Origin of the sequence: Sphingobacterium corticibacterium (genome assembly GCF_004208525.1) — a bacterium.
Classification (GTDB): Bacteria; Bacteroidota; Bacteroidia; order Sphingobacteriales; family Sphingobacteriaceae; genus Sphingobacterium; species Sphingobacterium corticibacterium.
The window spans coordinates 1-57,205 of sequence record NZ_SGIT01000006.1; the positions used below are offsets into that span (position 1 = coordinate 1).

63 protein-coding genes and 1 tRNA gene (1 of these 64 cut by a window edge) are annotated in these 57,205 nt (G+C 39.9%); 48 read left to right on the plus strand and 16 right to left on the minus strand.

Translation table 11 applies throughout. The features are described from left to right. Nucleotides 1–181 precede the first annotated feature (181 nt). The gene (locus EWE74_RS19570) at nt 182–727 is read left to right on the plus strand and encodes a hypothetical protein (RefSeq protein WP_130143358.1); all 546 of its coding nucleotides are present in this window, start codon (nt 182–184) and stop codon (nt 725–727) included. Nucleotides 728–823: 96 nt separating this feature from the next. Here the strand turns inward: EWE74_RS19570 and EWE74_RS21140 are convergent, their stop codons facing one another. After that, the gene (locus EWE74_RS21140) at nt 824–985 is read right to left on the minus strand and encodes a hypothetical protein (protein ID WP_165384774.1); all 162 of its coding nucleotides are present in this window, start codon (nt 983–985) and stop codon (nt 824–826) included. 291 nt (nt 986–1,276) lie between these two features. On the opposite strand from EWE74_RS21140, the gene EWE74_RS19575 reads away from it, so the two are divergent. From EWE74_RS19575 to EWE74_RS19595, 5 genes are all read left to right on the plus strand, one after another. Next, a complete protein-coding gene (locus EWE74_RS19575) occupies nt 1,277–1,561 on the plus strand; it encodes a hypothetical protein (RefSeq protein ID WP_130143359.1) in 285 nt (94 codons plus the stop codon). A gap of 75 nt (nt 1,562–1,636) precedes the next feature. After that, nucleotides 1,637–2,233, plus strand: coding sequence for a hypothetical protein (locus tag EWE74_RS19580; protein ID WP_130143360.1), 597 nt, complete (start codon nt 1,637–1,639; stop codon nt 2,231–2,233). A gap of 37 nt (nt 2,234–2,270) precedes the next feature. Further along, nucleotides 2,271–2,873 carry a hypothetical protein gene (locus EWE74_RS19585; RefSeq protein WP_130143361.1) on the plus strand — a complete coding sequence of 201 codons (603 nt, stop codon included), beginning with the start codon at nt 2,271–2,273 and terminating at the stop codon, nt 2,871–2,873. Nucleotides 2,874–3,058: 185 nt separating this feature from the next. After that, nucleotides 3,059–3,388 carry a hypothetical protein gene (locus tag EWE74_RS19590; protein ID WP_130143362.1) on the plus strand — a complete coding sequence of 110 codons (330 nt, stop codon included), beginning with the start codon at nt 3,059–3,061 and terminating at the stop codon, nt 3,386–3,388. 123 nt (nt 3,389–3,511) lie between these two features. Beyond that, nucleotides 3,512–4,462 carry an RpnC/YadD family protein gene (locus tag EWE74_RS19595; protein WP_130143363.1) on the plus strand — a complete coding sequence of 317 codons (951 nt, stop codon included), beginning with the start codon at nt 3,512–3,514 and terminating at the stop codon, nt 4,460–4,462. 153 nt (nt 4,463–4,615) lie between these two features. Here the strand turns inward: EWE74_RS19595 and EWE74_RS19600 are convergent, their stop codons facing one another. From EWE74_RS19600 to EWE74_RS19615, 4 genes are all read right to left on the minus strand, one after another. After that, nucleotides 4,616–5,830, minus strand: coding sequence for an AAA family ATPase (locus EWE74_RS19600; protein WP_206365309.1), 1,215 nt, complete (start codon nt 5,828–5,830; stop codon nt 4,616–4,618). A 16-nt stretch (nt 5,831–5,846) separates the two neighbouring features. Next, nucleotides 5,847–6,128: a transposase gene (locus EWE74_RS19605; RefSeq protein ID WP_165384775.1), complete on the minus strand. Its 282-nt coding sequence runs from the start codon at nt 6,126–6,128 to the stop codon at nt 5,847–5,849. Between the two features lie 428 nt (nt 6,129–6,556). After that, a complete protein-coding gene (locus EWE74_RS19610; RefSeq protein WP_130143365.1) occupies nt 6,557–8,611 on the minus strand; it encodes a hypothetical protein in 2,055 nt (684 codons plus the stop codon). Continuing rightward, the gene (locus tag EWE74_RS19615; RefSeq protein WP_130143366.1) at nt 8,608–12,624 is read right to left on the minus strand and encodes an AAA domain-containing protein; all 4,017 of its coding nucleotides are present in this window, start codon (nt 12,622–12,624) and stop codon (nt 8,608–8,610) included. The genes EWE74_RS19610 and EWE74_RS19615 overlap by 4 nt, the downstream gene beginning before the upstream one ends. A gap of 571 nt (nt 12,625–13,195) precedes the next feature. Between EWE74_RS19615 and EWE74_RS19620 the strand changes: the two genes are divergently transcribed. The 3 genes from EWE74_RS19620 to EWE74_RS19630 all read left to right on the plus strand — a co-directional run bounded on the left by EWE74_RS19620 (nt 13,196) and on the right by EWE74_RS19630 (nt 17,640). After that, nucleotides 13,196–13,840, plus strand: a complete 645-nt coding sequence (locus EWE74_RS19620; protein ID WP_206365310.1) for a hypothetical protein — start codon at nt 13,196–13,198, stop codon at nt 13,838–13,840. A 101-nt stretch (nt 13,841–13,941) separates the two neighbouring features. After that, nucleotides 13,942–17,343: an HD domain-containing protein gene (locus EWE74_RS19625; protein ID WP_130143368.1), complete on the plus strand. Its 3,402-nt coding sequence runs from the start codon at nt 13,942–13,944 to the stop codon at nt 17,341–17,343. 90 nt (nt 17,344–17,433) lie between these two features. Continuing rightward, nucleotides 17,434–17,640 carry a hypothetical protein gene (locus EWE74_RS19630; RefSeq protein ID WP_130143369.1) on the plus strand — a complete coding sequence of 69 codons (207 nt, stop codon included), beginning with the start codon at nt 17,434–17,436 and terminating at the stop codon, nt 17,638–17,640. Between the two features lie 847 nt (nt 17,641–18,487). Here EWE74_RS19630 and EWE74_RS19635 read toward each other — a convergent pair. The 3 genes from EWE74_RS19635 to EWE74_RS19645 all read right to left on the minus strand — a co-directional run bounded on the left by EWE74_RS19635 (nt 18,488) and on the right by EWE74_RS19645 (nt 20,599). Beyond that, the gene (locus EWE74_RS19635; RefSeq protein WP_165384776.1) at nt 18,488–19,096 is read right to left on the minus strand and encodes an FMN-binding negative transcriptional regulator; all 609 of its coding nucleotides are present in this window, start codon (nt 19,094–19,096) and stop codon (nt 18,488–18,490) included. Nucleotides 19,097–19,442: 346 nt separating this feature from the next. Then, on the minus strand, nt 19,443–19,742 hold the full coding sequence (locus tag EWE74_RS19640) for a hypothetical protein (protein WP_130143371.1): 300 nt from the start codon (nt 19,740–19,742) through the stop codon (nt 19,443–19,445). 329 nt (nt 19,743–20,071) lie between these two features. Further along, nucleotides 20,072–20,599, minus strand: coding sequence for a hypothetical protein (locus EWE74_RS19645; protein ID WP_165384777.1), 528 nt, complete (start codon nt 20,597–20,599; stop codon nt 20,072–20,074). Nucleotides 20,600–21,198: 599 nt separating this feature from the next. On the opposite strand from EWE74_RS19645, the gene EWE74_RS21465 reads away from it, so the two are divergent. From EWE74_RS21465 to EWE74_RS19665, 5 genes are read left to right on the plus strand one after another with little or no spacing between them, the layout of a single operon-like run. After that, nucleotides 21,199–21,330: a hypothetical protein gene (locus tag EWE74_RS21465; RefSeq protein WP_262708795.1), complete on the plus strand. Its 132-nt coding sequence runs from the start codon at nt 21,199–21,201 to the stop codon at nt 21,328–21,330. Beyond that, a complete protein-coding gene (locus EWE74_RS19650; protein WP_130143373.1) occupies nt 21,320–21,703 on the plus strand; it encodes a hypothetical protein in 384 nt (127 codons plus the stop codon). Before EWE74_RS21465 ends, EWE74_RS19650 begins: the two co-directional genes overlap by 11 nt. Nucleotides 21,704–21,706: 3 nt before the next feature. After that, complete coding sequence (locus EWE74_RS19655) at nt 21,707–23,206, plus strand: TlpA family protein disulfide reductase (RefSeq protein WP_130143374.1); 1,500 nt, start codon at nt 21,707–21,709, stop codon at nt 23,204–23,206. Nucleotides 23,207–23,246: 40 nt separating this feature from the next. Beyond that, nucleotides 23,247–26,474, plus strand: coding sequence for a SusC/RagA family TonB-linked outer membrane protein (locus EWE74_RS19660; RefSeq protein ID WP_130143375.1), 3,228 nt, complete (start codon nt 23,247–23,249; stop codon nt 26,472–26,474). 10 nt (nt 26,475–26,484) lie between these two features. Then, on the plus strand, nt 26,485–27,876 hold the full coding sequence (locus tag EWE74_RS19665) for a RagB/SusD family nutrient uptake outer membrane protein (protein ID WP_130143376.1): 1,392 nt from the start codon (nt 26,485–26,487) through the stop codon (nt 27,874–27,876). A 53-nt stretch (nt 27,877–27,929) separates the two neighbouring features. Here the strand turns inward: EWE74_RS19665 and EWE74_RS19670 are convergent, their stop codons facing one another. Together EWE74_RS19670 and EWE74_RS19675 are read right to left on the minus strand one after the other, a co-directional pair. Continuing rightward, entirely contained in the window at nt 27,930–28,226 is a 297-nt protein-coding gene (locus EWE74_RS19670; RefSeq protein WP_130143377.1) for a hypothetical protein, read from the minus strand. After that, nucleotides 28,223–28,732, minus strand: coding sequence for a MauE/DoxX family redox-associated membrane protein (locus EWE74_RS19675; RefSeq protein ID WP_206365311.1), 510 nt, complete (start codon nt 28,730–28,732; stop codon nt 28,223–28,225). The genes EWE74_RS19670 and EWE74_RS19675 overlap by 4 nt, the downstream gene beginning before the upstream one ends. 176 nt (nt 28,733–28,908) lie before the next feature. Here EWE74_RS19675 and EWE74_RS19680 point away from each other — a divergent pair, with 176 nt between their 5' ends. Continuing rightward, the gene (locus EWE74_RS19680; protein ID WP_130143378.1) at nt 28,909–29,268 is read left to right on the plus strand and encodes a VOC family protein; all 360 of its coding nucleotides are present in this window, start codon (nt 28,909–28,911) and stop codon (nt 29,266–29,268) included. A 10-nt stretch (nt 29,269–29,278) separates the two neighbouring features. Further along, entirely contained in the window at nt 29,279–29,743 is a 465-nt protein-coding gene (locus EWE74_RS19685; protein ID WP_130143379.1) for a MarR family winged helix-turn-helix transcriptional regulator, read from the plus strand. An 8-nt stretch (nt 29,744–29,751) separates the two neighbouring features. Here the strand turns inward: EWE74_RS19685 and EWE74_RS19690 are convergent, their stop codons facing one another. From EWE74_RS19690 to EWE74_RS19700, 3 genes are read right to left on the minus strand one after another with little or no spacing between them, the layout of a single operon-like run. Continuing rightward, nucleotides 29,752–30,750 carry an AraC family transcriptional regulator gene (locus EWE74_RS19690; RefSeq protein ID WP_130143380.1) on the minus strand — a complete coding sequence of 333 codons (999 nt, stop codon included), beginning with the start codon at nt 30,748–30,750 and terminating at the stop codon, nt 29,752–29,754. Nucleotides 30,751–30,809: 59 nt separating this feature from the next. After that, nucleotides 30,810–31,538, minus strand: coding sequence for an ATP/GTP-binding protein (locus EWE74_RS19695; protein ID WP_130143381.1), 729 nt, complete (start codon nt 31,536–31,538; stop codon nt 30,810–30,812). Between the two features lie 2 nt (nt 31,539–31,540). Then, a complete protein-coding gene (locus EWE74_RS19700; protein WP_130143382.1) occupies nt 31,541–32,488 on the minus strand; it encodes an AvrD family protein in 948 nt (315 codons plus the stop codon). A 352-nt stretch (nt 32,489–32,840) separates the two neighbouring features. Here EWE74_RS19700 and EWE74_RS19705 point away from each other — a divergent pair, with 352 nt between their 5' ends. The 3 genes from EWE74_RS19705 to EWE74_RS19715 all read left to right on the plus strand — a co-directional run bounded on the left by EWE74_RS19705 (nt 32,841) and on the right by EWE74_RS19715 (nt 36,140). Then, nucleotides 32,841–33,809 carry a hypothetical protein gene (locus tag EWE74_RS19705; RefSeq protein WP_130143383.1) on the plus strand — a complete coding sequence of 323 codons (969 nt, stop codon included), beginning with the start codon at nt 32,841–32,843 and terminating at the stop codon, nt 33,807–33,809. A 26-nt stretch (nt 33,810–33,835) separates the two neighbouring features. After that, complete coding sequence (locus EWE74_RS19710) at nt 33,836–34,222, plus strand: hypothetical protein (protein WP_130143384.1); 387 nt, start codon at nt 33,836–33,838, stop codon at nt 34,220–34,222. A 598-nt stretch (nt 34,223–34,820) separates the two neighbouring features. After that, nucleotides 34,821–36,140 (plus strand): site-specific integrase, encoded by a 1,320-nt coding sequence (locus tag EWE74_RS19715; RefSeq protein ID WP_239018727.1) that lies wholly within the window; start codon nt 34,821–34,823, stop codon nt 36,138–36,140. Between the two features lie 69 nt (nt 36,141–36,209). Here the strand turns inward: EWE74_RS19715 and pdxR are convergent, their stop codons facing one another. Next, nucleotides 36,210–37,673 carry a MocR-like pyridoxine biosynthesis transcription factor PdxR gene (gene pdxR, locus EWE74_RS19720; protein ID WP_130143385.1) on the minus strand — a complete coding sequence of 488 codons (1,464 nt, stop codon included), beginning with the start codon at nt 37,671–37,673 and terminating at the stop codon, nt 36,210–36,212. An 89-nt stretch (nt 37,674–37,762) separates the two neighbouring features. On the opposite strand from pdxR, the gene EWE74_RS19725 reads away from it, so the two are divergent. The 16 genes from EWE74_RS19725 to EWE74_RS19795 all read left to right on the plus strand — a co-directional run bounded on the left by EWE74_RS19725 (nt 37,763) and on the right by EWE74_RS19795 (nt 47,685). Further along, nucleotides 37,763–38,209, plus strand: a complete 447-nt coding sequence (locus EWE74_RS19725) for a GNAT family N-acetyltransferase (RefSeq protein ID WP_130143386.1) — start codon at nt 37,763–37,765, stop codon at nt 38,207–38,209. A gap of 42 nt (nt 38,210–38,251) precedes the next feature. Further along, nucleotides 38,252–38,322 (plus strand) — tRNA-Cys (locus EWE74_RS21145). A gap of 20 nt (nt 38,323–38,342) precedes the next feature. Continuing rightward, a complete protein-coding gene (locus EWE74_RS19730; protein WP_130143387.1) occupies nt 38,343–39,065 on the plus strand; it encodes an AAA family ATPase in 723 nt (240 codons plus the stop codon). Next, nucleotides 39,062–39,796 carry a YggS family pyridoxal phosphate-dependent enzyme gene (locus EWE74_RS19735; protein ID WP_130143388.1) on the plus strand — a complete coding sequence of 245 codons (735 nt, stop codon included), beginning with the start codon at nt 39,062–39,064 and terminating at the stop codon, nt 39,794–39,796. The genes EWE74_RS19730 and EWE74_RS19735 overlap by 4 nt, the downstream gene beginning before the upstream one ends. A 529-nt stretch (nt 39,797–40,325) precedes the next feature. Further along, entirely contained in the window at nt 40,326–40,718 is a 393-nt protein-coding gene (locus tag EWE74_RS19740; protein ID WP_130143389.1) for a single-stranded DNA-binding protein, read from the plus strand. Nucleotides 40,719–40,761: 43 nt separating this feature from the next. Beyond that, nucleotides 40,762–41,835 carry a DUF932 domain-containing protein gene (locus EWE74_RS19745; RefSeq protein ID WP_130143390.1) on the plus strand — a complete coding sequence of 358 codons (1,074 nt, stop codon included), beginning with the start codon at nt 40,762–40,764 and terminating at the stop codon, nt 41,833–41,835. Between the two features lie 52 nt (nt 41,836–41,887). After that, complete coding sequence (locus EWE74_RS21365) at nt 41,888–42,271, plus strand: hypothetical protein (RefSeq protein WP_239018728.1); 384 nt, start codon at nt 41,888–41,890, stop codon at nt 42,269–42,271. 20 nt (nt 42,272–42,291) lie between these two features. Next, the gene (locus EWE74_RS19755; protein WP_130143391.1) at nt 42,292–42,774 is read left to right on the plus strand and encodes a DUF1281 family ferredoxin-like fold protein; all 483 of its coding nucleotides are present in this window, start codon (nt 42,292–42,294) and stop codon (nt 42,772–42,774) included. A gap of 11 nt (nt 42,775–42,785) precedes the next feature. Continuing rightward, the gene (locus EWE74_RS19760) at nt 42,786–43,124 is read left to right on the plus strand and encodes a molybdenum ABC transporter ATP-binding protein (RefSeq protein WP_130143392.1); all 339 of its coding nucleotides are present in this window, start codon (nt 42,786–42,788) and stop codon (nt 43,122–43,124) included. Between the two features lie 14 nt (nt 43,125–43,138). Further along, nucleotides 43,139–43,333, plus strand: coding sequence for a hypothetical protein (locus EWE74_RS19765; RefSeq protein WP_130143393.1), 195 nt, complete (start codon nt 43,139–43,141; stop codon nt 43,331–43,333). Between the two features lie 12 nt (nt 43,334–43,345). After that, on the plus strand, nt 43,346–43,957 hold the full coding sequence (locus EWE74_RS19770; RefSeq protein ID WP_130143394.1) for a PRTRC system protein E: 612 nt from the start codon (nt 43,346–43,348) through the stop codon (nt 43,955–43,957). Between the two features lie 18 nt (nt 43,958–43,975). Beyond that, the gene (locus EWE74_RS19775; RefSeq protein ID WP_002978317.1) at nt 43,976–44,194 is read left to right on the plus strand and encodes a PRTRC system protein C; all 219 of its coding nucleotides are present in this window, start codon (nt 43,976–43,978) and stop codon (nt 44,192–44,194) included. A 17-nt stretch (nt 44,195–44,211) separates the two neighbouring features. Beyond that, a complete protein-coding gene (locus tag EWE74_RS19780; RefSeq protein WP_130143395.1) occupies nt 44,212–45,366 on the plus strand; it encodes a hypothetical protein in 1,155 nt (384 codons plus the stop codon). 11 nt (nt 45,367–45,377) lie between these two features. Beyond that, nucleotides 45,378–46,103, plus strand: coding sequence for a PRTRC system protein B (locus EWE74_RS19785; protein WP_206365312.1), 726 nt, complete (start codon nt 45,378–45,380; stop codon nt 46,101–46,103). After that, the gene (locus EWE74_RS19790; RefSeq protein WP_130143396.1) at nt 46,103–46,909 is read left to right on the plus strand and encodes a PRTRC system ThiF family protein; all 807 of its coding nucleotides are present in this window, start codon (nt 46,103–46,105) and stop codon (nt 46,907–46,909) included. Before EWE74_RS19785 ends, EWE74_RS19790 begins: the two co-directional genes overlap by 1 nt. Nucleotides 46,910–47,223: 314 nt before the next feature. Then, a complete protein-coding gene (locus EWE74_RS19795) occupies nt 47,224–47,685 on the plus strand; it encodes a GNAT family N-acetyltransferase (RefSeq protein ID WP_130143397.1) in 462 nt (153 codons plus the stop codon). 286 nt (nt 47,686–47,971) lie between these two features. Here the strand turns inward: EWE74_RS19795 and EWE74_RS19800 are convergent, their stop codons facing one another. Both EWE74_RS19800 and EWE74_RS19805 read right to left on the minus strand, forming a co-directional pair. After that, nucleotides 47,972–48,913: a beta-1,6-N-acetylglucosaminyltransferase gene (locus EWE74_RS19800; RefSeq protein ID WP_130143398.1), complete on the minus strand. Its 942-nt coding sequence runs from the start codon at nt 48,911–48,913 to the stop codon at nt 47,972–47,974. 204 nt (nt 48,914–49,117) lie between these two features. Then, nucleotides 49,118–49,567 (minus strand): response regulator, encoded by a 450-nt coding sequence (locus EWE74_RS19805; protein ID WP_130143399.1) that lies wholly within the window; start codon nt 49,565–49,567, stop codon nt 49,118–49,120. 338 nt (nt 49,568–49,905) lie between these two features. On the opposite strand from EWE74_RS19805, the gene EWE74_RS19810 reads away from it, so the two are divergent. The 13 genes from EWE74_RS19810 to EWE74_RS19870 form a co-directional block, all read left to right on the plus strand. Continuing rightward, nucleotides 49,906–50,529, plus strand: a complete 624-nt coding sequence (locus tag EWE74_RS19810; protein ID WP_130143400.1) for a Crp/Fnr family transcriptional regulator — start codon at nt 49,906–49,908, stop codon at nt 50,527–50,529. 61 nt (nt 50,530–50,590) lie between these two features. Then, nucleotides 50,591–51,388 carry a sulfite exporter TauE/SafE family protein gene (locus tag EWE74_RS19815; RefSeq protein ID WP_130143401.1) on the plus strand — a complete coding sequence of 266 codons (798 nt, stop codon included), beginning with the start codon at nt 50,591–50,593 and terminating at the stop codon, nt 51,386–51,388. 16 nt (nt 51,389–51,404) lie between these two features. Beyond that, nucleotides 51,405–51,839, plus strand: a complete 435-nt coding sequence (locus tag EWE74_RS19820; RefSeq protein ID WP_130143402.1) for an OsmC family protein — start codon at nt 51,405–51,407, stop codon at nt 51,837–51,839. Between the two features lie 86 nt (nt 51,840–51,925). After that, nucleotides 51,926–53,344, plus strand: a complete 1,419-nt coding sequence (locus tag EWE74_RS19825; protein ID WP_130143403.1) for an MBL fold metallo-hydrolase — start codon at nt 51,926–51,928, stop codon at nt 53,342–53,344. A gap of 11 nt (nt 53,345–53,355) precedes the next feature. Then, nucleotides 53,356–53,670 (plus strand): rhodanese-like domain-containing protein, encoded by a 315-nt coding sequence (locus EWE74_RS19830; RefSeq protein ID WP_130143404.1) that lies wholly within the window; start codon nt 53,356–53,358, stop codon nt 53,668–53,670. Nucleotides 53,671–53,673: 3 nt separating this feature from the next. Beyond that, nucleotides 53,674–54,285 (plus strand): class I SAM-dependent methyltransferase, encoded by a 612-nt coding sequence (locus tag EWE74_RS19835; RefSeq protein ID WP_130143405.1) that lies wholly within the window; start codon nt 53,674–53,676, stop codon nt 54,283–54,285. 5 nt (nt 54,286–54,290) lie between these two features. Further along, nucleotides 54,291–54,500, plus strand: coding sequence for a YgaP family membrane protein (locus EWE74_RS19840; RefSeq protein WP_130143406.1), 210 nt, complete (start codon nt 54,291–54,293; stop codon nt 54,498–54,500). Further along, on the plus strand, nt 54,497–54,730 hold the full coding sequence (locus EWE74_RS19845; RefSeq protein ID WP_130143407.1) for a hypothetical protein: 234 nt from the start codon (nt 54,497–54,499) through the stop codon (nt 54,728–54,730). The genes EWE74_RS19840 and EWE74_RS19845 overlap by 4 nt, the downstream gene beginning before the upstream one ends. Beyond that, nucleotides 54,714–54,947: a DUF6132 family protein gene (locus tag EWE74_RS19850; protein WP_130143408.1), complete on the plus strand. Its 234-nt coding sequence runs from the start codon at nt 54,714–54,716 to the stop codon at nt 54,945–54,947. The genes EWE74_RS19845 and EWE74_RS19850 overlap by 17 nt, the downstream gene beginning before the upstream one ends. Further along, nucleotides 54,941–55,504 (plus strand): YeeE/YedE family protein, encoded by a 564-nt coding sequence (locus EWE74_RS19855; RefSeq protein WP_130143409.1) that lies wholly within the window; start codon nt 54,941–54,943, stop codon nt 55,502–55,504. The genes EWE74_RS19850 and EWE74_RS19855 overlap by 7 nt, the downstream gene beginning before the upstream one ends. A gap of 11 nt (nt 55,505–55,515) precedes the next feature. Beyond that, nucleotides 55,516–56,016: a DUF6691 family protein gene (locus EWE74_RS19860; protein WP_130143410.1), complete on the plus strand. Its 501-nt coding sequence runs from the start codon at nt 55,516–55,518 to the stop codon at nt 56,014–56,016. Between the two features lie 10 nt (nt 56,017–56,026). Further along, complete coding sequence (locus EWE74_RS19865) at nt 56,027–56,761, plus strand: DUF2490 domain-containing protein (protein WP_130143411.1); 735 nt, start codon at nt 56,027–56,029, stop codon at nt 56,759–56,761. 137 nt (nt 56,762–56,898) lie between these two features. Next, nucleotides 56,899–57,205: the beginning of a YoaK family protein gene (locus EWE74_RS19870; RefSeq protein WP_130143412.1), read on the plus strand. It continues 431 nt past the right edge of the window; the window shows 307 of its 738 coding nt (coding positions 1–307); its start codon is at nt 56,899–56,901; its stop codon lies off the right edge, out of view.

The window sequence follows — 57,205 nt, forward strand, 5'->3', positions numbered from 1 at the left end:
ATTGGACGATGATTAAACTTCAAGATGCTGAAACGGAAGTAAACAAATATAATATATACAAATATCCATCATCATATTTGCTAAACAGCGAGCGGTTCATTCAGCGGGTAGATATGAGATCAGCGCAATTAGAGGAGTTTATAATAGAGAATATACTTTAAATGTTAGTTGGTAGGCGAAAATGGAAGCAAATACTAAAACTATTCGTATTTCAAAGAAAGAAAAAAATGCGCTGGTATTACGAATAATACTTATATGGTTCTTCATGTATTTTCCATTTATAAACTTTGTTGAAGATTACCTTTTGCTTTCAAAACCGATTGGAGTGGCATTTTTTATTTTGTTACTGATTATTATATATGCAATCGTATCGTTATTTCTGCTTATTTCGAGATTATTTTCTAGTTGGGTAATTAAAATTTTGCCGGAAGGAGTTAGGTTAAAGTTTTTTTGGGGGACACATTTCTTCCGCTATCTAGATATTAAGAGTGTAACTCTGTCCTATCCGAACGCGAGACGTCGAGCGTTGCAATTTACTCTATCAAAAGAAGCCGATTTATCAGGAGTCTTTAAGCCGATAAGAAAGCTGTATATTAAAAAAGACGGCAACGGGAATCCCTATATACTGGTAGGTTTGACTGGCCTTGATGTAGATGCCGAATCTTTGATGAATTTAATAGTTTCTTCGTTACATGATAGTGAGTCATCGACTAATAATAGTGTCTGAAAAAATCGATCCGTCCAATTAATGTATGTCAGTTTGAGCTAAAAATATTGTTAAGGTTGACCTTAGTAGTTTTACTTTTCGTTGTTTCTTTTTATACTACCGTTCTTCGGACGCTATATAAATAGGTTCATCAAATTGCTGTTTATTACGATCCGCTCCCTTATAAAATTGAACTAATTTCCGCCCAAACCCCCCACTTTTCTTCCGTTCAGCCTTTTTTTGTCGGGACGAAACTGCTGTTTTTCTACTGTTCAACATTTTTTTTGGAATTCTCCATTCACATGCAGCATATTTGCTGCGTGATCACACAGCAATCTATCCAGGATCGATAGGCGCTTTTTATAAACCAAAATACATAAATTGAAGATGGAACAATTTATTCATGAAATCCAGCACGTAGTTCAAATAGCCACAAACATACTAGATGCGAGAAAAGGTCTGGATCTACTGATCGGCAGCGATCGAAAATGTAATTTTTACTACATTTAAGTCAAGTTAATCCCAAATCAAGGGTGATCCGGACACCCTTTTTACTAACTGAAATCAAATATGAACAGTACATCAAATACTTTACCGGCAACACCTGCGGCAAAAGATGACCATATCTTCTGGAACCAGAGTGTCAAACTAGCTTCCATGCTGTACTACTGGAAATTAGTCGATAGCTACGAATCCATACTACGGCTGGTACACATTCACCAACGCTATCTTCGACAAGAACCATTCAAACACGACAATACCTTCCTACCACAATTGGAAGAACAGCTACCCAAGGTGGATGGTCCCCGGATATGGGCATGCTTCCATATCGGCCCTTATGCGATCATGGCGTGAGCACTTATTCGGCTAGGATATGGTATTGCGATCTTGCTTAAAGACGACGTGTTCGAAGAGCAATATCCCATGTATATGCAGCAGTTCAAAAGAAGTTTCGGGAGGGAACCGAATGCAAGCGAACTACAGTTTGTAAAGTCCAGCGGCTCAAAATCCCTTATACAGCTAAAGCAACTGTTGAAAAAAGGATACCACGTTATCTGCTATGTCGATGGGGAGGAGGGAGGAAGTGGAGAGAGAGGATGGACACAGGTCCATGTACATAACAAACCTTTGGATGTACGCATGGGAATGGCCATACTAAGTCAATTGAGCGGCGTCCCCATCCGTCCGGTTGTTCTTACAACGGAAGGCGAGAAACTGACGGTACGGAGCAGGGGAGACCTATACGTAAACAACCGGGAGCAATATTCCGCCGCTATGCAATACTGTTACCAAATGCTGGAAGAACTCTCTGCGGAGGAAATCCTGCAGTGGGAATGTATTCCCAGATTATTCGATAAAATTGTTCCCGATAAGCAACACACTGCTGAAAAACCCATATGGCTGCCCATCTACGCAAAAGAGAAAAATATGCTGCTGGATATCGTCTCCGGGAAATTTGCAGAAGTTTCCACTAGTCAGTTTAACAAAATGGAAACGCTGAGACGAGAATTCCTTAAGCAGATATAATAACCGTAAATTTATAACACAATAAAAACCCTATACTATGAGCCATAATGATTTAAAACTAAAATTATCAGAAAAAGTGCAGGCCTTCACCGCCAAATGTGAAGAACAGCAACATGCAATCGAACAGAAGAAAGAACAGGAGCGAAAGAAAGAAGAAGAACAAGCCAAACGAAAGGAAGATGTAGCCAAAAAATTTGATGATACGATATTAAAAGATCTTCGGCACCTTTTCACGGAAATCAAACCGGCATTTTCTTCGCCCTATCTGGAAATCATACTAGATACACATGATCAACATGAGCACTTTTATATTCTCGACGATGATGAAATTCCAGCTTTTGCCTCCCTTGCGGTAGATGCCAAAGCGAAGGTTGACGGCAATATCTTCGACTACCCACGCTACCTGTTTTTTGTCACATCCATATCGAGTAATTCATTCGCACTATCACTTAATAATGAGTGTCGCGAGGTCTTGCGTTTCGGTGCACACGAAGATGACGAGAGCACCCTGCTACAAACGTATTCTTTCGATGACTATGATTTCAATGAGATTCGGGGACATATCGAGAAATACTTGACCGATGAACTGACCTATCTGCAGAAAAATTTTAAGATACGTAGGGCGGAGTGGGAAGATTAAAAATAAACAAAACAATGATGTTCAATTTTTTCAGAAACAACAAAAATAGTCAAGATACCTCTAGGAAGGAGCAGCTAAACAGATAAGCCATCCAAAAGCGGGGACTGGAACTAGCAGAGATTACCAAGAAGCGGCATGCGGCCGGCTTTCCACAGCAAGCGAAGTCGCAGGAAGATTTAACGGCCGTGATCTACGCCTTTACCGATCGATGGGATTATGCGATAATGAAGATAGGTATCGACGTTCCTGTTTTGGATGATGGCAGCCTGCGGCCCAGTTTAAGAAAGAAAGGATTTCTTCCATTGAATGAAAGTGTCTATATACATGTTTCGCAGATGCGATCTGTCGATCTAGAAGCACTACAGATAGAGATTGATCCAGAGCTGGATCGGAACATGCGGAGAAACCTTAGGGGAGATGATGTTATGGAGAAGCTTCAGCGCTGCCGGAAGGATGATTCCAATATTTTCGATATTGATAGAGCTTTCGTGGATGAGATAAAGGCCGTTATTTAGCACTAGAATAACAGCTGCATGGTGACGTTTTGCACTTACTTTGCTTACGAAAATGTTCGCTTTTTTGATTGTAAAACGTTATATTTGAATCAATAACAATTATAACATGCTACCCTATCTATTATGACTGTTAAAAAGCGTTCGATACCACCGAAGCAAAACGATGAATTGCTCAAAGGAGCGTTCGAAGAGAACTTTGCTGATTTCCTGCGGTTTCTCTATCCGGATGCCGACGATATATTTGACTTTTCCAAAAGCATACAGTTCATGGACAAAGAGCTGCTGGCGATAGTGCCGGACAGAGAGCGGAAGAAAGGCAAGCGAGTAGCCGACCTCTTGGCAAAGGTGTTTCTAAAAGACGGTACAGAAAAATATATCCTGCTCAATGCGGAGATCGAGGGTGGCGATGATGCTAAATTTGCAGAGCGTATTTACCAATATAATTATAGAATCAGAGATCGATATCGTATTTCCGTGGCCACTATCGCAGTGTATACGGGAAGTCATAACCAACCCAAACCTTCCGAATACATCGATGTGGTATTGGATACCTCCGTCCATTTCAGGTATCGTACCTACCATATCTTCGACCACAGCGAGAAAGAATTGTTAGCTATGGACAATATCTTTGCTTTTATTGCGGTGGCATGCCAAAAAGCATTACTCGAGGGAAAGATACCGGATGAAGAATTAGGTGAAAATAGGCTAACTATCGCCAAGACATTGTTGCGTCATGACTACGACCATGACCGTATCAAGAATTTTCTTATTTTTCTCAAAAATTTTTTGTATATTAATGATGCAGAAATTAATCGTATATTTGATGAACAGATTATACAATTGTCAGGAGGTACAATCGATATGGGTGTTATAGAAGTAGTAAAAAAACAGGCAATAGAACAAGGACGTTTGGAAGAACGTGCCAAAACGGCAAAGCTATTACGTGAAGAGCGTGCCAAAGCCGAGGCTGATAAACTGGAATCTGCATTAAATTTTAAAAAGATGGGCGTTCCGGTGGAAGATATAGCTAAAGGTTTGGGACTCACCGTTGAACAGGTCGAAAAACTGAAATAGTTTTTTAGCCATAAAATAATATATAGAACAGGCGCTTTCTGATAAAGGAAGCGCCTGTTTTAATTTACAATCTAGATTATAAAAGATAACCAATAATATGTTCATCAAGAACCAGCTACTTCACTAACCAAGCATAATGAAAGAAACCTTGGCTTATTCAATCGCTAAGGCTTCTTTTTCCTGTATCAACAGATCTTGCCATACTTGTGTATTGATCTTGGGCTTCAGCGCCCGTGTATCTTTCATCGCAAAGAGGCTGCGCTTTACAGCGTTGATCAGTGTCTTCTGTATACTGTAGTAGGAGAGGCCCTGCGCATGCTCAATTAACTTTTTCATGGATACTTTGCGGTCAAACGTAAATTTTCCCTCTTTCAGTACCAACTGGATCAATTCCTGTATCTGTTGTTGGTCGGGCAACTCCAAGGAGATGGCTAAATCAAATCGACGTAGCAATGCGTCGTCCAACATATCCTTTTGATTCGTTGCGCAGATCACCATGCTGCTTTGCGGTAGATAGTCGAAGAGTTGCAGGATGGTATTTACTACCCGCTTCATCTCGCCATGATCTTGGCTGTAGTCACGCACTTTGCCCAGTGAGTCAAACTCGTCGATAAAAATAATGCAGTCCTCCTGCGCCGCTTTGCGGAAAATCTTCGCAAGGTTCTTACTGGTCTCACCCAATTTAGATGAAACGATAGCGCCTAAATTAACCACAATCATCATCTTTTGCAGTTCTCCCGCAATTACGTATGATGCTAAGGTCTTGCCACAACCCGATGGACCATGAAGCAGAAGCTTGTTGGATATCGGTAGTTGATATTTCGATAAGAGATCACTATGACGATGTTCTTCCAAAAAGTTAATTAGTTGATCTTTTGCTGAATCGGTACAAACGAGATTGCTAAGATTATAGTCCGATGTAAGTTTTTCGAGTATCAGTTCATCCGTATCGCGGTCTTGCAGCGTTTGATAGTGTGATGGCGAGCCTACCTTTTGCAAAGGGCTGTATTGCTGCTTGCGTAAACTATCTTTAAGCAGGGCGCCACCATATCCACGGGATTTTAAGCCATCCCATTGTGTGGTCAGGAGTATATCAGGCTCTTCCTCCATGCGCTTTTTGATATAGGGAGAAAATCTTTCCAGTGGATTGATGCGGCTCTGTGATCTCCGCGCCATCGCACGCATGGAATATCCTTTTCCCTGCAGTTCTTTAACTTGTTTGAACCGTTTCAAGCGGATTCCGTCCTGAGTTGCGCTTTTAGCTGGAATATCCTGCCCGCAGACCGGTTTCTTGGGTTCGGCCTGAAATCGCTTTTCAGCTATTATGGCGTTGACTTTATTATATTGTCTAACCAGTACTTTCTGCACTGCTTCACTTAGGTTTTTAAGTAGATGCCAGCGGTGCACCGCTGGTAATGGCCTTCTGATAATTACTGTATCTATCCCGGCTCATCACTTCAATTTTCGGACGCTTTTCAAGCCATTTACGCAACGTTTCTTCCTCACGGTCGGGTAGCAGATCGATAGCTTTCCCTGTATTAAGATTGACAAGTATACTGCCGTAGCTATCCCGTTTTTTATAGGCCCAGTCGTCCACCCCAACTGCGGTGACACCCTCCGAAGTTAAAAAAGCTTCGTTTTTAACCAACCATAGTATTAGTGTCACTGGCAGGCATCGACACTATTTGGCAGATCCGTTCAGCAGGTCGGCCGCCGGCAATCAGCCCTAGTTGTTGGATGTTGCTCTCCAACCGCATGGATGGGAGTACTTTTGAACTTTTATTGGCGTTTTTGAGGGTTTTGAGAAAGATAATGAATCGTTAGTTTGTTAATAAATCAGTAAGCCTGCTCGCAAAAGCAGGCTTTGTACCTTAGTCTAAATTTTAAAGTGTATCTAAAAACCCAATTTTACAACGAGCGATTATGGAATTTTGTTCAATGTATATACACTAATTTAGTATCCATTTTTATAACAAGTCATAAGGGCTTATCATTACGGTCTAAGTGATAAGATTTTTAATTTGAACTCATCTGTAAAAGCTCAAGATTTGAAATTAAGAATCGGCCGAGATCTAGTCAAGTCCACCTTTTATTCTAACGCTTTGCTACTCTCGGGGTATGATTAACCTTTTGTACAAATGTTTTAATACTATTTATTTCATTAGTTAACTGATTGGCAGCTCCCATTTGGATGTCAAGAAAATCTATAAATTCGTCTCTTAAGTTTGAAAACTCTTTTTGCAACGATTTCTTTTTTTCTGGATCAACAGATTTTTTTACTAGCTGTTTGACTTCGGATCTATATCTTTGTATTTCGGACTCAAAAAAAACTTTGCGATAGTAGGTAAGATTATCGGATTTGGTTTGGTCTAGTTCTTTAAGAACTCTGTTAAACTCTGGTTCACCGATATCTCTGAACGGGATTAGTTTGGTGTTTTCCACTTGGCGGAGCTTTTGAAGATATTCTCTGGTGATTACTTCGGGAGGATTAGTGCAGAGTAAATTGAAGTCGTCAATTGCTGCATTGATATACTTTAGGCCAAATTTCTTAAATACATCGGAATATTGTTTTTCCAACTCGCTGTCCCATTCCATTCTTGTCATTTTTTCCTGTCTGATTTTTTTCATATTTTGACTTACAAAAAATGAAAGGATATTGTAGCTTCCTGAATAATAGATGTTTTTTTTGTCCTCACGTACTAGCCAGACATTTTTGTAATGAAATGCTGGTAGCTCGCAATAATAAAAATTGAGATTTTTGTCTAGGTCAAGTAGAAGTTTCATAGATTCATCCTGAACCATTTTATCCCCATTAAAACTTTCATTGGCAGAATAGGAAATATAAACTCGGCCACCCTTTTTTAAGTATTCTCTGATAAACGGTATTCTTTTTTTGAAAGCGAAGTCGCGAACCCATGGACTCTGTATCATTATGCTGTCAGACGTAGTATCGAAAAGCCTTTTCAGTTCTATCTCGAATTCCAGGGAATAGAAGTGACTTCTGATGGATTCGATTTCCTTTGCTATCTCTTTGAGTTTAGCAGCATCATGGTTATCTGTCGCTAGGTCAATCTCCACCTGCTTATGTATCAACTTCTCTTCAGCATCTATCTGTTCTTGTTGTTTAGTTTCTTGTGTAAACTCAGCATATTCACCTAAATCAACAATCTTTTCTAAAAGTTCCGCTTTTATTTTTTCATTGCGATCCAATACTTCGGAGAGGGTATCGATAATCTTGTCCTGTTTCTCATCATAAACGATTGCACGCATAGTATTATCTCGAAAATTTTCAAGAAGTACTATCCAGACTTTTGCCTTAAATCCCTGTGCGCCGGTCAAACGGGAGGACTGAAGTAAGAAGCTTTTTTGAGGGAAATGGATTTCAGGTGCCTGAACTTCCGCTAGAGGCTTGACTTCTTCAATGGTTTTTGGCAGTAATTCCTTGTCATGTGTCAGGTTCTTTTCGCTTTTTAAATTTCTGAAAATTTCTTTGGTCTTAGCGTGGTTGGGTCCTAAATTATCAATGTATAAATCAAAGTTCCTTGTAAAAGTTGAAAACTTTACACCATTGTTGACATATTCTTTTCCTAGTTCTGTGAGCCATATTTTGTGACCATCACCTTCAACTATTTTGTCATTCTCAAGCTCATGCAATGCTTTGTCGAGAATATCTCTTTCAGCTGGATCTTTTATGGTATCTAGACCTAAGATTTCTCCGATTTGATCAGTGGGCATGTTCTGTAATAGAAGGAGGTCGCAGATGACTTCGTCAAAAAGACTAAATTCTATAGGCTGGGAGCATGTGCCTGAATACTTTGCGACAGTATATGGCCAGTCCATATCGGTAAATCCGATAATACGCTCGATTAGTTTTTTTTCTTTTCCTGCTGCCTCAATTATGCGTAATTCTAGAGGTACCTCTCGGTTGGCAGATTCTTGGGGCTTGTGGTCGGTTTTATAAGCCCTCCGCTGGCCATTCTTTCTGGCAAGGAAAGCGGGATAGTTTTCCTCAATGAATTCGACAACATCGCTTGGATAATCTTCATTGGGATCCTCATTAAAATCGTACCCATTTGCAATAAGGAATTCTCCTAACAGTCCGATATTTGTTTGAAGATCCCTAACTATTTTCGATAATCGCTTTCTCATTTTTTAACAAGACTGTTTAGTTGTGAAATATCAATTCTGTGCATTTTTTGTATTGCTTGTTCATATTCAGACTTGTGCGCGAAATGTTTTTCGTTTCCAATGACTATAAGGAGACGTTTGGCTCTTGAAAAGCCTACATTTATTCGTTGGAGCTCTCGGGCGAAACCTAGGGCGAATGGATACTTGTTATTATCTATTGGTATCTTTTTCCCTTTTTCTATTTTGTACTGCTTGTTGCTTCGTACAGTGGATATTATGATGATGTTTCTTTCCATCCCTTGGAACCTATCAACGGTATTTATCCTCAATGGAATATTGTATTCGTTTCTAAGTTTATATTGTTCAAAATTACGCCATTCGTTTCTTGAAAGTGTTGGATATAAGGCTTTTCTAATTGCGGTCATCTGTGGCATGTAGTAAGTTATAATTCCAATCTCTTTTTCTTCGTCTTTTGCAGCATGTAGTGTATATTCATCGAAACCTTCGGAGGTTTTGAGCGCTTTTAGAACCAGTTTGATCGCTTCGATCTCACCCATATTCTCGTAGGAGGTGCCTATTTTTTCTTCTGGGGATTCTACGTTTACCCAGATAGCGTGGTGCTTGGGTTCGATAAACGGGATTTGGCTTAAACCATGCCATCTACTTGATTTTACTGAGAAGTCAGGAATGTCCATTGTTCCTTTGATGCCACATAGTAGACCATTTTCTAGTTCCTGCTGATCTGTATAAAATTGACTTATGCAGTTCATTATCTGCTCGTGCATCCTAAATTGTGTGTCAAGACTGGTCACGAAATTCTTTGGTGCATTTTTAAAGAGCTTCTCGAATTGCGAGACCTTGTAGTCTTCCTTAGTCCAATCTTCAATTAGCTTCTTGGCACCGACGGCTTCTAGTGCTTCGCCAAATTCTTTTTCGTCGATCATTGGAGGAAGCTGCTTATGGTCTCCAATAATTACTACCTTTTTGCCTAAAATTAGCGGCATGACGAGTTCCGGCGGTGTTGCTTTACTAGCCTCATCCATAATAACTAGGTCAAAAACTGGATCATTAAGCTTATCAGAGTTTCTATGAAAAGTAGCTTGATATGCCTCTCCGAAATTCTTGCTTCCGCATTCGCTGCATGTGGCTGCAAATACATTGACATGTTTGAGATAGGCATCTGTAAAAGTCTTTTTAATTGAAGCGCTCTTGCTCTCAAGTCCTATTTTCCATTTTGAGACTACATCGGCATACTTTGATTCATCAGTACAGTTTGAGATTATCGTATCAATCCATGAGCAGACCGCATTGTCACTATTTCTTTTTTCTTCATTGGAACCACTGTTAGCTTGAGACCAGTTTCTTATTCGTTCATTCGAATATACTTTCCCCTCGTCTTCAAATTTTTCGATATTTCCTATTCTCAATGGACGTACCAGTTTTTTACCTTTGATGCGTTCGAGAGCATTGTCTACTGCAAGGTTGGTCTGCGAGGTAATGAGAAGTTTTGATCCGTTTTCCCGGATGAGCGTTTGCCAGATTATCTCTGCAATAACAGTTGTCTTACCTGTTCCAGGAGGGCCTTGGATTAGCGAAAGATCGCGTGCAAGCAGCGTTTTAGCAACTGCCTCTAATTGTTTGGGTTGAGTACTTAGGAAAGGTTCATTTAGATTTGCAGCGACTTTTTCTTTTTCTTCATCGAGATCTGAAAGCGACTGACGAGCCTCATTGGGATCGAATAGAAAATTAGAAAGATTTGGATTGACTGGAAAGCCATTTTTACTGCTCGGTTCCGTAACTTTTTTCATAGCCTTTATCATTCGGCCGACATTCGTCATTTCTCCGGGAAAAATAGGCTTAATAAAACCTTTGCGAATTTCTTCGAGGCTGATCCTGTCTTTCTCGCGTCCATTTATCATCTCGTCAAAGGTATCTGTTATTTTGAAGCGGAGCTTGTTTTTTTCCTTTCTTACTAGTCTTCCTATAGTTACTCCTTCCTTAAAAAAGGCTTCAGCACCGTACTTCTTGATCTGTTCATTTAATTGCTCTCTCTGGGCAGGTGTCAAATATATGAAGGTCGCTTGGCTTATATTTCGCCTGACTTCCTTTTCCTTTTCTATTTCAAGGGTTTCGTTCTTAATAAGCTCATATGTACTCCGGCCAAGACTGTTATCAAATGAGACATTCAGGATTTCTGCATATTCTGAGCAAGCTTGGTTGATAGCTTCCTTGAAGTTATCCCTGTCTTCGGGAGTTAGAAATTGGTAAGAAAATAATGCAGTAGTATGCTTTTTTATAAAATCAAAATGGACTGCGGTTCCAATAGATTTTCTCACGGAATTGACCACAGCATGGAGTGTTTTTTCTCGCTTATCTTCGAGATCCATCTTAAATCTCAAAATATAGGCTGGCTTATATTCCTTTTCCTCTATGGAAACAGATGGAAATAGTTTTTTAATCCGCAAGATCTGGCTGCTGAAATCATCTGCTGAATCTGCTGAAACTTTTACGGCCGATTGGCTTATTATAAATTCGGTTTTTTCCTTTTGATCTGTAAAAGTCTTGAAATTACGTAGAGTCGTAATATCTGTAGATGTATCTTGCTTGAAAAAATACTGGGTAGGAAGCCTGCGAATATTTTTCCCAGGGAACTGGTTCTGAATAGTCTTTAATCCGCTTTCTACAATTTGACGACTTGTATTTTGGATATGGTAAATACCATCGATTAGGGTGAAACCATTCAGAGGTATGGCATTTGCGCCATTCGGTACTTTGAACCTTGAAATAGATCGTACCAATACCATGTTGTCGGAGGCAAAAATCTGTTTGTCTATGTGCGCGCTTACCTCCACGAGATATTCTCCTTCTTTAGTGTAGGAAACTTTTGCGCGATCGAGCGACAGTTCAATGAGTTTCTCCATTAGATTCTGGGAAGTTTCAGAAGGATCTTTGCTTGTTGGGAAGGTAACAGATAGGAGTACGTCGTTTACCTTTTCTATGAAAATAGACTGCTTATAGTATTCAGTTATCAGTTTTTGGAGGTGCGGAAGATCTCTATCTGTTATCTCTACCATTCCGTCTGCTAATATAGGGCATTCCAGCTGGTACTCATTCTGAAGCTTCCTCATTAGTTCCCCGTAGATGTGTTCTTTTGAGGTGTTTTCTGAATAAGTAAGCTCTATCTTACCAGCAATGGCATGGGTGACAGGTTTGGCTGATAAATCATAAAACAATTCTTCTCCTAGAGTTTTCAAGCTCGCAAGTTCCTCACTCGCAAGTTCCCTGTAATTTTTGAATTCGATAAATGCTTTTTCCTCACCTATACCATGATCCTCGATTTCACTTTTCCTAAATAAGCTGAAGATTCCCTTTTCAAGCTTTTCTATCAGATCTTTTTCATTAATAAAGATATCTACATAGGTAGCCCTCTCGCTTTCGCCTTCTCTGGACTCCATATATGGGGCTGTAATATTATCAATTTTCCAGACTTGCTCTTTATCCTTTACAAGCTTTTTTAATGCATTTACATAGTTTTTCCATATCTGCATGTCTATTTGCTTATTTATGTCAAGCATCGGAACCTCATTTGATTCTATTTCTTGAAAAAGAAACTTGAAGCCATTGGAATTGGTACCCGCATTTTCAGAGTTCGAAGCAAATTTGAAAGTACATAGTTTTTTTATGGTGTTTTTAGAAGGTTCAACAAAAAACTTAGTTTCTTTTATCTTACTTATCTGATAAGAGTGAAGTTCTGTGAACACGTCGAGCTTGTCGGATCGCAATGAAACACCGATCTCTATTGCAGTCTCCTTTCCAAGTGGGATAATTATTTTGTGTCTTGGACGGTTCTTTTGAGCATCGGGCTTTTGTTTCTGGAAAAAGCATAATAGCTCGCTCGAGCTTAGAAATTTTCTTAATTCAGAAGATTTTAGCTCATTGTCAGGATTATTATCATATCTGCTGTCGAAGTCATCTGAGGGACGCAATGTGATCTCTAAGGCTTCTGTTGGAGTTTTGTCCAAAATACTATCCACTTTTAAGTTTGTTTTTTATAATAAGTAATAACAGGATACGCTAATTTAATAAATGTAAGAAGAAAACAAAGTGCTTTCTGCTTACATTTATTATTATTAATAGGATTATCATCTTAAATAATTAAAAGTGGATTGAACTCCAAATGTTAGGGCTACATAATTAGAGTAGAAAACGATACCGCAATCAGCATCGTCTATATAATCAAAGGTATTCCGTTAAGTTGTGCATTAACAAGTCTCTTATGATACGATAAACGTATCAGGGTCTATAAGCTATTTCTTATTCTATTTTTACTAAAATTGTTAGTGTAAAAATGTGAAATATTTTAACAAATACTTTTGTATTTGTTGGTATAAATTTTACTAAAATGTCGTTATTAGCAAAAAATCTAAAATATTTGAGGGATCAGAAAGGTCTATCACAAGAAAAAATGGGAGCTGCAATTGGATCAGTCGTGATCGATATGCTGCTTACGAAAGAATAAAGGCGGGTTCTGAGCCTCCTTTGGAATTACTTATAAGTATTTCGCGATTTTTTCATATTAGCTTAGACTTATTGATTACTGTGGATTTGAGAAAGTACCCATTGAATAAGATATTGGAATTTGAAGATAATCGGATATTGCTGCCTATTAAAGTCGATCAGAGTGGAGAGAATATGATAGAAATCGTGCCTCATAGAGCAAAGGCAGGTTGTCTCGTCCTGAAAAAACGAAATAAAGCAAAGCACGCTAACGATTTTCAACATAATATTCTCAAAAATTTACACAATCCACCCGCGCAATATGCATTTTATGTCGAGCCACTTACGCTTTCTATTAAAGAATACAACGATTTATTAGATGTCACTATCTTTAATCGATTTTTCAATTTTCATCCAATCGATTATGAAGATTTGAATATTAGGTCGGGCATTTTGAAGTATAAACTAGGTTTAATACCATATCTGAGAGCTCATGTTTCTATCCCTCCCCATGAAGACGTGACAAGCTCGGATCACTATTATTCTTATACTAAAGGAGGAACAAATATAGCGTGCCATAGTGGTACTATTATTCCAGAGGACTATCGCTTATCCACTCAATTTGAGAACATTTTAGACCAAGCTTATAACGAGCGATACATGGTAAATCAAAATCAATATTTAGAAATGATTGACACAATTATTCAGGAACCGAGTAAAAATTCAAATTATTATTACATTTTGAACAAATAAATTATATCATTATGTTTATCCCATAAACGTGTCTCGATTCGAACATTTAAAAGGTGTAGATAAAAGAGATTTGAGAGCGGCTTGCAAACAATTAAAATTTCATGGCTAAGACAATTCACCCATCAATACCAGGAGAACTTATCCTGTCGGAACTTAAAAAGAAAACCCAGAACAACGAAAGACAATCTGAATTTTTAAGTCTTTTTGAATCTTTTAGTCGCCTTGTTGCTCACGAAACACGTTTTATTGTGGCCCTGTTTCCAGAGTATACTCCGCATGACGAACCACTTCATTTACGTCGTTTATTTGAGCTAGCTGAATGTTTACTAGGTGAGATAGTTATTAAAAACCTTAATGCGACAGAATTGTTCATCTTGGCACTGTCGCTGTATGGACATGACTGGGGGATGGCAGTGTCAGATAAGGAGAAAGAAGTGATTTTGTCTGGTTCATCACATAGCGATGACTTCGCATTGTTAGAAAATGAACAGAATAAATTTGAACAGCATTTAATCGATCAGAACCAACTACGTGAAAACCTGAGCAATTTTGGATGGCAGGAATACGTTCGAAAAACACATGCCGAACGTAGTGCAAGAAGGTGTATTAAATATTTTAAAAATATTGATAATGGCATTGGTGAAGCTTTGGCACGAGCTTGCGAAGGGCACTGGTTGGATTTCGAAGAGCTTAGAAATCTTATCATCTATCCATATAACTACAGTATTAGGGGAGAGGTTATAAATTTAAGAGCAATCGCTATCTATGTGCGATTAATTGACCTCTTTGATATCACAAATGAGCGTACTCCCTATAGTATCTACAAATATACTGCGCCAAAAGACGTGCGTTCCGTAATGGAATGGGCTAAGCATAGGGCAATAAATTCTATGAGTACCGTCCCTTCTCAAAACGGGCGGAATATTTTGGTTGATGGTCAAACAACCGATCATGAAGTATTTGCTGCGCTTCTAGATCTAAAATCCTTCTGTGCTCACCAGCTAAAGGAGGGGCTTGAATTGCTTGATGAAATGCACTTGGAGAAATACAATCTACACATTTATGATTTAAAATGGAATATAATTCCAAAGGGTTTTGATCCTATTAATATAAGATTTCAATTTGATCGTTCAAGGATGTTTGAAATTCTTAGCGATGAAATTTATCAAGGAGACAAGTATGTTTTTATCCGCGAATTGATCCAAAATTCGGTAGATGCAATGAAATTTCGCACCGAATTGCTTTCGACGCGCATGGGGTATCGACAAGGTTTAATGAGTAGAGTAAAGATTTGTGTTGAAGAATTAGATGATGATCAAACGCTAGTCTCCGTAACTGATGATGGTATTGGTATGGATCGTTATGTGATCGAAAATTATTTAAGCGTTGCAGGTAGGAGTTATTATCGTAGTGAAGAATTTCAAAAGCTTGGTTTAAAAATGGATCCTATATCTAGGTTTGGAGTAGGAATTCTGAGTTGTTTTATGGTGGCTGAGCGTATAGAAATTATTTCATACCGGGATCGTCTGGTAAAGCATGATAGTAAGGTAATCAAGATTCAAGTGCCATTTGTCGATCAGCAATTTCGTGTAGAAATGCGTAACCCCGAAAACCACGATCGAGTCGGAACGACAGTGAAGGTGTATGTCTCAGCAAAAAAAATTTTAAAAAACCTTCATGATGAAAAACCTCTGCAAGTTACTGACTATGTTAGAGCAATAGCGGGAGCCGTTGATTTTCCAATTGAGATTATTGAGAGAGGAAACAAATCTGTCGTTGTCAGTCCTTGGGCAGACTTCGATGAAATCTCTCAAACGTTTCCCGAGCACCACCTGCATGCGATAGATACTCACCTACGAATAGATAATATGTTTGCTATTCAGAATATAAAAAATGCTAAACTAAATTTTAAAGAGCACCGGATCGATGTCTCCAAAGACCTTAACATCGAAAATGTTGAAGGATATATATCCTATTTAATTCCATTAGATTTCGATATTAGATTAGTTAATAGCGGGAGAAGTTGGCCGGGCGATGACTTCACAATAAAGGATTCTGGAAAGAGAAGGCAGGAAAAACGTCTTCAGTTTAGTTTTAAATGGCGTAATTCTAGAAATAATCAGCTTCCCGAAGATTGGAACTTAGGAAGGAGTGCCTTTTCCCAAATGACTTATCAGATTTTTTTAGACGGAATTCTTGTTTCGGGAGCGCTTTCTCCAAGAGAAATTGATGGAAAACTACCAAAGCAATATTTTTCTTCAAGAGGTGGGCATTTTTTTACAGATGAGCACTTCGTCGTTCCGCGCGTTATATTAAATTTGATTAAGGATCGTGGAGGTAAGACAGATTTATCTCGGTTCTCCTTGGAAAATAGAAGTAGTCATTGGGAAGATATTGTAGTGGACAAACTACACTTGTTTCTTCTCAAATATTATGAAGATCTGTTAAAAAGCAAAGATGGTATGCAATTGCTAGTGCTTATGAGTCAGATGGAATTTTTTTATAGACTTTCCGTGGATCAGATTATTGATTTTATTGGACTAGAAAATTGCCCAGTTGCTATGATTAAGACTAATGGGACTATTTTATTTGAAGATTGGGGAAATTTAATTGATCGACAAATTTTACTTCAACCTAAATATACCAATTGGTTCAGCCGAAAACTCATCAATAAGTTCAATAATGAAGATTCTACTAGCAATAATTACTCCCAGAATGATTTTCTTCTCGACTGGAAAGGCGAAGCATTTATACTAACACGTCATGATCTGGAGCATCAAGCTCTTGAGGACGGTAGTTCAGTTCAAGAGATCAGTGTGAGCAGATACTACAATTACTATTTGGTTAGAACACACCATTTTTCACATTACCGTTTTCTATCTTCCCCATATCTTTATGGTGCTCCTCTCATACAAGAAGTTTGGGCTCCTAATAAAACTATGTTCATTTCTCCCGAAGATGAATTGTTTGAAAAGATTATTGAATCTGAGATTCCTTTAGATGCATCAGAGCTCGAGAAGGTTTTTTACTCAGCTTTGGAACGGGAATATGTAGATGAGATGCCTAATATTGGTAATTTCGAAGCTCCTTACGAGTCTTCTTTTTGCTTCGGCCTGACGCATTTAAACTACCGACATCAAAACACTATAAATATTTTACAGATTTTGATTGCTTTTTCAAAGGCGAAACCAAAAACAAATGAGGAGTCGGTAATTTGGGGATCTGTACATGATAAGCTGTACGAACTCCCATATTTTGATCGCTACAGCCACAGACACTTTCCAATTAAAATTGATGAAATCAATACCGTTTTCTCCGAGCTGAACACATATATTGTAGAAAATTACTTGATTAAAAATTTTCATCCATTTTCCTCGATAATTTTTGACGATTTTGTTGAGGGCACAGTTTACCATGCTGAAGATGATAATGTCTACAGCTTCTTTGATAACGCAGATTTTGACGCCTATGAATTTAATGAAAGTTACTCTCTAACTCTTTAATTACAGTTTAATGGAAGTTAACCTTAACTAGATGGCCCGATGTATGTTAGATGAACAAATTCTTTTTTCGCATTACACTAATACTTATTTATGAAATACAACATTAACGATATTAAGATAGGGGATGAACTCTTTTTTGATCGTAAAGGAATAGATAATCATGATTTATACTGGAAAGTAGTAGGCTTTCATAAAGAAATGATCAAAATAGAGATCGCAGCCATGGGGTTTCAAGAAAATTTATATATCGATGTGACAGATATAAAATATTTGAATCCGAAAATAGATAACCTTTAGAAATAATACGTATGAATAAAAAAAGAGGTGGAAGCGATATCCTAGAAAATCTGTAGCTATAACAGCGGAAAAATAAATCAATATTTTAGATGTGAAAAATACTTTGTATAATTTGCATTATACCAGAATACCAGAGTTTCTTACTATTTATATAGCACGTTTCAAACTTTCTGAAGAACTATACGCAGCTGTGTCCGATATATGATATTCTCAGACTATTTTTTATTTTATGTCACTACCCTTTGTGCTCAGCGGAGCGAGCAAGAAGGGTAGTGACAGTGAAATTATTTATTAAGCTAGCTTTACTAATTTAGCGATGAGGGTAATATCCATTGAATCCACAGCTATTCTGACTCCAGAGGGATACTCAAGTACAACCGTTCTTGAAAACTTACTTTCCATTATCGGAACCTCATCCAGGTGCGCCAATTTTTTCTCTTCAATGATTTGCGTCGTCCTAGGACTTGATAAACCAATCCCAACCTCGGCAAAGGTATGCTTCAGTGAATTCTCGTATTCCCTATGGCTGTCTGTATCCGCTAAATAATACGGAAATTATCGTAACCCCAGCAAATTATGAAGATTGCAAGTATTAGTGATATACCTGTCAGGGACAGTATATTCTTATCGCGGGTAGAAATTCATCGTACTCATCAAGATTCCGCAATCAAACTGAGGCCCGGCACATTGGCCGATGCTGATGTCATCACGGATGATCAAACTATTTTATAAAGGATCTGGAAAAATGTTGTTAAGAGTTTGAAAAGGAATTGAGATAAGTTGCCGGTTATTGGTCACTAACTCTGGTGTACTTTTGTCGGAATATTCATTTATTGATTTTGCTCCATTATTTCTTTGAATAGCGGTCCATATACCCTGCTAAAAGTGAATAGCTTGGGATTTGGCTATCCTTTAGGTCTTCAATAATATTATCTATCTCCTTTTGGGTTTTGTTTTGACTAAGCTTAGCCTTGGCCTGTATTTCCGTGACATCTATCTCAAAAGTGACAATACCCTTTAACATTCTGTCCTTAAAATCATCAGGTAGTTTCAACCACTTTTCATAATACTCGGGTTCATACTTGATCATAGTCCGTTGCATGACGTCCGAGATCTGATTAGCTTCGTGCAGTATCGATACATTACCATAAATATGGACAGCCATATAATTCCACGTTGGCACACTTTCCTCTTTTAAATAGTTGGTAGGAGAAATATATGCGTGAGGTTCTGTGAAAATTACAAGAACTTCCTGCCCCTTAATTTCTTTCCACTGGTTATTAGCAAGCGCAATATGCGTGTGAAGCTTCAATTTATTGGGATCCTTATTTGAAAGAATGGGGATATGCGTACCGATCACCCGGTTTTGGTTAATACTAATTAATATACCGAAGCTAAATCGATCAATAAAAGCAAGGATGTCGGTAATATCCTCTAATGTGTTGATTTTTGGCATGTACATAGTAGTTTAATTAATAATACTCTTGTAAAATGGTTTTCCATAAGCGTTCTGCCCAGTTTGGGAATTTACGGCTAGCATTTTTACTAAATCCAGATCCACGAGCACGGACATTTTTCCGAGATTAAGTTTTTCTTTTAGGTCCCGCAAATGTTGCAGCTAAGTCGCGTTTTTAAGCATTACTTTATATTAGATTGAGATTGCCCGTTTCTATCCGCTGCCTTCCTCCCATAGACCACCCGCGAATTCTCACCCCATTCCTCCAAAACAAAATCTGCCCTAGCTTTCCTATTGGAAATCTTAGAAAGCGCGATTTGAAACGCGAGGGGTTAAAATTACTTTCTTACTCAACTTCTTTAAGCTTTCCAATTAAATATTTTGTATCGTTTTCTATATGGTCAATTTCGAAATAGTCGATATAATCTATCGAAGTGTTCCATATCCTTGCCAAGAAATCATATAGATCGGTATTGCTATCAAAATATCGTTTCGCTAATTCGATTGCCCGTTCAAGTTTATCTTCAGCTTCCTTAATATTCCTTTTATTTTTACTATTCCGATAAGTGTATGTATTCCCTTTTGAAAGTTGCATTATATTTTCCTCCAAAAATATAATGTGTTTTTTAGCTGTTTCTTTGTCCATCTTAGGGGTTATCTAGTTTGCTTTAAATATACCAAAATTTGCGAAGCTGTCAGTCAAGAAAGAGTATGGGGACGTTGTAAGTGTTCCTACGATAAATTTGGACGGTTTGAATCAACAGCCTCTAGTCCTATAATATTCCAGCCGTTGTTTTGGCCAAGAGTGACAATATGGCTGCACATAGTAATTTTCTTGTAGTTGTGGTTGAACGGAAATTTTTCAATAGGTTTAAACACAAAGCTTTATAACTGAAGTTCGCCTACTATAAATACAAAAAATGGGTTGTTGGAATACAGTGAGAGTAGATTATTGCCATCAATTTGTACCAAACATTATTTTTGTGGTTTCGCTTTATAAATATTTACTTCATTGCCGTCGATGATCTTTGTGCCAACAATATCTATTAATTTCTTATTTCTATTCATTGCACTTGATACATATGAACTTGAGTAATCCCAACCAAATGAATTGAAAAACTGATTAATTTTGTCAACGGTTAGCCCAGATGTACAAAACTCTTCATTCTTCAATAAGTAATAAGTTATTGCATACGTGATAGCTGGGCGTTTGTCTAGTACTGTGTAAAATGATGTGTGAGATTTGTGTGTCGCCTTAAGATTATTACGAAAGTTATCTTCAAATTGAATATTTTTAGTGTTCAATTCGGTCAATGGCTTATTAAAGAATTCTGTCGCGATATTAATATCTTCGATAGTGAATAGTGCTTCTCCTTTTCGTATTCGAACGATAGTTCTAGCTGACTTCTCTATTAGATTAGCAAAATCTATATCAGCAACCCCACTAAAGTCAATAAGGTTAAGGATATTTTGTGTAATGAATTTTCTGTCGATATTACTCATTACCCAAAGTTGAATCGTAATCAAATTACAAAAAGTGACATTTTGTTCTTTTTTTGTAATTTGTTTTCTGTATGTTTGTATTGGAAATTGACCCAAGGGTCAATTAGGTGTTTAAAACTAAGAGTCTTGCCGTCACAATTCTCACGCCACGACGCAAGGCAGCAGATTAAACACCCATGTCTATACTTTTATGCTATATTTGCATATCAGGTAGATGTGGGCCCTGCTGTAATCCCGTGTCGTGTAAGGCGTGAGAAACTTTATTGTGACGACGGTTTGCAGGCCCACATGTATCAAAAGAAGCTGCTAGCCAACAAGACTCGTTATTAATAACGAGCAATGAAAACCGGAAGGAAAAAACTTTACAAAAACTTGATCTCGCCACCTGACTAGGTTTGCGTGCAGCCAATTTGGCTTTTCCACAGGTGCGACAGCGCAAAACCGAATCATAAAACCAATTTCGAAAACCGTAATGTTCGCATCTATTTCCTAAAATTTACTAACTGTGTGTGGCCTAAGCTAGGTTTAGCCACAAAGGAGAAATAGCGAAGAATACGAATAGCAAAAAGCTCTGGACCACACCCTTAAAACCTTAAAAAATGAACAATTTTTACAAGGGTGGGGGAGGACTGTCCCTAACCAAAGCAAATTTGCGATTTATAGCGAATCAACCTGAGAAGCAACATCGGGTAACTCCAGCGAAAGGAAAGGAGGTTGCCTGTGGACACTAGATATATCCCTTTACTGCATAATGCCAAAGAAATAACCGAAGAGGATTACGATCCTAAAATAAAAATCCAGACTTTCTGGGCAAAATATGGCGTTAACCACAGCCGTCTTCACATCCTGAATCTCTTTTTGTTCTACAAAGGCGAGACGGAACTCCAAGAGCCGCTTAGCATAGAAGGAATGGAGCGGTTTTCCCAGGATGTGATGGGACTGTTGATGGCATACTATGTTGCCCATCAAGAAAAAATAAATCTCGACGATATAAAAATTCCTGTTGAGGAAACACCGGAAAAGAATGGAAACAAAGGCTTTTTCTCGGATACCCTTTACACCATACTGGGGCTGTACCACTTGGAACAAAAACTAAACCGTTAAATTATGAACAATAACAATAATCATAAAAGTATTGATGCAACCTTATGGGAAAAGCAAACGTCTATGTATAAGGAGACGTTCTTAATCCTATTAATAAAATTTTTACGCTTATTCTATCGAGCGGTAGAGAATATAAGAATCCTTCATCTGGGATTCTTATGTTTTTCGTTGAAGAGTTTGTTTTTTAAGGCAACGAAGAACAAAGTAGTCCTTCTTTACGGACTACTTTGTTTCATGTTGTTTGATCTAGTTGTTGCCCAAGCGCAGTCTCCCGAGAACCGGGGGGCTGCCGAAGGGCAAAATGAGATTAAAGCATTGGAAATAGGGGATACCATACCCGAACAGCTCTGGAACCTGCCTTTACAGGTCGTCAACCATCCCAATGGAAAGGACACGATTACCTTAAACGATTACCGAGATAAGAAACTGATTATTCTGGATTTCTGGGCAACTTGGTGTGTGCCCTGTATTCAGTCATTGCAATGCTTAGACAGTTTAGCCGATAAATACGCCGAAGATGTGCTGATACTGCCGATATCAGATGAAGTAAGTGATAAGGTACTAGAGGCAATGCGATCCCGTTCATGGCAACTACAAAGTGTGGTAGAAAATACAGCATTTAAAGCATACTTTCCATTTAACGTCGTACCGCACCAGATATGGATTCGCGACAATAGGTTTTTTGCGGCATCGGCGGCTAGCAAAAATGTGGAGGAAAGTATTGTGCACGGTTTGCGAGGTGATGCGGAGAAGTTCAAACGGAAGGACGACATTTTGGACTACTCACCATACGCGGACTTGGCCATCTATGCAGACCGTAAAAAAGCAGATGTGCTACACTCTTCTATCCTCACTGCCGCTATTGACGGGCTTCCCGGTTCGACCTCTCGGCGAAAGACCGAAAACAGCGTTATCCTGAATTATATCAATACGTCCATCGTATCCTTATACCAAGAAATGCTGGGTGTTCCTTTCAACCGAATTGACGTTATGGCCCATTCCGTTGCAAAGTATGTCTATGATGTAGAACGCCAAAGTTTGGAGGGGCTGTTTTGCCTGCAGTTGAAAGTACCGCTCAAGGCCGATATGGTGAACGTAAAGAGACGCACCTTAACGGAACTGAATACAAGCTTTGGATTGAAGCTGGACAGCCAGTGGGTAGAACGCGAGTGTTACATTATTTTCGATCTGCCAAAACCTAATCGTGATACGGTAAAATCCAATAATGTTGCCCCAAATAATACCGCAGTCCGATCGGTAGCGTTCCCCAGTTTCGTGAGCCGATTGAACTATAACCATGTGTGGCATCCTGATCTACCGATATATCGTGCGGAAACGACGTTCGAGGGGAGATTAGCGTCAGGGCAATTTGAGCAATTGCAAAAGGATGTGGATCAGTTGGAAAAGCTCTTAGGCAAATACGGTCTCGGTTTAAAAAAGGAATATAGACGGGTGTTAATTTACACCTTATCCGAAGTCGATGGCCGTGTACCGCCAAAGTAATAGCTATAAATAATCAACAACCAATAAAAGTAACACATATATGAACTTGAAAGATTTTAAAGTAGTCCTGCTATCTATCCTTTGCTTAACCCAGACACTTATCGTTACGCAGAGGATTTATGCACAGGAAATGCCGGGTACGATACGGGTCGAAGGGAGCGTAACCGCCAAAGGTGTGGATAGTCTGCTGACCGGTATAACCGTTACGCACCATGAATCTGGGAGGCAGACGCAGATCGACGACGCTGGATATTTTTCCTTACAGCTGCCGGTGGATAGCGGTGTAATCGAAATTCATCGTATTGGTCTCCAATCGGTATTTCAGCGTTTCAATAGACAGTCTTTCGGTCCGTTCCGGATTATGATGGAAACCGAGGACAGGGTACTGCAAGAAGTGGTTATTAACACAGGGTACCAACGGATACCGAAAGAGCGGTCAACGGGTAGTTTCGAACACATCGATAGAGAATTGCTGGAACGCAGCGTTTCTACCGATATTCTTTCCCGCTTGGAAAACTTAACACCCGGTCTGCTCATGAACCGAGGTGATGCGGCAAACACCGACCCGCTTCTTGTACGCGGGCGTTATACGATTACTGCAGAGGCAAGTCCGCTCATCGTCTTGGACAATTTTCCCTACGATGGCGATCTGGAGAATATTAACCCGAATGATGTGGAAAGTGTAAGTATCCTGAAAGATGCAGCAGCGGCATCCATTTGGGGTGCACGTGCAGGTAACGGCGTAATCGTTATTACAACAAAAAAAGGGAGCACGGCAAGGCCCCGGGTAGAATTAACGAGTAATCTAACGACTGTAGGGAGACCGGATCTGAATAACCTCAACAGGATAAATGCCGCAGATAGGATAGAACTAGAACGCTTTTTATTCGAAAATGGCCGTTATAACAGTTTTATCAATCCGACGAATCTCACCAACAGGAGGACGGCTATTCCCGAAGCGGTGGAACTGATGATAAGGAATGAACCCGATCTCAATAGTAAACTGGAAGCGTTGTCCCAAAATAACGTCTTGGGTGAAATTGAACACTATTTTTATAGACGTTCCGCTAATAATCAAAACAGCTTCAACGTGAGTGGTAAAAGTGACTGGAACTCCTATTATGTTTCCGCTGGATTTGACCGTAACCGCTCTAATCTAGTGGGCGAGCAGTTCAGCCGTGTGTCATTGCGTACATCTAATTCCTTTAAAATTGGCAAGAAGATCGATATCGATGCTGTGGTCAACTTCGTTCAGATCAGTGATCACAAAGGCAATAACAACGGGTATAATACGGCAGCAGTGTCCGGCGTGAGTTTCTCTCCATACAGCCGATTAGTAGATGACGACGCATCGCACCTGCCGGTTTACATGTTGTACAGACAGGCGTTTTTGGATACCATAGGCGAGGGTAGGCTGATGGACTGGCGATATTTTCCGGTGCAGGAGATAGACCGGCAAGTGCAGAGCAATCAAGTAAGGGATTATACAGTGTCTCCAAGTATCCGATATGCTGTTGTGCCCGGATTGGATATCGCGGCAAACTATCAATTCCAAAACCAGGTCACCACAAATAACCTGCTTTATAAAGAAGATTCCTTTTTCGCAAGGAATTTGATCAACGATTACACGCAGATTAATAGGACAACGGGTGTGCAGACCTATCCCATTCCAAAGGGCGGGATCATGAGCGCCCAAAACGGAAACGTCCAATCACATCAGGGAAGGGCCACAGTGTCGTATAATGTGGATATCGGTAAGCACGGTATCAGTGCTATCGGCGGGTTTGAAGTGAAAGCGCTGCTGTCTACCGGCATGACCAACAATCTGTACGGCTATAATGAGGAAAACGGCCGGTTCGATACACGGGTAGATGTGGTTAACCTCAACTATCGCAATTCGACAGGGACAAGAAACAGGTTCTCTATCCTGCATTCGAATACGGAACTTCGTGATAATTTCCTATCCTACTTCTCCAATGCTGCCTATACGTATAACCGTAGATATACGGTGTCCGGGAGTTTTCGGAAAGATGAAGCGAATCTGTTTGGCGTGAGCAGCAACATGAAAGGTACACCATTATGGTCGTTGGGCGCAGCTTGGGACTTAAGTCAAGAGAATTTTTACAAAATACCTTGGATGCCGTATGTAAAAGTCCGCGCAAGTTACGGCGTAAATGGGAATATCTCTAGGATGGCGAATGCATTAGCGGTGATTACAATGGGTAATAGTGGCTTTACACACAACTTACCTATCGCCGGGCTGGGAAGTCCGTCAAATAAGGATCTTTCATGGGAAAAGATCAAACAGTTTAATGCCGCTGTAGAGTTTTCTTTATTTAACAGCCGATTTACCGGAACAATTGAACATTACCGTAAAAACGCTTATAACCTATTGGCACAGGCGCCTATTGATCCCACTTACGGGGTCACGAGCATGTACATGAATGTAGCCAACATGGAGGGCTATGGTTGGGATATCAACCTGAAGACATTGAACGTAGATAAGGCAATCCGCTGGCAGACATCCTATATCCTGAGTTTGAATAAAAGTGAAGTAACGAGGTACCTGATGCCGCCAAGCAAATCCTCTAGTGCGTATCTGCCGATTTCATTCAGCAATCCTATGATAGGTAAACCACCTTTCTCCGTTTATGCACTGGCATGGACTGGCTTGGACGCGGAGACAGGCGATCCTATAGGGATACTTAACGGGGAGGAGAGCAAGGCGTACAATGAATTGTATACAAATACACCACTGGATTATCTCATCTTTTTTGGTACGGCTCAACCGCAGGTGCATGGAGCTCTCATGAATACATTGACGTTTAAAAAAATTTCCCTTTCCTTCAATATCAGTTATAAGTTTGGTTATTTTTTCAGACGGCAGTCAGCCAATTACGGTGGTGCGTTCAACAGCTTTACTGGGCATCGGGATATAGCAGACCGCTGGAGGCAGCCCGGTGACGAACGCAATACCTCGGTACCATCGATGGTGTTCCCAAATCCGACCAATCGGGACGATTTCTACCGGCTATCGGAGATTTTAGTAGAAAAGGGAGATCACATACGGCTCGAAGATGTAAATTTATCGTATACCTTAACGACAGGTCAAAAGAAGCCTTTCCTCCCCAAGTCCGCACGTTTCTTTCTATACATGTCCAATATAGGCGTGATCTGGAAAGCGAATAAGAGCGGCATAGATCCATACTATAATCACGTACCGCGTATCGGAACGCATGTGTCATTCGGTACATCCCTAATTTTTTAAATCAGATGCTATGAACAGGATATATTTTAGTTTTACGGTAGTCTGCACGTTTTTCGGAATACTATTCGGATGTAGTAAAACGGATTTTTTGAATGAAAAGCCGAATAAAGCGATGATCATTCCGTATTCATTTGATCATTTCCAAGCGCTTATGGATCGTGATGCTGTCATGAACGGTGGCGATGGACAAGGCTTGACGCCGCAGCTGGGCGAGTCGCGTGCAGACAATTTCTATCTGTCTGATAGTGACTTTATATCGAATTTGCCCGTGGAAAAGCAGAATTATTATACGTGGGAAGATCAACCTTACGAAGGAGGCGTTGTGCTGGACTGGGATTATCCTTACCGGGCTATATTAGCTTGCAATGCCGTTTTGGATGGTTTGACTGCCATGAGTGTAGAAAACAGGAGCAGCGAGCGGTTTCAATATATACGCGCGCAAGCGCTATTCCATCGAGCTCATATGTATTATAGTTTAGCCCAGGTTTTTTGTCCGCCATTTGATAAGACCGGAGCAAATGATGGTGCTGGAATTCCACTGAGAGATGGAGCGGATATGAACAATCACCCTTATTTAGCGTCTGTAGGCGAGACCTATAACCGTATTTTGGAGGATTTTCATATCGCAACGCAAATATTGCCGACGGAGGATACATATAAAACAAGACCTTCCAAACAGGCCGGATATGGGATGCTGGCAAGGGTGTATCTTACGATGCGGGAGTATGAACTGGCGGGTAAATATGCGGACTCTTGTTTGGCCATCCGATCGGGGTTACTGGACTACAATAGTCTCGATGCCACCGATCCTTATTTATTTCAAGGGATCCAGCACCCGGTTAATGAGAAGGAAATTATCTTTTATGCTGCGATGCTGAGTGATATGAGCCAGAATTTTCCAACAAGTTATATGTACCATTCCATCGATACGAACCTCTACGATAGTTATGCCGATGATGACCTGCGCAAGATCGTGTTCTTTGAAAACAAAGGGGACGGCACCTTCCGGTTTAAAGGTAGCTACAACCACCGGCCAACGATGAATTTCTCTGGACTGGCTACGGATGAGATGTATCTGATCAGGGCGGAATGCTATGCTCGGGAGGGGAAAATCGATGAAACGTTAGCGGACCTGAACTTTCTGTTGCAATATAGGTGGCGAGAAGGTGCGGAATTTGTACCTATTGCAGAGCGCGATCAAGACATGTTGCTTGATATTGTGCTCCGTGAGAGAAGGAAGGAATTGTTATTCAGGGGGCTGCGCTGGTCTGATTTAAGACGGTTTAATCTGGAAGGATATGATTATACCTTGAAAAGAAACATAAACGACAGGGAATACCTCTTGCCGCCGGACGATTCGAGATGGACTATGCCGTTTCCGCTACAGGTTACGGTTAGATAACACAATACCGTACAGTTTTTGTACGGTATTGCTGAAGTTGTTAAGATTGCCTGTTAAGGTCTACGACGAGTGTCCTCTGAAGGCGTTGAATCCGTGATGTCTTCAGGATCTGGGATAGGGTTTTCCAGACTAAAGCCCTTTGCGCAGACGTTTCCGGCAAAACCGTCACAGGAATTTGGTGGCGCGTCGCTAATGCCCATGTCTTGATAAACTCCGTCGTTGTCTTTCTCGAACCAATGCAGTTCATCTTGTTGCGTATGGGCGGCACCGAATGACATCAATACATAACTTCCGCTAATTAATGCCAATGCCAAAACAGGCATAATGTGTTTAAAAATGAATTTTTTCATTGTTTTAGATTTAAACTGTTAAAAAATGATTTTAAAATATTGTCTTTTGGCCGACCCGCCCTCGACGCCGGTTCTACCGAACCGACGCTTCGTCTGTAGTTTCGTTCTACGTAATAGCCCAAGATGCTCAATGCCAGAAACAAAAGATTGAACCAAAAATGCCAGAACCATCCTAACTTTGGTATCAGCGACCCACATATACAGGGTAGATCATGTTGACCAAGAAGCAAAGTCATGCCTACGTAGTTGCTGAAGACCGCCATCAGAGCAGCGGAGAGTAAGAATCCCGAACGGGCAAATTGTTGAATCACAAGCAATAGCACGGTTAAGATTTCCATTGCCGGAAGAAGGTATACCAAAGCCCGACCTAGTGAATCAGGGAAGGGTTGTTTAAGCATTCCATTACTGAACTCACCGAAGTGTACAAGTTTGTCCATCGTTGCGGGTATCCACATCGCGAGGAGTAGACCAGTTATAATCCGTAGAATAATCTTTTGCTTTTTCATGGCTACTATTTCTTTAACACGCCGGTAATAAAGCCGACAGTTCAAAGTTAGCTCATGGAAAAGCTGATGTGACTGACCGTTTTCGTAAAACATACAGACCGTTTACTAAAATGAACGTAGAACTTGTTTATTGTTGTCGTGTATATTATATTTGTGGCAACAAAATAAAATATAAGATGAAACAACTTACATTCGCATCGCTACAAGTAAAAGATTTGGAAGCTTCCAAAGCTTTTTACACAGAAAAATTAGGCTTTGAAATAGCAAATACAAATCCCCAAGCCTGTGTTTTTACCTACAATGGGGGGCAGGCCAGTTTTGCCATCCGCACACCGCTTGAGCCCATTGAAGGAAAAGAACTAGGTATAGGCGTAGCGCTATGGTTTGCTGTCAACGATAATGTGGACGAATTGACGCAGAAACTTATAGAAAATGGCGTAGCTGAAGTGGGGTCTATTATAGAAACGCCTTTCGGCAGGGCTTTCCACGTTAACGATCTGGATGGATATAAATTGACATTTTTAGAATCGAAATAAACGGTGTGTCATGGCAACGACAGCAAAAATTGAATTTAAATTCAAAAGTCCGGAAGATAGTCCAGGTTACCTGCTGGGGCAGGTAACGCTGCTATGGCAGCGAAAGCAGAAAAAGGTGTTGGATCCACTAAATCTCACACAAACCCAATTTGCCTTGTTGGCAGCTTTGGGCTGGCTTTCCCGCGAAAACGACAAGGTGACACAGGTAGATATTGCTAATCAAGGAAATGCGGATAGGATGATGGTGTCCAAAGTGTTGCGTACATTGGAAGAGAAAAAGTTTATCAGCAGGGAAGAGCACAAAACCGATACCCGGGCAAAAGTTATCAAACTGACTGATGCAGGAGCGGAGGTACTGCAAAAAGCCTTAACAGCCATCGAACTGGCCGACATGGAGTTTTTTTCGATAGTGGGAAAAGACTTGCTTGGATTCAATAAAAACATGGTCAATATAATCAACGAGAATAAAGATTGACTAAGATTCTATAACGTTGTTGACATATATCCCTTCGGGCTTTGCCCGGTAAACCGTTTGAACAGTCTGTAAAGACTACGTTCATGCGCAAAGCCCAATTGGTCGGCTACGCTCATGACGGTCAAGCCGGAAAGCAAGAGCAGTTTCGCCTTTTCAACAAGGAGCTGTTTTTTATATTGTGTAGGCGTCACACCGAATTGTTTTTTGAACAGCAACGTCAAATTGGTTTCTCCGAGAGGCAATATATCCGTTAATGAAGACAGGTCATAGCGCATGCCATTTTCTTCCACCCCCAACTCAATTACAGTTTTGGCGGTCTCGACTAGATCCGCGTTTTCCGTTACAATGCCCAGTTCCCTGTCAATTTTCCGCTTCGAAAGCTTGATCAGTTCTTTTAGCTGAGCAATGATAGTGATCTGACTGTCCACATCGGCCTTTTTCAGTTTCTTGCACAAGGATCGGATGTAAATTTCCGTAACCGGGCCAACCATGAAGTCCCGGCTCGCCATGGGATTGGACGATTGCTGCCGGTGCGCTTCCAATAAGGGGTGAAGAAAGTCAAAATCAGTATCTGCGCCATCGTCAAAAATGCCTACATCAAAATAACATACGAATAAGTGATAGTTGCCCCGCGGTAGCTGAAGATGGTAACGCCCTTTAGGGAGGTAGATGTATAGCGCCCTTCGTTTGTTCAAAGAGGCAATCGGTAGGTGTTGCTCGTCCGTAAATTGGATATTGTTACTTGCTTGCACAAGATAGACGATGTACAGATCGGGTTGTTTTACCTTGATGGGGAGGTTTACGGATTCATCCAATACAAGATCGAATTGCTGTAGGTAGCCTAGGCGTCCTTTAAATTCCTGGTCAATGTAGCTTTTGGATCCTTTTCTCTTGTACACGGTCTTGCCTTCATGAAAGCGCAACGATGGAAATAAACCCGCAGCTTGCTCGTCCGGTAAAGGCTTACCGAATAGCTGCGTGGTCTGTAGAAAAAAGCTTTTTCGCATCGTTCGTTAAACAATACCCCACAGGTCGTGTTCCTAACCCGTGGAGGTATTTATATAAACTACTGTACGGTTTCTATTTTAGGATGTTGTCGATATTCCAGCAAGACACTGTCGAACTTTTCTTTCCGCAATCTTTCCGCCCCTCGGATAGCTTCATCGAAAGGCATGATAGGTGTTAGCTGAAGATGTTCCATAATGGTGCTTAGACGTGTTTTCAGATCGCCCCGTACCATGACCGGAGATAGCCCCATCTCGTCATATGTACGGATAAGCCGTAACTCCGACACTTCACGGAAGCGATCAGACGTCGGCCGGTGTCCATCGGCTACAAAGGGGAATTCGACCGGTAGATGGAAGAAAATATCGTAATGCGAGCCGGCGTATGCTTTGGCCAGACCTTCAAAGCACACAAATTGTTTCTGAAAGGTACGGTATGCGCGCCAACAAAGCAGATGTTTGATTTTCTGTTGCCAGGGGTATTCATCGGGATAGGCGCCGGTGACAAGCCGGGTACTGCCGTAAAGCCACTCTTGCAGGGTACAGCCATCGGATATAAAACCTTTGGAAAAAGTTGCTTCGCTACGTATGCGTTCCTCGAAACGTTTCATGCCCAAGCACAATAGCTCGGCATAACTACAGGAGCGGAGGGTCTTGCCCGGAAAGAGCCGGGGCAGGATCTCGCGCATGGTAAGCGCATGTGTAACCGGAATACCGGTAGCCAATGAAAGGGCGAGGCTGAGTGTCGTTTTACCGGTACAATAGGTGCCGCTGATAACAATTCTTTTCATACCTATATTATTTGGTGTGCCACACGAAACTTACCCTGGTAGTTTCCTACTTCTCCAGAAAGGTCGATGATCTGCCAGGTATGCCCACCGGATAGAATGCGCTGGATTCGGTCGAACTGGACAAAAGCGGAACCACTTGTCCCGAATAGCGGACGGCGGCAGCGGAGGTTCATACTGCGCAACCATATATTGGGACAGATCTCCCGGTCGGTGCTGTCCAGTTGGTAAAGTAACGCCTGCATAAGCTGCCCAAATAGCTGGATACCCTCTGTAGGAAGCAACATGTGCCGGGCGGTTCCGATGCCCTGGTAGCTTTCCTCTGCAGACAGCGGTTCATATTCGAACCGGGCGCGTGCAACCTTTTGGATAACATTGATACCAACATCCGCGATGTGGAGGTCGCGCGCACGGTAGCCCGTACCGTAGAGCTGCATGCTACCATCGGTATCATGCATCTTTTTGACTTCGGGCAAAATGAGGTAGCGCCGCCCGCCGCGGTGATCGATTTTTATCTTGCTCCGGTTACCACCGATATCAACCTCGATCGTACTGCAAGTGCCCTGCACACAGTTTAGGCTATTACGGCTTTCCAGCAGCCGGCAGCGAAATGGGAATTGACCCGTTCCCAGACTGTGGCTAACTTTCACGTCTAACGATGAAGCGAAGCCACGGGCAATGTCACATGGGCCTATCATACCTAAACGGTTGAGTGCATGGCCGCCTAGGCGCATCAACAGCGCCGTGTACTCCAGACTGCCCAGATGGACGTCCTCGTTCCTGGGGCGTGCAGGCCCATCATAGCAAACATGTATGTTGCCCGATAGGCTGTCCCCGTTTTTTATAAGTTCATCCAGGCGTACATGGTAATGGCGAAAGGCCTCTGCGAAGTAACGGGTTGGGGCGATTCCCAGTACTTCTTCCATACTATCAAATTGTTTCATCTCCATCATCTTGCTGTATTAGATTTTATCCTGCTAAGTACGGCACGGAGCATAAGAATATATAATCGATTTTTATGCGCGAGTACACATGGGAAAGCCCTTTCTAGGCGCGTTTTACTAAATTGTGTATGGATTGATCAATTTGGGCGCGGAATGCGATTATCAAAAGAGATGCTCGCGTAGTTTCGGAGCGAGAATCACCTAAAGGGAAAGGACGGGAAGGGTAAAGGAAGTAAAATTCGTTCAATAATGCAGTTTTCGCGTGCAGATAGTCAAATTTTACCTGCGGTTTGCGAAGCCGGGATAAAAGTTTTAACTTTAGGTCGTTTTAACCAACTGTATAACTAAACGCCTGCTAATTATGATAGATCAGGAAACACTTTTTAAGATTATAGAGGAACGGTTTGATAACAAACTGGATTTCCATCAGGCCGTTGCTGATATTCTTGGCGTCGAAATATCAAATGTACGCAAACGGACCAACGGTTCTACACCGATACGCTATTACGAACTACAGCGGCTCGTAGAAAAATTCTCCATTTCCAGACATGAATTGTTCCTGGATCCGGACGACGATGTCGGGTTTAGGTATATCCGGCTCGACTATCCGAGTATGGGGAATTACCTGCGGTATATCCAGGGACTGGCCGGAATGTTAGAGAATGCTGCGGCTGTACCGGAAAGTAAGATATATTTCGTAGCAGATGATATCCCCATTTTTTATTACATGCGTTTTCCCGAACTGACAGCGTTTAAGCTCTATTCCTATGCGTACGATATGAAGATGGTGAATATGTCCTTTGAGGACTATCTGGATCTCTTCAGGGCACAGAACCTCCTTCCCGTATTTGAACGTATCGACCGGGCATATAACCGGATTCAGTCGGTAGAAATCTGGGACGACCATATTTTGGAAATGCTGCTTTTCAGCATCGGTGGCAAATACGATTTAAACTGTTTCGACGACAGAGGGACGGTAGGAATATTGCTGGGCCAGCTGAAAGAATTGTTATATGGCTTTCGGACGCTTGTAGAGAGCGGCGAAAAGGATACCGATGTCAAATTTGAGTTCTTTAAGAACGAAAGCCTGAACCGGTTACCCTATATGATGCTCGACAATGGCAGCGATTCGTCGCTGACGTTAAAGTTACAGATCATCAATAGCATGCACACTGGACAGTCTGAATTTGTCGAGGAGGGTGCGAAATGGTTTGATGCGGCGGTCAATAAGTCATTGGCGCTGGGTATGGGAGCGGAGCGGCAAAGGAATCTGTATTTTCAGCTGTTGCACGACCAGATAGCAGCCCTGGAATTGCAAACGGCGGTATAACTGTAAATTAAACTGTACGGGGTTTAATGGTTAAACAACTGCCCCCAGCTGTAACGGCCTATCTGACCAATCGGAATGGGTGTTCCCTGATTATAGCATGGAGCGTAAAACAAGAAAAAATGGAAAAGTATGCTCAAAAAATGCTGCAACTGCAGGAAAGAGTAATCGAACTTCTGGAGAAGTTGGACGAGCGATTTGAAAAACTGTCAAATGCGCTGCTAGACTGGGCTCCCGAGTCGCTCAAAAACCAATTGTTGGATAACACGGACCTGAAAGGTATCCTGAAGATAGGGGATACCAAGTTCTTTCAGCTCAAAAAGTGTAGGGTCTTTCCTACTTACCGGTTGAACGGAAAGGATTATTATCTGGAAAACGAGGTACTGGAGGCGATTCGGATACACCGAACTAACTAAAAGTATCTTACCTCCGGGAGGTGCAATATGCATCTCCCGGTATTGGTACGTCGCTCCACCCAACAACGACCCAAGGATGACCTAATAATCACCTAACGAATACCTAACAATCACCCAAGAACGACCTAACGTTGACCTAAGCCCGACCCAACAAAGGAACAGCCACTGCCCAGCCTAAGCACAACAAACACCAAAGAAAAGAACAAGGCACACCTAACAAAAACAAGGTGTTTTTATCACAATTATCATCATAGAATAAAAGGACAATCCCCTTTTTAACACAAAAGGTCGCATTATTTCAAATATCCGCAGCAACGATTTTTTGAATCCTTTTTATAAAAAAGATTAGATAAAAGCAAAAATAAGCAAAACGATTAAAACCGTTGCTATACAATGCTTTATAAAACAGTAGTCTTAGATTGGAGGTCCGTGTCTGTATGATTTTAGGCTTAAATTGACAAGGTTAGGTTACCAAATCGTTACCGATTTACATAGGTAATGAAATAACTTAACAGGTTATATTTCAGTGTTTTGCACCCCTTTTTATATTCCCTTGTAACTCAATGTAATTTAATTTTAAACATTAAAGATTTGAGTTATGGAGCAGACAAAAAAATCCACGTACAAACTCCTTTTCTACCTGAAAAAGAACGAGCCGAAAAAGAATGGTAACGTACCGATTATGGCACGTATTACCATTGACGGAATACCCAAAACAATGGGTACAAAGTTAGAAATTGACCCCAATACTTGGGATTTAAAATTCGGAAGAGTTGAGGGCAAGAGTACCAAAGCATTAAGCATTAACCAAAAATTAGACAACATACGTGGGCGTATCGACAAGATATATGAAGATATGCTCAAACACGAGGGCTTTGCCACTGCACAGAAAGTAAAGATTAAATTTCTCGGTGTAGGCGTAATGGACGATGCTGTACTAAAGGTTTTCAACGACCAAAATGAGGAATTTAAAAAAATTGTTGCTAAGGGAAAACGCTCCCAAAGCACTTACAGCAAGTATAACACGGTTTACAACCACCTTAGTGAATTTATAAGGGAGCGTTACCATAGGGGCGATATGGCTTTCCGGGAGCTTACTTCTGATTTTATCCGGGAGTTTGATTTCTTTCTCCGCATTGAGAAGGAATGTACCCATAATACGGTTTGGGTTTACACAATGCCAGTTATCGCTTTAGCAGAATTGGCAATCAAGAAAGGCTTGATACGGGATAATCCTTTTGAGGATTACGAAATCAGTATGGAGGAAACCGACCGCAGCTACCTGTTAAAAGAGGACGTAGAAACTCTAATGCTCCTGAAACCGTCCAAGCCCCGATATGAACTTGTAAAAGACCTTTTTATTTTCAGTTGTTTTACAGGGCTTTCTTACATTGACATTAAAAAACTGAAATGGAGCAATATTCAGTCTTTCTTTGACGGACATCAATGGATAATCAGCAGGAGGAAAAAATCAGATGTGGCTTCCAACGTCCGCCTTTTGGAAATCCCTAAACGTATCATTGAGAAATATCGTGGAGTTACAAGAAATGATTTTGTATTCCCAATGCCATCCAATGCTACTTGCAATACGCATATAGGTAAAATTATTGAGGAAGCGGGCATTGTTACCGAACAGAAAGTTACATTCCACACCGCTCGTCACACATTTGCCACAATGTTTTTGACCGAGGGCGTACCTCTTGAAAGCCTTAGCAAAATGATGGGGCATAAAAACATTTCCACTACACAGATTTATGCTAAGATTACCAGCCAGAAAATCAGCAAGGACATGGATTTGGTTGCCCCGAAATTTAAGGCTATGGAAGATGCGTTTCTTATCCAAATGGAAAGTGAAGACATAGAATTATTGAATGAAGGTACACTTGAATTTTACGATACCGAAGAAATTGTGGTTTAAGAATTATTGTATTCATTACTTGTCAGATTGAAGCAGAACTTAACGGTTCTGCTTTAATTATATTGATCATCACTGACTGTGCTTTGAGCCAGCTTCTAATGAACTTTTCAAAGCATCAACAGCCTGTATCAATTCCGCTTCGTTCATTGAAGCGAAGCCAAACCGAAATGCGTTTTGTTCCAAATCCCAACGAATAATTTTAAACTGCGTATTGGCAACCAGTCGGGCAATAGAAAATTTGGGGTTTAGCTTTACCCAAATAGCCATTCCACCTGTTGGCAACGTATAAGAAACGTATTTGCCCAATTTTTCTTTCAGCAACACATCTAAAAAATCCCTGCGTTCGTGATAACATTTTTTTGATTTCTTCAGATGCCTTTTGAGTTCGTCCTCTTTTATCAATGTAGCCAAAGCACTCTGCATATAACCATCGCCACCTACATCTATTATTTTTCTGAAAGCTGTACATTGTTCGATGAAATTTTTAGGAGCCACCATAAAGCCCATACGCAAAGCAGGGTCTAATATCTTGGAAAAAGAACCGATATAAATTACGTTTCCGTTATGGTTGCTACTCGCCAAAGGCAGGTAAGGCGAAGATGTATAATGATAATCATAGTCGTAATCGTCCTCTATAATGGCAAACAAAAACTGTTTGGAAAGTTCCAATAATTTTATCCGTCTTTCCACGCTCAACGTTACGGTAGTCGGGTAATGATGATGCGGGATTACATACACTGCATCAATTTTTTTCCGTTTGCATATCCTTTCAATAGCATCTGTATCAATTCCCTTTTCATCTACATTTACCTCAATGATTTTCGCTTCGGTTTCTTCAAAGGTTTTATTGGCAACAGGATAATTAGGCTTGCCCACGATGATATTGGACGAATGTCTTAAAAGAAGTTGTGCAGATAAATAAATGCTCATTTGTGCCCCATGCGTAATCAGGATATTATCAACCGAAATGTTGAGCCCCCTTGTTACCGACAGGTAATTAACCAGCTCTTCCCGAAGTTTCAGTGTTCCCTGTGTTGTTCCGATGTTTGCGTTTTTAATGGCATACTTTTTTGAAGTAAGCGAGCGGTATGTTTTCAGTAAATCATCTATTGGTGATAGTCTTACGTCAGGGTGTCCGTCATCAATAATAATATCGGGATAAGAAATAAGATTTTTTCCAAGGGTATTTTCTTCTATAATCCTGAAAGGTATATCCAAATCATTTTCGTATGGTGTCAGTATGTTATGCTCACTCCACTTTTGAGGTTTCAGCAAAGGGATATGCTCCGAAACGGCAACGTGCTTTCTTGGAACAATCATAATCCAATCTTGTGCGTCCAGTTCCTCATAACCTGCAATTACGGTCTTGCGGTGTACACCCAGCGTTTTAGCCAATTCACGACTACTTGGCAAATGCGTTCCAGCTTTCAAAGTACCGTTTCTGATAGCATTGATGATGGATATTGCAATCTGCCTGTAAACAGGAATTTTACTTTCTTTATTTATAATAATGATGTGTTCGTATGGCAACATTCTGGACTACCTTTTATCTATAAATTGGACTACAAAGATAGTCCTATTGGAAATTAACTTTGCTATCTCATTTAAAATAATTAAAAGCAATGGAGTTCAACATCAAAAAAGTAGGTCTAAACGATTTAGACACAACCGCAGAATTATTTAACCTTTACCGTATTTTTTACCGTCAGGCAGACGATTACGAAAAATGCAAACAGTTCATTAAAGAACGATTAGACAACGACCAATCAAACATTTTTGTCGTGTACGCAGACGGCAAAGCAGTTGGTTTTGTACAGTTGTACAAGCTGTATCATTACATCAAATTGGCAAAGCAATGGTTATTGAGCGATTTGTTTGTTCATCCCGATTACAGAGGCAAAGGGCTTTCGGTAGCGTTGATAGACCGAGCAAAGCAATGGTGCGAAGAAACAGGAGCCTGCGGATTGATGCTTGAAACCGAAAAAACAAACGACATCGGAAACAAATTATACCCACGTTGTGGATTTGAATACGACGGCAATCACAATTATTACTATTGGTGGAAGTAACGAACAAGGCGGACTAAATCGGTTCGCCTTTTTATAAAAATTGGTCGGGTGGTCGAGTGGTTAGACAAGGGTACGCAATACCTTTCACGATGGTTCAAATCCATCCCCGACCTCAACTAATCATATAATTTTGATGAACGTATTTGACCTTATCATAAACGACAAAGAACAGGTGTCATTAAACGATATATTCCTTGATGAAGCTAACAAACAGCAATTTGAACAGCTTATTAAGGAACATAAATATATTGAAGAATTAAGCCAATACGAATTGCCTGTAAATAACAAAATATTGCTTCACGGCAGTTCAGGTTGTGGCAAAACAATGACTGCCAAAGCCATTGCAAACGCATTGGGTAAAAACATTCTTATACTCAATTTGAGCAATATAGTCTGTTCTCGCATCGGCGAAACATCGCAGAACATCAAACAGGTATTTGACAAAGCGGGCAGGGAAAAAGCCGTTTTGTTTTTAGATGAATTTGACCAAATTGGGAAAGCGAGGGGCAACGATGATAAAGATGTAGGCGAAATGCGAAGATTGGTAAACACCTTAATACAGCTCATAGATTACTATCCCGAAAAAGCATTGTTGCTGTGTGCGACCAACCACCCCGAAATTATTGATACAGCCTTGTTAAGACGGTTTCAGTTACGGATAAATTTTGAAATGCCTACTCAACAGGTTTTAGACGAGTATTACAACAAACTGTTATCCCAATTTCCAACGGAATTGCAGAGCATAGAACGTAAATACAATATCTCATTTGCCGAAGCCAAAGACCATACGTTTACATTGGTAAAATCGATACTGATAAAAGAATTGGAAGCAAGAGAAAAAAGTACAGAAGTATGAACGAAGAAATTTTACAGAACATTGCCCTTATACAAGAACGGATAAACAACGCTTGTAAGGAAAGCAACAGAAATCCCAATGAAGTAAAATTACTTCTGGCTACTAAAACCGTACCTGCGGAGCGTATCAAAATGGCATTACAGACAGGACATACATTAATAGCCGAAAACAAAGTGCAGGAACTAAAAGAAAAATACGAAGCGTTGAAAGAAATTCCGCACACCAACCATTTTATAGGGCATTTGCAGACCAACAAAATCAAAGACCTATTGAGACACAATGTGACCTGTATTCAGTCACTTGACCGTTTGGATTTGGCAGAAAAACTGCATCAACGCTTACAGTTTGAAAACAAAACCATAGAAGTATTGATACAGGTAAATACTTCGTTTGAAGAAAGCAAATTTGGAACAAACCCTGATAATGCCATCGAATTAATAAAACAGGTAGCAAAGTTTGATACCTTGAAAATAAAAGGTTTGATGACTATAGGGCTGTTTAGTGCAGAAACAGAAAAGGTGCGTAAATGTTTTCGGTTGCTCAAAGATATTCAACAGCAGATTATTGCCTTAAACATTCCTAATGTAGAAATGCAGGAGCTATCAATGGGAATGAGTGGCGATATGGAAACCGCCATTTCAGAGGGTGCAACCATTGTACGAGTAGGTTCGGCTATTTTCGGGCAAAGGATTTACCCCGATAGTTATTATTGGAATGAAAACTTAGGATAGACTATTATTGTTTGTAAACAGAAAAATGAGCAGGATTTAACGATCCTGCTTTTTTTATGCCCTTACTTTTTGTACTCCAAGCACATTTACGCCTTTCACATCCCTTCGCAGTAAAAGAGCTTATAACTACTTCTTAAATAGAAAATTGAAAAACACAGCTCTACTATTTCCCTCCCTTTATATTTTTCAAATCTCTATCACAGGCATCCATTGCCTTGTCATTTATCCCAAAAATTTATTACAAGAATATTTCCATAATCAACCGGTAAAAAGGCAGCCAAAGTACGGCGGTCACCCACGCTCAATCCCAGCCAAAAGACTACGGCATAAACGGTTTCCTCCCTAAAGGTACCCTCCAATTATTCCGTTTCCTTTTGGCTTTTCCTCTTGACCGCCTTGATAGTCTGCTTTCTTTTTTCCGGTTTTTCTTTTGGAAAAAATTATGCGAAGCGGAGCAAACCACAACAGGGAGCAGGAAACGAGAAAAGCGAACGTAACAAAATGTAAAATTTTTAAAACAGGAACGATTATGAACATCATCGGAAGACTGACAAGAGATGCGGAAGTACGCACAACGTCACAGGACAAACAAGTAGTAAACTTTTCAGTAGCGACCAACGACAGCTACAAAAACAAGCAGGGCGAACGCATAGAGCAAACGACCTATTTCGACTGCTCTTATTGGATTTCTGCAAAAGTAGCCACATTACTCACAAAGGGCACTTTGGTAGAACTCACAGGCAGGGTAAGTACAAGAGCGTGGACAGGCAATGACGGAGAGCCAAGAGCAGGGCTGAATTTCCATACCTCAAACATCAAATTGCACGGAGGTGGTAAAAGAACCGAAACTGTACAGGCTACTGCACAAGCGGAAAACAACAAGGTTACAGCACAAGGTACAGAGGACGACCTACCATTTTAACAAAGAGTATTCAATCATTTTTTAACATCAAAATTTTATCAAAATGGCACATAACATTCATTTCAACGAGAGAACAGGAAAGCACAGTTTCTTTTCAGTACAGCAAAAAGCGTGGCACGGATTGGGGCAAATCGTGGAACAATACCCAACGAGCGAAGAAGCTATCAAATACGCAGGGTTAGATTATGAGGTGGTAAAATCCCCATTGTTTACCAAAGGTTCGAGCATTATCGAAACCGCTAACGGCATAGAGATAGGCAGTAGCGAATTGGAAGTACCTAACTATTTCGCCAACATACGCACCGATAACAATGCAGTATTGGGCGTAGTCGGTAAGGATTACCACATTGTACAAAATAGAGAAGCCTTTAATTTCTTTGATGCCATTGTAGGTGGTGGCGAGGGTATTTTATACGAAACCGCAGGAGCATTGGGTAACGGAGAACGCATTTTTATCACAGCCAAATTGCCCGACTATATCCGTGTAGGCAATGGCGATGATGTAACGGAAAAGTATATTTTTCTAACCACTTCGCACGATGGTTCGGGCAGTATCACAGCCGCTTTTACTCCCATTAGGATTGTATGCCAAAATACGCTGAATGCCTCATTACGCAGTATGACCAATGTAGTCCGTATCAAGCACACTTCGGGAGTCAAACAACGTATCGAGAACGCCCACAAGATTATGGGATTGGCTAACACATTGAGCACACAATTAGAGGGCATATTCAATGAGTGGACAAAGTTAAAGGTTACAGACCGAGAAGTAAGAAAGTTAATCCAATTGGCACTTTGCCCAAACAAGGAAACGCTTGAACTACTCAAAAAAGGTGCGGAAGATGAAGTTTCCACCGTATTCAAAAATGTGGTTGATGATGCTTTCAGCTATGCGATGATGAGCGATACCCAACAAATGGACACGACAAAGGGCACATTGTTCGGAGCGTACAATGCCGTTACAGGATACTTTCAGAACGTCAGAAATTACAAAAATGACGAAGCCAAACTACAGAGTATTGTATTGGGTGGTACTGCCCAACTGAAATCACAGAAAGCATTTGAACTGTGTACCTCGTTTGCTTTGGACGGTGCGGAAATCCTAAACCTTAATTAAATAACCATAGGCTACCGCCTTAATCGGTGGTAGCCTACTATAAACTACAATTATGACAATAGAGATATATGAAGCAACGCTGAATCACGACACGGGTACAACAATGCTAAGAGTATTTTCATTAAGTGGAAAACAGGGAGCTATACAGCAGATAACAACCGTAGAGGGTTGTCCCGAATGTGCCATTGTGGATATAGTGAAGATTGATAACGATACAAAACAGCAGGATATGAAAGCAAAAACCATAGAGGAAGCAAAAGAATTGGCTAAAGGCAAGAGCCTTGAAAAGAAGCATAAGGACGAAACAGTACATATTATCTACTGCAATCGGACGGAGTATTTCTACATAGACACAGACGGTTTAATACGCCTTTGGGAGCAGTCATTCGGCTACTATGTAAATGGCATTTACACCGCTGAAAAATCACATTCATAACCCTTAAACAATAAACGATTATGGCAAATTGGTGCAGTAATACGGTTGTTTTCGAGGGAGAACCCGAAGCAATCGAACAGATACAACAGCTATTCAAATCAATGGCTGAAAAACAACAGGAAGAAAATTGCGGACAACTGCCCGACTTCGTAGAGAACAGTGACGGTGGCTATTTCTTCGACATCTACCAAGACGATGATGTTACAGGCATATTTCAGTATGAAACAAAATGGTCGCCCAATATTGAGGTAGTACAAGCGATAGCAGAACACTATAACGTGAATTTCACACAGGACTATGAGGAATTAAGTAACGGTGTATGTGGCAGGGCGATTTTCTCTGACAAGCTACTCACAGATATTTATTTGGACGAAGAAGAATTTGAGCAATACGAGTTCGATGAAGAAACGGACACCTATCATTTTGAGGATGATGAATACGAAAGTGAATACGAGATTTTAGAAACCCTATTGGAGCGAAAAATCGCCATTCATCAACCTTAAATGCAGATACAATGGAAACAAAAATAATAGCCACAAAGTTTGTTCGCCACGATGTACCCGAACTGAAAACCCTGCAAAATGCAAAGGTCTATCTGTTAAGGGAAAAACTCAACAAGGGCGAAAAGATGAACCGAGCCGAAAAGAACTGGCTAGCAGAAGCCGTAAACCGAAATGCTTTTTTCAAAAGAGCCGTTCCCTTGCAGGGTTATCGGTTTGGGTTTGAAGATGTATTAAAAACCTATGTGGTAAAGCAGTACGGCAATTGGGCAGAATACAACGCACCCGACAAAACAAGCCTTAAAACCATTGTTTACGGCAGGATTGACCAGATAGCGGAAATCACTAAATAAGAATTAGAGCAGTAATGAAAATAACAGATTTACACGGTTGCGAAATTGAAGTAACCGACCTAAGGGAAGCTATCAAAGTAGCCAAACGCAATACAGGATATAGTCACGATGACAAAAGTTTTTCCGACTTCGATAAAAGACAAAAAAACTATTGGACGGACATACACGAGAAACTGATAGCAATCAAAAAACGAATAGATAACAATTAAAATTTCAGAACGATGAATACCAATTTTTTCAATCAGATACAACAGTTAGACTTTACAGGAGTATTGCAACTGAACATTTCAAAAGGAGCAGAAACCAACCTTATCGTATCAGTACTGCTCAATAACGAACAATGTGGAGATAATGCCAAAAACCTTATTCCCCCATTAACTTTTAACGCCACTCCCCAAGAGTTTGACGAGGGATTTTTTGAGCAGATAAAAGCACCTATCAAAACCGTTTCGGGTGTAATGGTGGATATGGAGAAATTTCTAAAACAAATGGAAATTGTCAAACAGCAATCGGCAATGGAGAAAGAAAAGACGGAGAAAGCTAAAAAAGAAAAAGAAGCTAAAGACAAGAAGTTTAAAGACGGGATGGCAAAGGCTGACCAACTTGAAAAAGAGGGTAAATTTCGTGAAGCGTGGATGAAAGTTCCCGATATAACCGAGTTTCCCGAAAAAGCGGACGAGATACGAAAACGCAAAACGGCATTGTCTGCAAAATTCGCTACACCAAGCCTTTTCGGAGAAGCGGAAGAACCGCAACCCGAACCGCCAAAAACGGACGAAGTTACAGCCGATTATCCCATAGATGAAACGGACGAAGAAGAAACAGAGTATTAACGATTAAAAACGAGCATTATGTTATTAGCAACGCAATTAGAACGAGTTTTTATACTCAAAGATAAAGGACAGGACATCAGACTGACCGACCCCGAACCACGTTGGAGCGTGGAAGCCGTAATGAATTTTTACGCCAATATGTACCCGATACTTACAACGGCAAAAGCATCTGCACCACAGATAAAAGATGATGCCGTAGAGTACAAATTTGAGAGCGTAATGGGAACGAAAGGTTAAATCAAATATTTAAAACGATGAACTATGCACAAACATATCATATCGGGAACTATCACAATACCCGAACAGCAACGACAACGGCAATTGCACCGCCAATTGAACGAGTTCGCCAATTGGATGCAAAAGCCAAAGGACGCAAACGAAGTACGGAAAGACAAACGCAAATCAGTACCCACAGTGATGTTGCCAATGGTTTTCTAAAGTGTACGTTTCTGCCTAAACTGAAAGAAACGAAAACTGTACAGGCTTGCAGGAAATCGGATAAAACGGAAAGGGATTTTTTTCAGTCCCTTTCCAAACTTGCCGAGCATTACCAAATTGAACCAATGCAGACTAAACAATTTCCATATCCCTACAATATGGCTTTGGCAATGTCGGACATGGAAGCAAAATTGAAACAAAAGGTTTTGGATTGGGAAGAAATACGTTTGTTACAGGATAGTAACAAAACTTATTTTGTAAGTGAGGAACGCTACAATACAGGTTCAACATTGTTTTACATTCCTGTTGCTTCGCTGTACCGAATGTTGCACAATCGCAAACGAAAAGGTAACGCCCATTTGCTATTGTCCGTTTGTGCTTATCTGTACCACATAGCCGACATTCCATACTACAGACAGGAAGCAAGCTATCTGTATTGGATGTATGAAATGATGAATGATTGGGTTGAAATGGATGACCAAACCGAGCAAACAGCCGTTTATCTTGTCGAAATCAAACAAGCGGAATACATTGGGGATTATATGGAACAGCGGATTTACAACCGCATCAATCTAACCGTATTTGAACAGCGTATCAACAGTTTTAAAGCAAAAGACGATTTTGACAACGAGTGTTTGACCGTAGCAAAAGAAGCCTTTGACCTTTATCAGAACTATCCGAATGAAAATGTATTCCGCAATGCCAAACCCAATGGAGAAACAACGGAAGAAAATATGGAAAACATCATTGGAATGGAAAAGTATATTTCATTCTATGCTGACCACAAAGGTTGGCTAAATGAAACCCTTATAGAATCAGTCAACACCGAAATGCAGGAATACGGACAAATGGAAGAACCGATTATCCAAAAACAGTTTGACGGCAGGGATATAACCGCTAACAACCTTTGTTTTGAAAACCGACTGTTTACATTACTGCACAGCCTAAGCGACATTTTACACACCTTTTAAAATTGGAAATTATGGAAACGATTAACGACATAACACAGGACTTCGGCACATTGTACCACCCAAAATCCGCTTTGGTATTCTATGAAACCAAAGGAAGCAATACCGATGTTTATGTAGAGCATTTTGATATGGACAAAAACGGCAATCCTATCAACGCCCACCCTTTGACAGTAAAGGAAGCGAATGTTTTGGCAAAGGCATTGAACACCGAACAGGAGAAAAACAAAGCCTTTCTGAAATCAAACGGAATTTTGCCGACCAACATTTTACACATCAACCTCAATGCGGATAAAGGTGCGGTAATTTGGTACACCAAAGCACAGCAAAGGCAAATGTATTTTGTGGATAGTCTGCAAATACCCAACGGAATAGCACAAGTACCGCCAATGCTTTGGAAAGCGAGTAAAAACAGTTTGAGCGTGTTTGCCCTTTCAAGTGATAGAAGACCAACAGAAAAGACAAAATTGTATCATACACCTTATTTAAATATCTATGAAGACGGCAAAGTCTGTATGGGAACGGTAAGCGTTGATATTAAAAAATCCGCTTCGGTGGAAGAATTTATACAGGCTTGGGAGTATTACTTTTTCAATTCCTATTTCAGCCATTTGTTAGGTAATCATAATCCGATAAAAGGCAATTGCATAACCCTTTGGAAAGACCTTATAAACACAGATAAACCCTTTCCAAAAGAAGTATTGAAACCGAATAATAAAACCCTTAAAAATCTATTGTAATGGAAACATTAAAAACAGCCGTTCATTTTACTGACAACTATTTGATAAGTCCAACAAATCCGATTGAAGTCAATTTGATTGGTGCAGGTGGTACAGGCTCAAAGGTACTGACCGCTTTAATGGAAATGAACTACAGCCTAACGGAATTGGGACACGCAGGGTTGCAGGTACGCTTGTGGGATGATGATATTATCACGGAAGCCAATTTGGGCAGACAACGATTTGCACCAAGTGAAACAGGACTGTATAAATCTGTAGCCTTGATAAACCGAGTTAATCGTTTTATGGGTACAAATTGGAAAGCGGAAACCCAAAAGTTTGAACGCAATAATTTCGGTGGATTGCCCGAAAACGCAGAGGCAACGATTTACATTACTTGTGTGGACAATGTACGGGCACGGTTTGATATTGCAGAAATGCTCAAAGCTATGAGTAAACATAGAATGAACCGTAATGAACCAAAATATTGGTTGGATTTTGGCAACAGCCAACAGACAGGACAAGTGATAATATCTACTATCAGAGAGATTAAACAACCACAATCGGAGAAATACGAAACTGTGGCAAGCCTGCCAATGGTTACGGATGAATTTGGTGAACTGCTGAAACAGTCCGAACAATCGGATGATACGCCAAGTTGCAGTTTAGCCGAAGCACTCGAAAAACAGGATTTGTATATCAATGCAACATTGGCTCAAATGGGTTGTTCATTGCTGTGGTCGATGTTTCGTTATGGAATGACCGAAAACAGGGGGTTCTTTCTTAATCTGAAGAATTTTCAAACTCAACCTCTAAAAGTCGCCTGATAGCAAAGCCGGGCGGCAAAAATGCACTTCCTTCCTGCGGTCGGAAACGCATTTTTGCATTCAATCGGCACAACCCCTTTGCCAAAATGTACCGCTCCACAAATTCCACTTTTTACATTTTATCAAACAGGTTGCGACATCATTGCACGGGATATTCAGTATCCCTTTCGTTGTTTTAGAGAACTTCTTTTCTTTTCACACAGCGACCAAAGAAAAGAAGCAAAAGAACGTCGCTTGATTTGTTATGGATTTAATTTACTCGTGTCAATGGCGAATGTTATTTTATTAAATTCGTATTCCTAAATATTACTAAAATGAAGATTGTTAAGCAAACTGAATTAAGCACAAAAGATAAAAAACAAATTTTTGAATTATGGAATAACGAGTATCCTGAAAAACTTGTTTACCAAACCGTAGAAGATTTTGAAAATTATTTGGATAACCTGACTCAAAAAGCACATTACTTACTACTTAACGATGAAAGTAATATTGAGGGATGGGCAATTACCTTTATGCGTGAAAATGAGAAATGGTTTGCCATTATCATTTCTGGAAAATTACATGGTAAAGGTATAGGAACAATGATGCTAAATAAACTAAAAGATGATGAAGATACTCTAAATGGCTGGGTAATTGACCATGATCTTGATAAAAAATCCAACGGCTATTATTACAAATCACCTATAGGGTTTTATCAAAAAAATGGTTTTAAGGTTATATCTGAAACAAGGCTTGAGCTAGAAATCATGTCAGCAGTAAAAATAATATGGAATTAACTCTATTGAAAAGTGTGTTACTCATTTTGTTTGTATTCTTCTCTCAAATGACCACAACAGGCGTTTCTTTTCTAATCTGTAGAACTCAATGTACTCTACTCATTTCACGGGATATTCAGTGTCCCTTTTGTTGTTTTATGAGACTTCTTTTCTTTCTACACAGCGACCAAAGAAAAGAAGCAAAAGAACGTCGCTTATTTAGGACAAATTTTTACAGACGATTTGTAGACAATACATCACTTTATCAGATTGGATATGCTACAATTTATAATCAGAAAAAATTTAATTATAACAATTTTGCTTTCACTTTTACATTTGTTTTACCTAATGCTATGTTATAAAAAGGTTTCATTTTATCAATTATAGTATTATCTACATTATCATCAAATTTTCGGGCAAACAGGTTATCCCCAAGATGTAAAAAATCAAAATCTTCCTGAATAAATGTTTTAGGTCTTAATTTAATATCACCATCCGGAATCCAGATTATAGCTCTTTTATCATCATCCACAAGTACACCATCAAATGACGTATTCATTAATACTGTTTGAAAAAAAGATTCATCTGCAATTAGAGTATTGAAGTAATACTTCTCAAATTTTTCAACCTCCGCACTGTTGCAAATAAACTCGCAACAAGTCCTTGTAAGCATCATCCATTGTCCACCAATATAGGGAATAACATCTTTCATAAAAGCCCGCTTGTGTGTGATTTTAGAAATACTGTTTTCCAATTCCTCGAAATGATTCTCAATCCGGTTCATTGTTTCCGGGCGGGTCAATAATTGATTGGCAACTTTCAGATAGCTCTTTCCTTTGTTTTCATTAAGAAATTGGCGTATAATTTTTTGAGATTTTAAAGGATAATCCTGACCACTTAGATTAATAAAATAATCCCATTCCGCATCTATCTCTAAAAGATATTTTATACCATCTAATTCTGCCTGAACCATGCTATAACCACCCCAAACAACATTTTCACTTTCCATTATATTTACGTGTGAAAAAGGTTGTAAGAATAAACGAATTTCTTCTTTTAATTCATCACTGGCTTTCTTGTCAATATGGATAAGGTAACAGTTGTCAGGCTCGTAAATTGCTTTAAACAGCCTTTTGAACTGATTGGGTAAACGATGTACCAATATGAAATAAGCTATATTAATGGGGGTTGCTGTTGCTGTGTCGAATAACGGCGTGTCTGTTCTAGACACAGGGAGTTCATTTATCATTTTTTTTACTTTATATTAATAAGTGCTTATACACTCATCGCTACAAAGTGGAATTCGAATTTGTTGTAATATACGACAAATTATTGGATAAACGTTCTCGATTAGCTATCGTCTTAATTTATTCCATTTACGAATTAGTACAGACAACACTAAATAACCCATTGATGAATAAATCTAACCTTTTATGTTACTATGATTGAACGGTTATTTATTACCAAAATATTCTCTTGCTATTTTCGCTACTCCCACACTAAAATATCTTCCATTATCGGAAACGCCCTCAATGGCTTTTTTAAAATCGTCCGTATCGCTACCAATGAGCAGATAAGCAACAACACCAATATCCAAAAGAGAAATTACCGCTTTTTCGGTATCAATATCGCTATGGGCAATCAGCTTTATAGACGGGTATAACCTTTTCAATTCCCGTAGCTGTGCCAGCACGTTCTTGTCATAAAAATCGAGGTCGATTATACAAACATCGGGAAGTACTGTTAAAACAGATAATTGAGATGATCCGTTTTCTATATTTTCCGAACGGAATAATATCTCAACTCCGGAATTATCAAGCTCATTGCAGATGACATCTAAAATCGGGCTTTTATCATTGATAAAGGCAAGGGGTGTTTTTTGTTGTGCTGTACCGGTTTCCATATCATCATATATTTATGTTATTAAGGGAGGGCTGCACAAAAAAGAAGGTGCGGGCCACTACAACTTACCGATACTGAGGCACTGGTATACCCGACAACGAATAAGCGAGCGCCCACACCTATAGCGTGAGCGTTCCTACTTATTGTCTTGTTGTCTTAAAAATTACCAGTTTTCAGTACCAAGACTTAAAGCAAAAACACTTTAAGAATTTTATATTTTACAAAACAAAGATACTAAAGTATCTCCTGATACGCAATCAACATATAGATTGTCAAAGAAACAGGTTTTAACACTCGGCCAATGATGTTCTCCATTAATTAAATTTCTAACTTTGTGAAATGGAAGATTTAGGACAAATAACAGAATTTCAATCCTCTCCGGAATTGGTGGAGAAACTATATAAACATAGCATACAGAAAAACTACCAAGCGGGAAGTATTATTCTGAATGAAAATTCCCATATCCGCTCCATCCCGATTGTAACAAAGGGAATGATGAAAGTAATACGGACAGAAGAAGACGGCAGAGAAATCCTACTGTATTATATCAAAGCAGGCGAAAGCTGTATTATGTCCTTTTTGGGCGGACTGCACAACGAAACAAGCAAAGTAAAAGCCGAAGTTGAGGAGGATGCAGAAATTTTGTTTTTACCTATGGATAAAGTTTCCCTGTTCATCAAGGAATATCCACAATGGTTAGATTATATTTTCCGTTTGTATCACAAGCGTTTTGAGGAACTGTTGGAAATTGTCAATGCTATCGCTTTCAAAAAAGTAGATGAGCGACTTTTAAATTTACTGAAAAAGAAAGCTGAACTGACCCGATCTAAAACCATCCAGATTACCCACGAACAATTAGCTAACGAACTCGGAACCGCCCGTGTAGTGGTTTCACGTCTATTAAAACAATTGGAAGAAAACGGAGTTCTACAACTTGGCAGGAACAAAATATCCCTTATGTAACCAAAGTAGCTGTATAGGTTTTTGAGTTGATGCACTTTTGCTGTATCAATCTTAAAAACGAATGGATATAGCAGGTTATTTAGCATCAATTTTTATCGGTATAGCTTTAGGGCTGATCGGTGGTGGCGGTAGTATTCTTACCGTCCCCGTTTTGGTGTATTTATTCAGTATAGATGCGGTTCTGGCAACCGCTTATTCCCTTTTCATAGTCGGTACCACAAGTGTAGCTGGTTCTTTTTCCTACTTCAAAAAAGGATTGGTAAACATTAAAACAGCGGTCGTTTTCGGCATACCGTCTATCATTTCCGTTTTTTTAACAAGGTCATACATAGTCCCTGCCATTCCACAGGAGATTTTCAGTATTGGAAATTTCACTGTTACCAAAAGCATTCTACTGATGTTGCTTTTTGCTGTGCTGATGATTTTCGCATCCTACAGCATGATAAAAAAAGACAAAACATCGACCCATAAAACACCTGAAAAACAGCAATTCAATTATCCCCTGATTCTTGTTGAAGGAACGGTTGTAGGCATCCTTACAGGACTTGTGGGGGCAGGTGGTGGATTTTTGATAATTCCTGCGTTGGTGCTGCTAAGCAAACTACCCATGAAAGAAGCCGTTGGTACTTCACTTGTCATTATTGCCGCAAAGTCACTGATCGGCTTTTTTGGAGAAAGTGGCGAAACAGCTATTGATTGGATCTTTCTCCTAAAAATAACCGGATTCGCTTTGGTTGGAATTTTTATAGGAATGGTACTTTCCAAAAGAATTAATGGTGAAAAACTGAAGCCCGCTTTCGGTTGGTTTGTGCTGGTCATGGGTATTTACATCATTATCAAAGAGACAATAATTCAATAATCTAAAATCAAATATCATGTCACAAACACATTTCTACGAAGTAAATATCCAATGGAAAGAAGGAAGAATCGGGGAATTATCATCACCTGTTTTAGAAAAAGCCATCGAATGTGCCACACCACCTGAATTTCCGGATGGAGTGTCCGGTATCTGGTCACCTGAACACCTATTTGTTTCAGCTATCAACAGTTGCTACATGGCAACGTTTCTGGCAATTGCCCATAATTTTAAGGTGGAAATAGCAGATTTTAGTTGTAAGACCGTAGCTAAACTGGAAATGATGGACGGAAAGTATCAGATCACGCAGGCAGAAATGTTTCCTGAGGTAAAACTGGTCCACCCCGAAACGGATACCGATAAAGCTGAACGTATCATTGAGAAAGCCAAAGCAGGATGTCTGGTCACCAATTCTATAAAAACGGAGATCATTCTAAATGCCAAAATCAGCTAATGTAACAAAAGTAGCTGTATAGGATAAAAGAACAACGGAAATTTGCAGTATCAAAAAGAATAATTAACGATTATAAATAAAGCATTATGTTTTTTCAACACGTTTATGATAAGAGTTTAGCCCAAGGCAGCTACGTGGTAGGCTGTCAGGCAACAGGAGAAGCCATCGTTATAGATGCACAAAGAGATATTGATGTGTACCTGGATATTGCGAAGCAAAACAATCTTCGCATTACGCACATTACGGAAACACACATTCACGCAGACTTCCTTTGCGGCTCGAGAGAACTGGCTGCTGTGACGGGAGCCACGATGTACCTTTCGGATGAAGGCGGAGAAGATTGGCAATACCAATTCTCACACAAAGGACTGAAAGACGGCGATATGATTAAAATAGGCAATCTTTCTTTGAAAGTGATGCATACGCCCGGACATACACCGGAAAGTATCAGCTTTTTGCTGACCGATCATCCGGCAACCGACAGTCCTGTTATGGCATTTACCGGAGATTTTGTTTTTGTTGGAGATATTGGCCGTCCTGATTTACTTGAAAAAGCGGCGGGGCTTATCGGTACAAAAGAAGCCGGAGCCAAACAAATGTTCCAGTCATTGAAAAAGTTTGCGGCATTGCCCGAATACGTTCAGGTATGGTCGGCACACGGAGCAGGCTCCGCCTGTGGCAAAGCGTTGGGAGCAGTACACAGCTCTACGGTAGGTTATGAAAAAATCCGCAATTGGGCATTCCAATATGGTGAAGATGAAAAAGGATTTACGGATTATCTGCTAGCCGACCAACCTGAACCTCCAAAATACTTTGCGATGATGAAGCACCTCAACAAAGTGAACCGTCCATTACTGGTAGCAGTGCCCAAGCATCCGAAATTATCCAAAGAAGATTTTTTGGATGCTTATGCCAATGGCTTGAAAGTCATCGATACAAGAAGTAAGATAGATTTCGCAGAAGGATTTATTCCCGGTAGCCTGAACATACAGGGCAACAATTCTTTTTCAACCTGGGCAGGTTGGTTGTTGAATTATCAGGAACAGTTTATGCTGGTCTGCGATGATAATCAAATAGAAGATCTTACCCGAAAACTGATGCGTATCGGACTGGATAATATTTTCGGATATATTACCGATGTAAAAGATTTAAGTCTGGATCTGCAAAAGGCAGATGTTATTTCTCTCGACGAGTTTAAAACGTACATCGGCAAAGAAGATGTTCAGATTGTAGATGTTCGGGGCGTTACCGAATACGAAGCCGGACACGTAGCCGGAGCAGATCATGTTTTTGTTGGTACGCTTAATGACAACCTCAATAAAATCAGCAAGGACAAACAGATCGTTATTCACTGTCAGGCTGGAGACCGATCAGCAATTGCTTATTCTATCCTTGCCAAAAACGGTTTTGCAAACGTGAAAAATTTTTCAGGTGGAATGAAAGAATGGCAGGCAAACGAGGGTAATACAATTGGTTGTAACGAAACATCTTGTACAAACGCATAAATTATAGAACTATGGGATTTTTTTCAGCATTATTTGGCAAAACAGATAACAGCCAATTAACAGAAGCGATTAGAGCAGGTGCCTTTTTAGTCGATGTCCGTACACCTTCTGAATTTTCAGCAGGCAGTGTGAAAGGTGCGGTGAATATTCCGCTGGACAAGCTTGTAGATCAGCTCTCAAAATTCAAAGAGAAGAATAGCATCGTTGTTTTTTGTAGAAGCGGTAGCCGTAGTAGTCAGGCAAAAAGCATTTTGGAAAGCAATGGCTTTACAAATGTAATCAATGGCGGAACCTGGCAAAATGTAAACGAAGTAGTAAATCAATAAAGGATGAAGGATTTTTGGGATGAACGGTACAGTAAAAAAGAATTCGCTTACGGAGAAAATCCAAACGAGTATTTGAAAGCAAAGTTCTCTGGTATTCCTGTTGGCAAGGTTTTGTTTCCGGCAGAAGGTGAAGGCAGAAATGCTGTGTTTTCGGCAACACTTGGTTGGGATGTTTTTGCATTTGACCAAAGTGAGGAAGGCAAGAAAAAAGCGAAAATATTAGCACATAAAAACGGGGTACCGATCAACTACATTGTTTCGGATATGGAACACGTCAACTATCCCCAAAATTCCTTTGATGCTCTGGTTCTCATCTATGCCCATTTCTCATCGGAGAAAAGAAAAGAATACCATCAAAAACTCGGTTCCCTACTCAAAAAGGGAGGGCTGCTGATTTTGGAAGGTTTCGATAAAAAGCATGCGGAGCAGCAAAAACAGAATCCCAAAGCAGGAGGTCCTAAAAATGTTTCCATGCTTTATGATCTGGAAGAATTAAAGTCTGATTTTAAGGAATTTGATTTTACCGAAGCTTATGAATGCACAATAAGTTTAGATGAAGGTCTTTATCACGTCGGACAGGCGGCAGTAGTCAGAATTTTAGCAATTAAAAAATAAGCGTTATGAAAAAGAATTTAGGAACAGCAGACAGAGCAATACGTATAATTATAGCAGTGGGTATTGCCGTATTGTACTTCACAAATGTTATATCGGGAACATTGGCAATCGTGTTGGGCATTTTAGCGGTGGTATTTTTACTTACCTCATTCATCAGCTTTTGCCCCTTGTATCTGCCTTTTGGTATCAACACTTTAAAAAAGAAAAGAAGATGAAAAGCTATTTCAGAAGCTGGAATTTAATGCGTGTGCTGAGGTTAGCATTGAGCATTCTCGTTATAGTACAAGGCATTATAGCAAAAGAATGGTTGCTTGCAGGACTGGGCGGTTTGTTCTCGTTAATGCCATTGCTGAATATAGGTTGTTGCAGTGACTCGGGATGCAATACACCCCTGCCGAAAAGCAATAAAAAAACTGAAGAAACATCGTATGAAGAAGTTCGCTAAGAAAAATTTACTTACCATAACTGGTATGATTGTCGGAGCAATAGCAGGTTATCTCTATTGGAAATTTGTTGGTTGTCATTCGGGAAGTTGTGCCATCACATCAAATCCAGTAAACAGTACCCTTTACGGCTCTGTTATGGGTGGACTTTTATTTTCAATGTTGAAAAAATCAAAAGCCAAAATTCAAGATAATATTCAAGAACAAATAAAATGGTAGAATTTATAAAACAGCCGTGGCCGTGGTATATAGCAGGTCCGTTAATCGGTTTAACCGTTCCCACATTGTTAATTTTAGGTAACAAATCGTTTGGTATCAGCTCTTCACTACGCCACATCTGTGCTTCGTGTATGCCAGCAAACATTCCATTTTTCAAGTATGACTGGAAAAAAGAAGTATGGAATTTATTTTTTGTATTCGGTATATTCCTGGGAGGAGCAATTGCCATCAACCTTTTGTCAAATCCCAACCCTATCGAAGTCAATCCAAAATTAGCCTCAGAGCTTGCAGGATACGGTATCACAAACTATAACAACTTAGTGCCTGAAGATATTATGAACTGGCAATCGCTGTTTACGCTGAAAGGTTTTTTGTTAATGGTTGTCGGTGGTTTTTTAGTGGGGTTTGGAACACGCTATGCAGGGGGGTGTACCAGCGGACACGCCATTATGGGGTTATCTAACCTGCAATTGCCATCCTTGATTGCAACCATTTGTTTTATGATCGGAGGCTTTATTATGGCGAATCTCATTTTACCGATCATTCTTTCACTTTAATCAAAATAGAAATGCAACAAAATATAGATACAGAAAAAGATTTACAGCTTCGAGAGTTTGACGCTATGTGTGTAAACGAAAGCCGTTTAGGACACAAATGGTATCACAATTTAAAATACCTGATTGTAGGTATATTATTCGGAGTTGTATTTGTAAAAGCCGAAGTAGTGAGTTGGTTTCGCATACAGGAAATGTTTCGGCTGCAGTCGTTCCACATGTACGGAATTATAGGAAGTGCCGTAGTAGTAGGAATGATTTCCGTCTTTCTGATCAAGAAATTCGACATCAAAACTGTTTATGGCGAAAAGATAGCATTTCATCCAAAGAAATTTAGCAAAGGACAGATTTATGGCGGCTTGATATTCGGATTGGGCTGGGCGGTTACAGGAGCTTGTCCCGGTCCGTTGTTTGCACAGATTGGTACAGGTGCAACCGTTATTGCCGTTACACTTTTGAGTGCTATTGCAGGTACCTGGGTTTACGGATTTTTGAGAGAGAAGCTACCTCACTAAATCAAACTGTATGTTACGATTAAAAGTATTGCTTTTTACAGCAATATGGATTTCTATTGTCCAAAATGTACAGGCACAAAGCCATTATAATGCTTGGTTTCGCAGTACATTAAGCGTTCCTATCAGTTCAAAAATTAAAACGGATGCAGAATTTCAGCACAGGCGGCAGAATGGTTTTGAAAATGAAAATATGTTTGATCGGAACCTGATGTTTACACTAAGAAATTGGCTGCATTATCAGCACAATTCGGATTTAAAGTTCTCTGTTTCACCATTTTCATATTTTTCCCATTATAGGGTTATTCAACACCAATCGGATGAAACGGCAAAGCCCAGTAATGAAATACGTTTTTCGGTAGCAGCAGAGTGGCAACACAAGCTATTTGAAAAATGGTACATCGTAGACAGGAGTGCAGTTGAGTATCGTATTTTCAATAATACCCAATCAGACATCAGCCGTTTCAGAAATCGTTTGGGTGTTCGTTATGATTTTACAGAACAAATTAAACTTACGGTCTATGATGAATTTTTTGTAAACGTTACAGGTACATCGAAAGCACATTTTTTTGATCACAATAGAATCGGATTTAACGTGGAGTATCACGTTTTTCCAAATCTTAAATTCGATATTGGTTATATTTATATAGTACGACAGCCACTAACTACCACAGCTAAACTCTACGAAAACAATACTTTTTTAAATCTAAGCTATCAATTAAAAAAGAAAATAAAAACATTAAACTGATATGTAGTTCTACTTCAAGATTGTCAGAAAATCATTTTCATTATAAATTTATTTTGTGAAAGAGATGTATCTTTAAATACAATTACTGATCAATTAGGAAAACAGTTTTGTAAATTTGTAATAAAAGAAATCCATTCATGTTCAGACATAAAGGCAAAGGTCGAACTTATACACATAACCTCAAATTAGCTTCAATATTATCTGGCGTAGCGGGTGTAGTTAACATAACGGGGGTTTTAGAACTGCATACATTAACAACTAATGTAACAGGACATTTTGCTTTTTTTTCTGAGGAACTTGTTTTAAAAAATTATAGAATGGCTTTTGCCTATCTGTTTTATATTTTATTTTTTCTGTTAGGGGCATTTATTTCAAGTCTTGTTATGGAATGGGTTTCCAAGTACAAGCCACAAACCTCATATGTTATACCCATATTTATTGAAA

Bases quoted from the DNA above. Each gene is read 5' to 3' on its own strand.
- EWE74_RS19570 (WP_130143358.1), top strand. From the start codon at position 182: ATGGAAGCAAATACTAAAACTATTCGTATTTCAAAGAAAGAAAAAAAT.
- EWE74_RS21140 (WP_165384774.1), bottom strand. From the start codon at position 985: ATGTTGAACAGTAGAAAAACAGCAGTTTCGTCCCGACAAAAAAAGGCT.
- EWE74_RS19575 (WP_130143359.1), top strand. From the start codon at position 1,277: ATGAACAGTACATCAAATACTTTACCGGCAACACCTGCGGCAAAAGAT.
- EWE74_RS19580 (WP_130143360.1), top strand. From the start codon at position 1,637: ATGCAGCAGTTCAAAAGAAGTTTCGGGAGGGAACCGAATGCAAGCGAA.
- EWE74_RS19585 (WP_130143361.1), top strand. From the start codon at position 2,271: ATGAGCCATAATGATTTAAAACTAAAATTATCAGAAAAAGTGCAGGCC.
- EWE74_RS19595 (WP_130143363.1), top strand. From the start codon at position 3,512: ATGACTGTTAAAAAGCGTTCGATACCACCGAAGCAAAACGATGAATTG.
- EWE74_RS19610 (WP_130143365.1), bottom strand. From the start codon at position 8,611: ATGAGAAAGCGATTATCGAAAATAGTTAGGGATCTTCAAACAAATATC.
- EWE74_RS19625 (WP_130143368.1), top strand. From the start codon at position 13,942: ATGGCTAAGACAATTCACCCATCAATACCAGGAGAACTTATCCTGTCG.
- EWE74_RS19630 (WP_130143369.1), top strand. From the start codon at position 17,434: ATGAAATACAACATTAACGATATTAAGATAGGGGATGAACTCTTTTTT.
- EWE74_RS19635 (WP_165384776.1), bottom strand. From the start codon at position 19,096: ATGCCAAAAATCAACACATTAGAGGATATTACCGACATCCTTGCTTTT.
- EWE74_RS19640 (WP_130143371.1), bottom strand. From the start codon at position 19,742: ATGGACAAAGAAACAGCTAAAAAACACATTATATTTTTGGAGGAAAAT.
- EWE74_RS19645 (WP_165384777.1), bottom strand. From the start codon at position 20,599: ATGAGTAATATCGACAGAAAATTCATTACACAAAATATCCTTAACCTT.
- EWE74_RS21465 (WP_262708795.1), top strand. From the start codon at position 21,199: ATGAACAATTTTTACAAGGGTGGGGGAGGACTGTCCCTAACCAAAGCA.
- EWE74_RS19655 (WP_130143374.1), top strand. From the start codon at position 21,707: ATGAACAATAACAATAATCATAAAAGTATTGATGCAACCTTATGGGAA.
- EWE74_RS19660 (WP_130143375.1), top strand. From the start codon at position 23,247: ATGAACTTGAAAGATTTTAAAGTAGTCCTGCTATCTATCCTTTGCTTA.
- EWE74_RS19665 (WP_130143376.1), top strand. From the start codon at position 26,485: ATGAACAGGATATATTTTAGTTTTACGGTAGTCTGCACGTTTTTCGGA.
- EWE74_RS19670 (WP_130143377.1), bottom strand. From the start codon at position 28,226: ATGAAAAAATTCATTTTTAAACACATTATGCCTGTTTTGGCATTGGCA.
- EWE74_RS19675 (WP_206365311.1), bottom strand. From the start codon at position 28,732: ATGAAAAAGCAAAAGATTATTCTACGGATTATAACTGGTCTACTCCTC.
- EWE74_RS19680 (WP_130143378.1), top strand. From the start codon at position 28,909: ATGAAACAACTTACATTCGCATCGCTACAAGTAAAAGATTTGGAAGCT.
- EWE74_RS19685 (WP_130143379.1), top strand. From the start codon at position 29,279: ATGGCAACGACAGCAAAAATTGAATTTAAATTCAAAAGTCCGGAAGAT.
- EWE74_RS19690 (WP_130143380.1), bottom strand. From the start codon at position 30,750: ATGCGAAAAAGCTTTTTTCTACAGACCACGCAGCTATTCGGTAAGCCT.
- EWE74_RS19695 (WP_130143381.1), bottom strand. From the start codon at position 31,538: ATGAAAAGAATTGTTATCAGCGGCACCTATTGTACCGGTAAAACGACA.
- EWE74_RS19700 (WP_130143382.1), bottom strand. From the start codon at position 32,488: ATGATGGAGATGAAACAATTTGATAGTATGGAAGAAGTACTGGGAATC.
- EWE74_RS19705 (WP_130143383.1), top strand. From the start codon at position 32,841: ATGATAGATCAGGAAACACTTTTTAAGATTATAGAGGAACGGTTTGAT.
- EWE74_RS19710 (WP_130143384.1), top strand. From the start codon at position 33,836: ATGGTTAAACAACTGCCCCCAGCTGTAACGGCCTATCTGACCAATCGG.
- EWE74_RS19715 (WP_239018727.1), top strand. From the start codon at position 34,821: ATGGAGCAGACAAAAAAATCCACGTACAAACTCCTTTTCTACCTGAAA.
- pdxR (WP_130143385.1), bottom strand. From the start codon at position 37,673: ATGTTGCCATACGAACACATCATTATTATAAATAAAGAAAGTAAAATT.
- EWE74_RS19725 (WP_130143386.1), top strand. From the start codon at position 37,763: ATGGAGTTCAACATCAAAAAAGTAGGTCTAAACGATTTAGACACAACC.
- EWE74_RS19730 (WP_130143387.1), top strand. From the start codon at position 38,343: ATGAACGTATTTGACCTTATCATAAACGACAAAGAACAGGTGTCATTA.
- EWE74_RS19735 (WP_130143388.1), top strand. From the start codon at position 39,062: ATGAACGAAGAAATTTTACAGAACATTGCCCTTATACAAGAACGGATA.
- EWE74_RS19740 (WP_130143389.1), top strand. From the start codon at position 40,326: ATGAACATCATCGGAAGACTGACAAGAGATGCGGAAGTACGCACAACG.
- EWE74_RS19745 (WP_130143390.1), top strand. From the start codon at position 40,762: ATGGCACATAACATTCATTTCAACGAGAGAACAGGAAAGCACAGTTTC.
- EWE74_RS21365 (WP_239018728.1), top strand. From the start codon at position 41,888: ATGACAATAGAGATATATGAAGCAACGCTGAATCACGACACGGGTACA.
- EWE74_RS19755 (WP_130143391.1), top strand. From the start codon at position 42,292: ATGGCAAATTGGTGCAGTAATACGGTTGTTTTCGAGGGAGAACCCGAA.
- EWE74_RS19760 (WP_130143392.1), top strand. From the start codon at position 42,786: ATGGAAACAAAAATAATAGCCACAAAGTTTGTTCGCCACGATGTACCC.
- EWE74_RS19765 (WP_130143393.1), top strand. From the start codon at position 43,139: ATGAAAATAACAGATTTACACGGTTGCGAAATTGAAGTAACCGACCTA.
- EWE74_RS19770 (WP_130143394.1), top strand. From the start codon at position 43,346: ATGAATACCAATTTTTTCAATCAGATACAACAGTTAGACTTTACAGGA.
- EWE74_RS19775 (WP_002978317.1), top strand. From the start codon at position 43,976: ATGTTATTAGCAACGCAATTAGAACGAGTTTTTATACTCAAAGATAAA.
- EWE74_RS19780 (WP_130143395.1), top strand. From the start codon at position 44,212: ATGAACTATGCACAAACATATCATATCGGGAACTATCACAATACCCGA.
- EWE74_RS19785 (WP_206365312.1), top strand. From the start codon at position 45,378: ATGGAAACGATTAACGACATAACACAGGACTTCGGCACATTGTACCAC.
- EWE74_RS19790 (WP_130143396.1), top strand. From the start codon at position 46,103: ATGGAAACATTAAAAACAGCCGTTCATTTTACTGACAACTATTTGATA.
- EWE74_RS19795 (WP_130143397.1), top strand. From the start codon at position 47,224: ATGAAGATTGTTAAGCAAACTGAATTAAGCACAAAAGATAAAAAACAA.
- EWE74_RS19800 (WP_130143398.1), bottom strand. From the start codon at position 48,913: ATGATAAATGAACTCCCTGTGTCTAGAACAGACACGCCGTTATTCGAC.
- EWE74_RS19805 (WP_130143399.1), bottom strand. From the start codon at position 49,567: ATGGAAACCGGTACAGCACAACAAAAAACACCCCTTGCCTTTATCAAT.
- EWE74_RS19810 (WP_130143400.1), top strand. From the start codon at position 49,906: ATGGAAGATTTAGGACAAATAACAGAATTTCAATCCTCTCCGGAATTG.
- EWE74_RS19815 (WP_130143401.1), top strand. From the start codon at position 50,591: ATGGATATAGCAGGTTATTTAGCATCAATTTTTATCGGTATAGCTTTA.
- EWE74_RS19820 (WP_130143402.1), top strand. From the start codon at position 51,405: ATGTCACAAACACATTTCTACGAAGTAAATATCCAATGGAAAGAAGGA.
- EWE74_RS19825 (WP_130143403.1), top strand. From the start codon at position 51,926: ATGTTTTTTCAACACGTTTATGATAAGAGTTTAGCCCAAGGCAGCTAC.
- EWE74_RS19830 (WP_130143404.1), top strand. From the start codon at position 53,356: ATGGGATTTTTTTCAGCATTATTTGGCAAAACAGATAACAGCCAATTA.
- EWE74_RS19835 (WP_130143405.1), top strand. From the start codon at position 53,674: ATGAAGGATTTTTGGGATGAACGGTACAGTAAAAAAGAATTCGCTTAC.
- EWE74_RS19840 (WP_130143406.1), top strand. From the start codon at position 54,291: ATGAAAAAGAATTTAGGAACAGCAGACAGAGCAATACGTATAATTATA.
- EWE74_RS19845 (WP_130143407.1), top strand. From the start codon at position 54,497: ATGAAAAGCTATTTCAGAAGCTGGAATTTAATGCGTGTGCTGAGGTTA.
- EWE74_RS19850 (WP_130143408.1), top strand. From the start codon at position 54,714: ATGAAGAAGTTCGCTAAGAAAAATTTACTTACCATAACTGGTATGATT.
- EWE74_RS19855 (WP_130143409.1), top strand. From the start codon at position 54,941: ATGGTAGAATTTATAAAACAGCCGTGGCCGTGGTATATAGCAGGTCCG.
- EWE74_RS19860 (WP_130143410.1), top strand. From the start codon at position 55,516: ATGCAACAAAATATAGATACAGAAAAAGATTTACAGCTTCGAGAGTTT.
- EWE74_RS19865 (WP_130143411.1), top strand. From the start codon at position 56,027: ATGTTACGATTAAAAGTATTGCTTTTTACAGCAATATGGATTTCTATT.